Source organism: Pseudosulfitobacter koreensis, from assembly GCF_024733015.1.
GTDB lineage: Bacteria > Pseudomonadota > Alphaproteobacteria > Rhodobacterales > Rhodobacteraceae > Pseudosulfitobacter > Pseudosulfitobacter koreensis.
In genome coordinates, this window is sequence record NZ_JANKJG010000016.1 from 1 (window position 1) to 55,709 (window position 55,709).

50 protein-coding genes and 2 tRNA genes are annotated in these 55,709 nt (G+C 63.4%); 31 read left to right on the forward strand and 21 right to left on the reverse strand.

Annotation, left to right across the window (positions count from 1 at the left end; genetic code table 11):
* Positions 1-233: 233 nt before the first annotated feature.
* A tRNA-Cys gene (locus NTA49_RS16315) sits at positions 234-307 on the reverse strand.
* A gap of 190 nt (positions 308-497) precedes the next feature.
* Between NTA49_RS16315 and NTA49_RS16320 the strand changes: the two genes are divergently transcribed.
* The 3 genes from NTA49_RS16320 (at position 498) to NTA49_RS16330 (ending at position 3,775) form a co-directional block, all read left to right on the forward strand.
* On the forward strand, positions 498-1,151 hold the full coding sequence (locus NTA49_RS16320; protein ID WP_258295874.1) for a protein-L-isoaspartate O-methyltransferase family protein: 654 nt from the start codon (positions 498-500) through the stop codon (positions 1,149-1,151).
* A gap of 94 nt (positions 1,152-1,245) precedes the next feature.
* The gene (locus NTA49_RS16325; protein WP_258295875.1) at positions 1,246-2,685 is read left to right on the forward strand and encodes a TolC family outer membrane protein; all 1,440 of its coding nucleotides are present in this window, start codon (positions 1,246-1,248) and stop codon (positions 2,683-2,685) included.
* An 88-nt stretch (positions 2,686-2,773) separates the two neighbouring features.
* Positions 2,774-3,775 carry a hypothetical protein gene (locus tag NTA49_RS16330; protein ID WP_258295876.1) on the forward strand — a complete coding sequence of 334 codons (1,002 nt, stop codon included), beginning with the start codon at positions 2,774-2,776 and terminating at the stop codon, positions 3,773-3,775.
* Positions 3,776-3,799: 24 nt separating this feature from the next.
* On the opposite strand, the gene NTA49_RS16335 is transcribed toward NTA49_RS16330, so the two are convergent.
* Both NTA49_RS16335 and NTA49_RS16340 read right to left on the reverse strand, forming a co-directional pair.
* A complete protein-coding gene (locus tag NTA49_RS16335; RefSeq protein ID WP_258295877.1) occupies positions 3,800-5,254 on the reverse strand; it encodes a cobyric acid synthase in 1,455 nt (484 codons plus the stop codon).
* Between the two features lie 159 nt (positions 5,255-5,413).
* Entirely contained in the window at positions 5,414-5,734 is a 321-nt protein-coding gene (locus NTA49_RS16340; protein ID WP_089420757.1) for a DUF6280 family protein, read from the reverse strand.
* A gap of 217 nt (positions 5,735-5,951) precedes the next feature.
* On the opposite strand from NTA49_RS16340, the gene efp reads away from it, so the two are divergent.
* Positions 5,952-6,515: an elongation factor P gene (efp, locus tag NTA49_RS16345; RefSeq protein ID WP_258295878.1), complete on the forward strand. Its 564-nt coding sequence runs from the start codon at positions 5,952-5,954 to the stop codon at positions 6,513-6,515.
* Between the two features lie 109 nt (positions 6,516-6,624).
* Here the strand turns inward: efp and ygfZ are convergent, their stop codons facing one another.
* The gene (gene ygfZ, locus NTA49_RS16350; RefSeq protein ID WP_258295879.1) at positions 6,625-7,362 is read right to left on the reverse strand and encodes a CAF17-like 4Fe-4S cluster assembly/insertion protein YgfZ; all 738 of its coding nucleotides are present in this window, start codon (positions 7,360-7,362) and stop codon (positions 6,625-6,627) included.
* A gap of 67 nt (positions 7,363-7,429) precedes the next feature.
* Here ygfZ and NTA49_RS16355 point away from each other — a divergent pair, with 67 nt between their 5' ends.
* Positions 7,430-8,098: a TIGR04283 family arsenosugar biosynthesis glycosyltransferase gene (locus NTA49_RS16355; protein WP_258295880.1), complete on the forward strand. Its 669-nt coding sequence runs from the start codon at positions 7,430-7,432 to the stop codon at positions 8,096-8,098.
* A 4-nt stretch (positions 8,099-8,102) separates the two neighbouring features.
* Here NTA49_RS16355 and NTA49_RS16360 read toward each other — a convergent pair whose 3' ends face one another.
* Entirely contained in the window at positions 8,103-9,926 is a 1,824-nt protein-coding gene (locus NTA49_RS16360; protein ID WP_261368384.1) for an ABC transporter ATP-binding protein, read from the reverse strand.
* A 329-nt stretch (positions 9,927-10,255) separates the two neighbouring features.
* On the opposite strand from NTA49_RS16360, the gene NTA49_RS16365 reads away from it, so the two are divergent.
* Positions 10,256-11,464 carry a pyridoxal-phosphate-dependent aminotransferase family protein gene (locus tag NTA49_RS16365; protein WP_258295882.1) on the forward strand — a complete coding sequence of 403 codons (1,209 nt, stop codon included), beginning with the start codon at positions 10,256-10,258 and terminating at the stop codon, positions 11,462-11,464.
* Here the strand turns inward: NTA49_RS16365 and NTA49_RS16370 are convergent.
* The 3 genes from NTA49_RS16370 to NTA49_RS16380 all read right to left on the reverse strand — a co-directional run bounded on the left by NTA49_RS16370 (position 11,448) and on the right by NTA49_RS16380 (position 16,051).
* Positions 11,448-11,654, reverse strand: a complete 207-nt coding sequence (locus tag NTA49_RS16370; RefSeq protein WP_258295883.1) for a hypothetical protein — start codon at positions 11,652-11,654, stop codon at positions 11,448-11,450. The genes NTA49_RS16365 and NTA49_RS16370 overlap by 17 nt on opposite strands.
* A gap of 76 nt (positions 11,655-11,730) precedes the next feature.
* Positions 11,731-12,831: a pyridoxal phosphate-dependent aminotransferase gene (locus NTA49_RS16375; protein WP_258295884.1), complete on the reverse strand. Its 1,101-nt coding sequence runs from the start codon at positions 12,829-12,831 to the stop codon at positions 11,731-11,733.
* A gap of 94 nt (positions 12,832-12,925) precedes the next feature.
* Positions 12,926-16,051 (reverse strand): valine--tRNA ligase, encoded by a 3,126-nt coding sequence (locus tag NTA49_RS16380; RefSeq protein WP_258295885.1) that lies wholly within the window; start codon positions 16,049-16,051, stop codon positions 12,926-12,928.
* 208 nt (positions 16,052-16,259) lie between these two features.
* On the opposite strand from NTA49_RS16380, the gene NTA49_RS16385 reads away from it, so the two are divergent.
* Both NTA49_RS16385 and NTA49_RS16390 read left to right on the forward strand, forming a co-directional pair.
* Complete coding sequence (locus NTA49_RS16385; protein ID WP_258295886.1) at positions 16,260-18,557, forward strand: xanthine dehydrogenase family protein molybdopterin-binding subunit; 2,298 nt, start codon at positions 16,260-16,262, stop codon at positions 18,555-18,557.
* On the forward strand, positions 18,535-19,620 hold the full coding sequence (locus NTA49_RS16390) for a DUF2235 domain-containing protein (protein WP_258295887.1): 1,086 nt from the start codon (positions 18,535-18,537) through the stop codon (positions 19,618-19,620). The genes NTA49_RS16385 and NTA49_RS16390 overlap by 23 nt, the downstream gene beginning before the upstream one ends.
* A gap of 8 nt (positions 19,621-19,628) precedes the next feature.
* Here NTA49_RS16390 and NTA49_RS16395 read toward each other — a convergent pair whose 3' ends face one another.
* Both NTA49_RS16395 and metF read right to left on the reverse strand, forming a co-directional pair.
* Complete coding sequence (locus NTA49_RS16395) at positions 19,629-20,111, reverse strand: PaaI family thioesterase (RefSeq protein WP_258295888.1); 483 nt, start codon at positions 20,109-20,111, stop codon at positions 19,629-19,631.
* A 59-nt stretch (positions 20,112-20,170) separates the two neighbouring features.
* Positions 20,171-21,034 carry a methylenetetrahydrofolate reductase [NAD(P)H] gene (metF, locus tag NTA49_RS16400; RefSeq protein WP_332844298.1) on the reverse strand — a complete coding sequence of 288 codons (864 nt, stop codon included), beginning with the start codon at positions 21,032-21,034 and terminating at the stop codon, positions 20,171-20,173.
* 95 nt (positions 21,035-21,129) lie between these two features.
* On the opposite strand from metF, the gene NTA49_RS16405 reads away from it, so the two are divergent.
* Positions 21,130-22,035 (forward strand): LysR family transcriptional regulator, encoded by a 906-nt coding sequence (locus NTA49_RS16405; protein WP_258295890.1) that lies wholly within the window; start codon positions 21,130-21,132, stop codon positions 22,033-22,035.
* 35 nt (positions 22,036-22,070) lie between these two features.
* Here NTA49_RS16405 and NTA49_RS16410 read toward each other — a convergent pair whose 3' ends face one another.
* A complete protein-coding gene (locus NTA49_RS16410) occupies positions 22,071-23,108 on the reverse strand; it encodes an NADP-dependent oxidoreductase (RefSeq protein ID WP_258295891.1) in 1,038 nt (345 codons plus the stop codon).
* Positions 23,109-23,288: 180 nt separating this feature from the next.
* Here NTA49_RS16410 and NTA49_RS16415 point away from each other — a divergent pair, with 180 nt between their 5' ends.
* Complete coding sequence (locus NTA49_RS16415; RefSeq protein WP_258295892.1) at positions 23,289-24,074, forward strand: inositol monophosphatase family protein; 786 nt, start codon at positions 23,289-23,291, stop codon at positions 24,072-24,074.
* A 15-nt stretch (positions 24,075-24,089) separates the two neighbouring features.
* Here NTA49_RS16415 and NTA49_RS16420 read toward each other — a convergent pair whose 3' ends face one another.
* From NTA49_RS16420 to putA, 3 genes are all read right to left on the reverse strand, one after another.
* A complete protein-coding gene (locus NTA49_RS16420; protein WP_258295893.1) occupies positions 24,090-24,461 on the reverse strand; it encodes a GFA family protein in 372 nt (123 codons plus the stop codon).
* Positions 24,458-25,192: a rhomboid family intramembrane serine protease gene (locus NTA49_RS16425; RefSeq protein WP_258295894.1), complete on the reverse strand. Its 735-nt coding sequence runs from the start codon at positions 25,190-25,192 to the stop codon at positions 24,458-24,460. Before NTA49_RS16425 ends, NTA49_RS16420 begins: the two co-directional genes overlap by 4 nt.
* 183 nt (positions 25,193-25,375) lie before the next feature.
* Positions 25,376-28,813: a bifunctional proline dehydrogenase/L-glutamate gamma-semialdehyde dehydrogenase PutA gene (putA, locus tag NTA49_RS16430; protein WP_258295895.1), complete on the reverse strand. Its 3,438-nt coding sequence runs from the start codon at positions 28,811-28,813 to the stop codon at positions 25,376-25,378.
* A 106-nt stretch (positions 28,814-28,919) separates the two neighbouring features.
* On the opposite strand from putA, the gene NTA49_RS16435 reads away from it, so the two are divergent.
* From NTA49_RS16435 to NTA49_RS16450, 4 genes are all read left to right on the forward strand, one after another.
* Complete coding sequence (locus tag NTA49_RS16435; RefSeq protein ID WP_258295896.1) at positions 28,920-29,396, forward strand: Lrp/AsnC family transcriptional regulator; 477 nt, start codon at positions 28,920-28,922, stop codon at positions 29,394-29,396.
* Between the two features lie 31 nt (positions 29,397-29,427).
* Positions 29,428-30,012: a tetratricopeptide repeat protein gene (locus NTA49_RS16440; protein WP_258295897.1), complete on the forward strand. Its 585-nt coding sequence runs from the start codon at positions 29,428-29,430 to the stop codon at positions 30,010-30,012.
* Between the two features lie 46 nt (positions 30,013-30,058).
* Positions 30,059-30,145 (forward strand) — tRNA-Leu (locus NTA49_RS16445).
* 203 nt (positions 30,146-30,348) lie between these two features.
* A complete protein-coding gene (locus NTA49_RS16450) occupies positions 30,349-32,913 on the forward strand; it encodes a methyl-accepting chemotaxis protein (protein WP_258295898.1) in 2,565 nt (854 codons plus the stop codon).
* A gap of 131 nt (positions 32,914-33,044) precedes the next feature.
* Here the strand turns inward: NTA49_RS16450 and metG are convergent, their stop codons facing one another.
* Both metG and NTA49_RS16460 read right to left on the reverse strand, forming a co-directional pair.
* On the reverse strand, positions 33,045-34,760 hold the full coding sequence (metG, locus tag NTA49_RS16455) for a methionine--tRNA ligase (RefSeq protein ID WP_258295899.1): 1,716 nt from the start codon (positions 34,758-34,760) through the stop codon (positions 33,045-33,047).
* A gap of 61 nt (positions 34,761-34,821) precedes the next feature.
* Positions 34,822-36,045, reverse strand: a complete 1,224-nt coding sequence (locus NTA49_RS16460; protein WP_258295900.1) for an MFS transporter — start codon at positions 36,043-36,045, stop codon at positions 34,822-34,824.
* Between the two features lie 242 nt (positions 36,046-36,287).
* On the opposite strand from NTA49_RS16460, the gene NTA49_RS16465 reads away from it, so the two are divergent.
* Positions 36,288-37,331: an aldo/keto reductase gene (locus NTA49_RS16465; protein ID WP_258295901.1), complete on the forward strand. Its 1,044-nt coding sequence runs from the start codon at positions 36,288-36,290 to the stop codon at positions 37,329-37,331.
* 70 nt (positions 37,332-37,401) lie between these two features.
* Here the strand turns inward: NTA49_RS16465 and NTA49_RS16470 are convergent, their stop codons facing one another.
* On the reverse strand, positions 37,402-38,346 hold the full coding sequence (locus NTA49_RS16470; protein WP_258295902.1) for a GlxA family transcriptional regulator: 945 nt from the start codon (positions 38,344-38,346) through the stop codon (positions 37,402-37,404).
* Between the two features lie 87 nt (positions 38,347-38,433).
* Here NTA49_RS16470 and NTA49_RS16475 point away from each other — a divergent pair, with 87 nt between their 5' ends.
* The 4 genes from NTA49_RS16475 (at position 38,434) to NTA49_RS16490 (ending at position 42,148) form a co-directional block, all read left to right on the forward strand.
* The gene (locus NTA49_RS16475) at positions 38,434-39,348 is read left to right on the forward strand and encodes a BKACE family enzyme (RefSeq protein WP_261368382.1); all 915 of its coding nucleotides are present in this window, start codon (positions 38,434-38,436) and stop codon (positions 39,346-39,348) included.
* 4 nt (positions 39,349-39,352) lie between these two features.
* On the forward strand, positions 39,353-39,865 hold the full coding sequence (locus NTA49_RS16480) for a lipocalin family protein (RefSeq protein ID WP_258295904.1): 513 nt from the start codon (positions 39,353-39,355) through the stop codon (positions 39,863-39,865).
* A gap of 61 nt (positions 39,866-39,926) precedes the next feature.
* Positions 39,927-41,405, forward strand: a complete 1,479-nt coding sequence (locus NTA49_RS16485) for a carnitine 3-dehydrogenase (RefSeq protein ID WP_258295905.1) — start codon at positions 39,927-39,929, stop codon at positions 41,403-41,405.
* Between the two features lie 44 nt (positions 41,406-41,449).
* Positions 41,450-42,148: an SDR family oxidoreductase gene (locus tag NTA49_RS16490; RefSeq protein ID WP_408637152.1), complete on the forward strand. Its 699-nt coding sequence runs from the start codon at positions 41,450-41,452 to the stop codon at positions 42,146-42,148.
* Here NTA49_RS16490 and NTA49_RS16495 read toward each other — a convergent pair.
* Positions 42,145-43,005: a helix-turn-helix domain-containing protein gene (locus tag NTA49_RS16495; protein WP_258295907.1), complete on the reverse strand. Its 861-nt coding sequence runs from the start codon at positions 43,003-43,005 to the stop codon at positions 42,145-42,147. The genes NTA49_RS16490 and NTA49_RS16495 overlap by 4 nt on opposite strands.
* Before the next feature lie 87 nt (positions 43,006-43,092).
* Between NTA49_RS16495 and NTA49_RS16500 the strand changes: the two genes are divergently transcribed.
* Positions 43,093-44,040: a fatty acid desaturase gene (locus tag NTA49_RS16500; protein WP_258295908.1), complete on the forward strand. Its 948-nt coding sequence runs from the start codon at positions 43,093-43,095 to the stop codon at positions 44,038-44,040.
* A gap of 20 nt (positions 44,041-44,060) precedes the next feature.
* On the forward strand, positions 44,061-44,963 hold the full coding sequence (locus tag NTA49_RS16505) for a DMT family transporter (RefSeq protein ID WP_258295909.1): 903 nt from the start codon (positions 44,061-44,063) through the stop codon (positions 44,961-44,963).
* A gap of 5 nt (positions 44,964-44,968) precedes the next feature.
* Here NTA49_RS16505 and NTA49_RS16510 read toward each other — a convergent pair whose 3' ends face one another.
* Together NTA49_RS16510 and NTA49_RS16515 are read right to left on the reverse strand one after the other, a co-directional pair.
* Positions 44,969-45,676: an NUDIX hydrolase gene (locus NTA49_RS16510; RefSeq protein ID WP_258295910.1), complete on the reverse strand. Its 708-nt coding sequence runs from the start codon at positions 45,674-45,676 to the stop codon at positions 44,969-44,971.
* Positions 45,677-45,715: 39 nt separating this feature from the next.
* A complete protein-coding gene (locus NTA49_RS16515) occupies positions 45,716-46,129 on the reverse strand; it encodes a DUF983 domain-containing protein (protein WP_261368385.1) in 414 nt (137 codons plus the stop codon).
* Between the two features lie 271 nt (positions 46,130-46,400).
* On the opposite strand from NTA49_RS16515, the gene NTA49_RS16520 reads away from it, so the two are divergent.
* Genes NTA49_RS16520 through NTA49_RS16535 form a run of 4 tightly spaced genes read left to right on the forward strand, consistent with a single transcriptional unit; the run spans position 46,401 to position 48,400 of the window.
* The gene (locus NTA49_RS16520) at positions 46,401-46,892 is read left to right on the forward strand and encodes an EF-hand domain-containing protein (protein WP_258295912.1); all 492 of its coding nucleotides are present in this window, start codon (positions 46,401-46,403) and stop codon (positions 46,890-46,892) included.
* 60 nt (positions 46,893-46,952) lie between these two features.
* A complete protein-coding gene (locus NTA49_RS16525; protein WP_261368383.1) occupies positions 46,953-47,543 on the forward strand; it encodes an RNA polymerase sigma factor in 591 nt (196 codons plus the stop codon).
* Positions 47,533-47,910 (forward strand): hypothetical protein, encoded by a 378-nt coding sequence (locus tag NTA49_RS16530; protein WP_258295914.1) that lies wholly within the window; start codon positions 47,533-47,535, stop codon positions 47,908-47,910. The genes NTA49_RS16525 and NTA49_RS16530 overlap by 11 nt, the downstream gene beginning before the upstream one ends.
* Positions 47,903-48,400, forward strand: coding sequence for a periplasmic heavy metal sensor (locus NTA49_RS16535; RefSeq protein ID WP_258295915.1), 498 nt, complete (start codon positions 47,903-47,905; stop codon positions 48,398-48,400). Before NTA49_RS16530 ends, NTA49_RS16535 begins: the two co-directional genes overlap by 8 nt.
* 235 nt (positions 48,401-48,635) lie before the next feature.
* On the opposite strand, the gene NTA49_RS16540 is transcribed toward NTA49_RS16535, so the two are convergent.
* On the reverse strand, positions 48,636-50,048 hold the full coding sequence (locus tag NTA49_RS16540) for a diguanylate cyclase (protein WP_258295916.1): 1,413 nt from the start codon (positions 50,046-50,048) through the stop codon (positions 48,636-48,638).
* A gap of 107 nt (positions 50,049-50,155) precedes the next feature.
* Here NTA49_RS16540 and NTA49_RS16545 point away from each other — a divergent pair, with 107 nt between their 5' ends.
* From NTA49_RS16545 to NTA49_RS16570, 6 genes are all read left to right on the forward strand, one after another.
* Positions 50,156-50,437, forward strand: coding sequence for a DUF3572 domain-containing protein (locus NTA49_RS16545; protein ID WP_258295917.1), 282 nt, complete (start codon positions 50,156-50,158; stop codon positions 50,435-50,437).
* Positions 50,434-51,132, forward strand: coding sequence for an HAD family hydrolase (locus NTA49_RS16550; RefSeq protein WP_258295918.1), 699 nt, complete (start codon positions 50,434-50,436; stop codon positions 51,130-51,132). The genes NTA49_RS16545 and NTA49_RS16550 overlap by 4 nt, the downstream gene beginning before the upstream one ends.
* A gap of 96 nt (positions 51,133-51,228) precedes the next feature.
* On the forward strand, positions 51,229-52,788 hold the full coding sequence (locus NTA49_RS16555; RefSeq protein ID WP_258295919.1) for a trimethylamine methyltransferase family protein: 1,560 nt from the start codon (positions 51,229-51,231) through the stop codon (positions 52,786-52,788).
* 95 nt (positions 52,789-52,883) lie between these two features.
* Positions 52,884-53,471, forward strand: coding sequence for a heme NO-binding domain-containing protein (locus NTA49_RS16560; protein ID WP_258295920.1), 588 nt, complete (start codon positions 52,884-52,886; stop codon positions 53,469-53,471).
* Entirely contained in the window at positions 53,468-54,529 is a 1,062-nt protein-coding gene (locus NTA49_RS16565; RefSeq protein WP_258295921.1) for a GGDEF domain-containing protein, read from the forward strand. The genes NTA49_RS16560 and NTA49_RS16565 overlap by 4 nt, the downstream gene beginning before the upstream one ends.
* A 917-nt stretch (positions 54,530-55,446) precedes the next feature.
* Positions 55,447-55,605 (forward strand): hypothetical protein, encoded by a 159-nt coding sequence (locus NTA49_RS16570; protein WP_258295922.1) that lies wholly within the window; start codon positions 55,447-55,449, stop codon positions 55,603-55,605.
* Positions 55,606-55,709 lie beyond the last annotated feature (104 nt).

Genomic DNA, 55,709 nt, shown 5'->3' on the forward strand with positions numbered 1-55,709 from the left:
AGAGCCCCAAGCCCTTCAAATGGACCAAAACCGCCGAGGATATTCTCACCCGGGAACGCCGCGCCTTGGATAAGCTCGATCAAATCCGAGGGAACCGGTAAGATACGTCAGACTCAGAGCACTAGGTAGGAACCCCTAACTTATTCGAACTGGCATGGCTACTATGTGGCTACTGTCAGTAGCGCACAGTAAAGAATTTGCGGAGATCAGGACGCTAAGTCACTGAAAATAAATGGAGGCGAGTAGGAGAATCGAACTCCTGTACACGGATTTGCAATCCGTTGCGTCACCACTCCGCCAACTCGCCAGCGCCTTGAAAACAAGGGTTTTCGTGGTTGGCCGGGTGATAGGCCGTTTTTCACAAGAGCGCAAGGGCTTCGTTTTCCAAAATGCTGCGCGCCATTGCCATCTTCAATTCGCGCCATCGGCCCGTTGCCGTGCTGTTCGGAATGTGGCACATCTGATAGCGATAGATTCCGAACAGATGAGTTCAGTTCATGGCAAACTTTGAAATGCGCCGTACGGTGATGGTTGATACGCAGGTGCGGCCTTCGGACGTGACCAAGTTCCCGATCATCCAGGCCATGCTTTCGGTCGCGCGCGAGGATTTCGTGCCGACCTCCCAGCGTGAAGCTGCCTATATGGGCGAAAACATCGACTTGGGGCAGGGCCGCGTCGTGCTGGAGCCGCGCACGTTGGCCAAGATGTTGGACACGTTGGACATTGGCAACGACGAGCTGGTTCTGGACGTGGGCACCGGCTATGGCTATTCCGCTGCCGTGATCGCCCATATGGCCGAAGCTGTCGTTGCGGTCGAGGAAGACGAGGATTTCGCCCGCGAGGCGCAAGAGGCGCTGAGCACGGCGGGGGCCGACAACGTCGCCCTTTACACCGGGCCGCTGGCCGAGGGGGCCGCACAGCACGGACCCTATGATGTGGTGATCGTTCAGGGTGGCGTGGCACGCGTGCCCGACGCGCTGATCGACCAGATCAAGGATGGCGGGCGCATCGCGTGCCTGTTCATGGACGGTGCGCTGGGCGAAGGGCGCGTCGGCTACAAGATCGACGGGCGGATGTCCTGGCGCAACGTGTTCAACGCAGGTGCGCCGATTCTGCCCGGTTTCGAGGCGCACAGCCAATTCCAGCTGTGATTGCATCGCGCTTGCGGTCCGCTGGTGGTCCCTTGGCCGTTGCAAACAGTTCAGGACGGTGCACAATGCGCCGCATGTTTAGGACGGACAAGAGATGAGATCACCTGCAAGACGTTTCACCGCAAAGACGCTTGGCGCGGCATTGGCCATCGGGGTCGTGTTCGCGGCGCCCTTGCGGGCTGACACGCTGGCTGACGCGCTGGCGGGGGCCTATACGCACTCTGGCCTGTTGGACCAGAACCGCGCGCTGCTGCGTGCTGCCGACGAGGACGTGGCCGCGGCGCAGGCGCTGCTGCGCCCCATCGTGAACTGGTCCGCCAGCATCGACCACAGCTTTAGCGAAAGCGGCGCGACAACGACCGGTTTAACCGGGGTGAGCTCGTTCAACCGCACCTCGCTCAGTGGCACATCGACCACGGTGGGGATCGTGGCGCAGATGCTGCTTTATGATTTCGGTGCCTCCCAGTCGCGCATTGCCGCCGCAAAGGAAACCGTTCTGGCCACGCGCGCATCGCTGACCTCGATCGAACAGCAAGTGCTGTTGCGCGCGGTCTCGGCCTATATGAACGTCCGCCAGGCCTATGAATTCGTGGCGCTGCGCGAAAACAACCTGCGTCTGCTGACCCAAGAGCTGCGCGCCGCACAGGACCGGTTCGAGGTGGGCGAAGTGACCCGCACCGACGTCTCGCTGGCCGAGGCGCAGCTGGCCGCCGCACGCAGCGGGGTTGCCGCAGCCCGGCGTGATCTGGCGCAGGCCATCGAATTTTACCGCAACGTGGTGGGACGCAGGCCGGGACAGCTTGCGCCTCCGCCCAGCCTGCCGCGCACCGAAACCAATGTTGACACCGCCAAGGCCGTCGCAATGCGCCGCCATCCCGATATAGACGCGGCACAGCATCAGGTGGCCGCAACCGATCTGCTGGTCATCGCCACCGACCGCGACATGTACCCCCAGCTCAGCCTGAACGGATCGCTGTCAGCGACCGAGAACTTCGGCAACGACAATTTCCGCCGGGGCGGGGCCGTGGGCCTGGAATTTGGCGGACCGATCTATCAGGGCGGGCGGCTGTCGTCGGCCAACCGCGCGGCGATGGCACGGCGCGACGCTGCGCGCGCGAATCTGCACGTGGTACGTCACAATCTGGCCGAGAACGTGGGCAATGCAATCGCGGATCTGCAGGCCCTGATCGCGCAATCACAGGCCAGCGAACGGCAGGTCAGTGCGGCAAACGTGGCGTTCAGCGGCGTGCGCGAAGAGGCGACATTGGGCGCACGCACCACGCTTGACGTGCTGGACGCCGAGCAGACATTGCTTGATGCACAAGCGCTGCGCATTCAGGCACAGTCGCAGGTCTATGTGGCGGCCTATGCGGTTCTGGCCTCGATGGGGCTGTTGACTGCCGAGCAGCTTGGCCTGAATGTTCAGATCTATGACCCCGAAGCCTATTACAATCTGGTGAAGGATGGCCCGGCCAAATTGACCAAACAGGGCAAGCAGCTGGACCGCGTGCTTGAGGCTTTGGGCAAGGAATGACAGAAAAAGACTGACAATTTTTCACACCTGTTGTGAGAATCTCCGGTTCGCGGTAAACTGTGATCCGAGGTGAGAGTGGAAAAATAATATGCCTGATGCCGTGACCAACGCCGAGGTTGAGGACGTCCTGTCGTCTATTCGCCGTCTGGTGTCCGAAGACAAACGCGTTCCAGCCGAACAAAAGCCGAAGGCCAACAGTGACCGGCTGGTCCTGACGCCTGCCTTGCGGGTCGCTGAAATGCCCCAGTCGGATCGCGATGCGCAGCAGAATACTGCCGCAGATGACGTACGCGCGCGTGCTGAATTTGACGCGCCTGCGCAAGAGATTGCCGACCCTGATGCTGGTGATGTCTCCGCTGACATGGATGATCTCTATGAGGACGGTGATAGCGAAGAAGCCGTGATCGACGCCTTATTGGCCGAGACTGCCGCAGATGACTTGACCGAAAATGACGATCACGCCGAAGCGAATGATACCGCGCTGGCGGAAGACGAGGCCGTTGAAAAGGCGGTGTTTACCCATCGTCGCCCCCGTCCTGAAAGCGCGACCAGCGAAACCCCGACCGAAGCCCGCTCCTTGCGCGATGTGTTCCGCGCCGTCGATGCCCAGGAGGCCGAAGAGGCGCGCAAGGCGGCCGTGTTGCCGCATGTGCCCGAATATCGCGGCCCCTCCGTCGAGCCACGTGTGACCCCGCGCAGCCTCAGCGCCAAGATTGCCGTCCTCGAAGAGGTGATCGCGCGCACCGACGACCAGTGGGAACCTGATGGCGCAGGCCGCGATGATTACGCGGGCACCGAACAGCCCGCGATGGCATGGGAAGATACCTCTGACGAGACAGGAACCGACGAGCCCTCGACGACACCCGAACCCACGATCTTTGCGGGCGAACCCCCGCGCAAGGAAGCCGCGTCCGAAGATGTCTTGGCATCGGATGTCGATGTGATGGACGAAGAGGCGCTGCGCGATCTGGTTTCCGACATCGTGCGTCAGGAGTTGCAGGGCGCATTGGGTGAACGCATCACCCGCAACGTGCGCAAACTGGTCCGCCGTGAAATTCACCGCGCACTGGCGGCGCAGGAACTGGAATGACGCGGGACATCTAGGGGTGCGCCCCTAGATATCCGCAGCCAGTTCCAGCAGCAGATCAATGTCCATATGCGCCTCAAGGTGCTGCGCCAGTGCGTCCAGCGTGTCCTCGACCATGTGGTCATAGGACAGGGTGCTGCGCTGGCCCAACTGGTGCAGAAACGCCGCGCGATAGGCGTCTGATCCGAAAATACCGTGCAGATAGCACCCTTTGATCCGGCCTGACGGGGTGACGGCCCCTGCGGGCTTGCCCTCGACGTGCAGCCATGCGCGGGCAGTATCTGGTCCGGTGGTTTCGCCCATGTGTATCTCATAGCCGGTCAGCGCCGTACCGCTGGCCAGATCCGTCCCTGCGCGCAGCGCCAGCGTTTTCAACGGCGCCAGCGTGGTGTGCACATCGAGCAGACCCAGGCCCGGAACGGTTGCCGCAGGTCCCTCAACGCCCGCAGGGTCGGCGACGGTCTGGCCCAGCATCTGATAGCCGCCGCACAGACCCATCACGTGACCGCCGCGCCGGACATGGGCGGCGATGTCGATGTCCCAGCCTTCGGCGCGCAGGCAGGCCAGATCGGAAATGGTGGATTTGCTGCCGGGCAACAGGATCACGTCGGCATCGGCAGGCAGGGGATGCCCGCGCTGGATCAGGCGCAGATCGACATGCGGTTCGGCGGCCAGCGGGTCGAGATCGTCGAAGTTCGAGATGCGCGGCAGCACCGGCACTGCGATCACCAGCCCTGTGCCGCTGCCCGCGCGGGCGGGCAGGTCGAGAACGTCTTCGGCCGGCAGGCGGTGGGCGCCGTCGAACCATGGCAGCACGCCCAGCGAGGGCCAGCCGGTGCGCCGGATGATGTCGGTCAGACCGTCGTCGAACAGGCTGGGATCGCCGCGAAACTTGTTCACGGCAAAGCCGCGGATCATCGCGCGGTCGGCGTCTTCAAGCACCGCGTGGCTGCCCACCAGCTGCGCGATGACGCCGCCCCGGTCGATGTCGCCCATCAGGATCACCGGGACGCCCGCGGCCACGGCAAAGCCCATGTTGGCGATGTCGCCTTTGCGCAGGTTGGTCTCGGCGGGGCTGCCGGCGCCTTCGACGATGATCAGGTCGGCGTGCGAGGCAAGGCGGTGAAAGCTTTGCAGGACGGGGGTGAGCAATGCGCCGCGTTCATGGCCGAAGGCGCGGGCCTCCTGCGTGCCGATCACCTTGCCCTGCACGATCAGCTGCGCGCCGGTCTCGCTCTGGGGTTTCAGCAGCACCGGGTTCATGTCGACGTGGGGCGGCACCCCCGCCGCGCGTGCCTGAAGCGCCTGCGCGCGGCCAATTTCGCCCCCTTCGGGCGTCACGGCGGCGTTGTTCGACATGTTCTGCGGCTTGAACGGACGCACCGACAGGCCGCGCCGGACACAGGCCCGCGCAAGGCCTGCGACGACCATCGATTTGCCGACGTTGCTGCCGGTGCCCTGGATCATGATTGCGCGCGTCATGGAGGAGTGCGTCGCATTCGCACGTGTCCAAAGCAAGAGGCCGCGTGAACCGCCAGAGGTTAATCTGCAATTGGCAACGCTGTGGCAATCGCGCAACAAAAAACGCGCCCCGCAGAGGGCGCGTTTTTTATCTGGTTCGGCAGCAGTTTGTGCGTTGGATCAGGCGGCTTCTGCCTGTTGTGCGGCATTGCGGCGTTCGCTCTCTTCGCGCGACAGCGCAACCGAGGTGCGGACACCCTTGCCGACAAATTCCATCAGGCCCGACACCACACGTTCGTTGGGGTCGATGCCTGCACAGCTCAGCACTTCGCGCCCATCGCGCGAGCGTGCCCAGCGGGCGATCTGTTCCGGACCGTTGCCATATTTCTTGTCGTCGGCTATGGCGTCGTCCAGAGCAGCCAACACAACGGCTGCAAAGAGTTTACGTGCACGGTTACCTTGCTCGTTATTGAAGGCCGTGCCGTCAACGAAGTCTTTCATTCTTCGTCCTTCCTTTATTCTTGCTCTTGTCTTTTCGGCGTGAGGCTTCTTATGACCTATCCACGTCGATTCGGATACCCTGAATTCGCATAGCATCTATGCAATAGGCGCATATCTGCTGCGGTGCAGCGCAGTACATAGCCGTGTTGCACGGGTCAGCACATCAAGATATAGGGTGCCTCACGTCCTCATCAACCTTTTGCCTTGGTTTAACCTCATGCCTAAAATTAACGGAAACGAAATCCGCCCCGGAAACGTGCTTGAACATAACGGCGGTCTGTGGGCGGCTGTCAAAGTCGATCACGTAAAGCCCGGAAAAGGCGGCGCATTTGCGCAGGTCGAGATGCGCAACCTGCGCAACGGCACCAAGTTGAACGAACGCTTCCGGTCAGCGGACAAGGTCGAGCGCGTGCGGCTTGAGCAAAAGGACCAGCAATTTCTCTATGAAGAGAACGGCATGCTGGTCGTGATGGACATCGAAACATACGAGCAGATCCAGCTGCCCGCAGATCTGCTCGGCGAGCGTCGCCCATTTCTGCAGGACGGCATGACCATCGTGGTCGAGTTTCACGATGAAGAGGCGCTGAACGCGACATTGCCTCAGAAAGTCACCTGCAAGATCGTCGAGACCGAGCCGGTGGTCAAAGGACAGACCGCCGCGAACAGCTTCAAGCCCGCGATACTGGACAATGGTGTAAAAGTCATGGTGCCGCCCTTCGTGGGCAACGACGAGGATATCATCGTGAACACTGAGACGATGGAATACGCCGAGCGCGCGTGATCCTCTGCCTTGGTATTTAGTCAGCGCACCCGCCCCTCGTGGCGGGTGTTTTGCATTGGGGCGCTGCCCCAAACCCCGGGATATTTCTGGCCAAAAGAAAGTGCGGGGGTCAGTCCAGCCTGCGTATAGTCGCGTCGCCTGCCTGCATGTCGCCGCCTGCGCGGTCAAAGCGCAGATAGGCAAGGGCGCGGTCGCCTGCTCGGCTGTGCAGAGTGCCAGCGGGTTTGCCATCTGCCTTGATCTCGGCGCCGGGCTCGGCGGGGCCATCTACGTGGACCTGAGCGAGGCCCTTGCGCAGTTCGGTCTTGTGTTTCATCCGCGCGGTGACCTCTTGGCCGACATAGCAGCCCTTGCGGAAATCGACACCGTTCAGACGCTCGAAGCCGACTTCCAGTATGAAGGTGTCGGGGTGCAGCTCTTGCCCGGCGCTGGGAATTTGATTTTCGACCATGAGCGCGGTCCAATCGACGCTGTCGTCACCTTGCGGGGTGTCGCGATAGGCGCGCCAGCCGAGGGCTGCGTGGCGGGGATCGGCGAGCGCATCTTCTGGACGTGGGCCGAGGCCGCGATGCAGGTGGAGATCGGTGTCGGATATCGTCACATCGGCGCGCAGTTTGTACATTGTCAGGCGTTGCTTCAGCGCAGGTGCCTGTGTGGCGTCTGCGTCGAGCAGGACGTCGTCGCCGTCGGATTTCAGGAGGAAATCGGCGATATATTTGCCCTGGGGCGTGAGCAGTGCCGTGTAGACCAGTCCGTGATCCAGTCTGGCGATGTCGTTCGTCACCATACCTTGCAGGAATTCGCGTGTGTCGGCACCGCTGAGGTGCAGGATCGTGCGGTCGGTCATGGGTGGCTCCCTTTGGGTGTCTTGTGACATATAGCAATTGAGACCGCAGGAAAAAGGGGGCAGTCCCATGCGCGCACCGATATCTGTCGTGATCCCGACGCTGGACGCGGCGCCGCAGTTGGCTGGCTGCCTTGCTGCGCTGGTCGAGGGCCTGGAGGCGGGGCTGATCCGCGAGCTGATCGTGTCGGACGGCGGATCGCAGGACGATACCACCACTTTGGCCGACGCCTGGGGGGCGCATGTGGTCAGCGGGCCTGCGTCGCGCGGCGGTCAGCTGCGGCGCGGGGTGGACGCGGCGCAGGGGCTCTGGCTGTTGGTGCTGCATGCGGACACGGTGCTGCAGGAGGGGTGGGCAGGCGTTGTGGCGGAGCATATCCAGACCAGTGACCGGGCCGGGTGGTTCCGCCTGCGGTTTGATCGTGGCGGGCGGTTCGTTGCGGGTTGGGCCAATCTGCGCAGCCGGTTGGGGCTGCCTTACGGCGATCAGGGATTGCTGATGCCGCGCGGGCTGTACGACGCGGTGGGTGGTTACGCCGATCAGCCGTTGATGGAGGACGTCGCGATGGCGCGCAGGCTGCGGGGCAGGATGGTGCGTCTGGACGCGGTGGCGGTGACCAGCGCCGCGAAGTACCGCCAGCAAGGCTGGGTGAAGCGCGGCGGGCGCAACCTGTGGACCTTGATGCGCTATGCAGGCGGCGTCTCGCCCGAGCGGTTGGCGCAGAGCTACCGGCGCTAGCGCCTTAGCCGAACAGGCGTTCGCGCACGCGGGTCAGCAGGCCGGGGCGCGGGACAGACGGGCTTTTGGCGCGGGGGATCAGGCGGTCTGCTCCTGCCTTGTCAAGCACGGTCTTGCCGTCCTTGAATTGCAGACGGTAGAGATCGGCATAGATGCCGCCGCGCTGCAGCAACTCTTCGTGGGAGCCTTCGTCGACAACCTTGCCGCGGTCCATCACGACGATCTTGTCGGCGCTGATGATGGTGGACAGCCGGTGGGCGATGACGATGGTGGTGCGGCCAGCCGCCAGACGGTCGAGCGCCTCTTGCACCACATGTTCGGATTGTGCGTCGAGGGCCGATGTCGCCTCGTCCAGCAGCAGGATCGGCGTGTCGCGCAGCAGGGCGCGTGCGATCACGACACGCTGGCGTTGCCCGCCGGAGAGGGCAGAGCCACGCGGGCCGACGTGGGTGTCGAGACCGCCGGGCATCTTGTCGAGGAAGTCCGAGACGTGGGCGGCGTCGAGCACCTCCCTCAGACGGGCATCAGATACGTCGGTGCGGCCCAGCACGATGTTCTCGCGCAGGGTCTCGTCGAAGAGGAGCGCCTCTTGGGTGACGACGGAGAAGAGGCTGCGCATTTCGTTCAGCTTCATCTCGGTGGCGGGCACGCCGCCGATCTTGACCACGCCCTGCTGTGGATCGACCAGGCGGGTCAGCAGGTTGAAGATGGTGGATTTGCCCGCGCCCGATGCGCCGACCAGCGCCGTGGTCTTGCCGGGGGCGGCCGTCAGGCTGAGTTCGCGCAGCACCGTGGTGTCGCCATAGGACAGGGTCACGTTTTCCAGCGCGATCGCGGGGGTGCCGGTGGGCACGGGTTTGGGCGACTTGGCCGATTTCAGGTTGACCGGTGCGTCGAGCAGTTCCTTGATCCGCTCGATCGAGGCGGCGGCGACCTGCCACAGGCCGCTCATCGCGCCAAGGCGGCGCAGCGGGTCGAAGGCAAAGCCCATCGCGGTGAAGAAGGTCATGAACTGACCGATGGTCTTTTCGCCCGCGATGATCTCGGCGCCGCCGTAGAGGATCACGGCCATGAAGCCGACGCCGGACATGATATCGATCATCGCGGGGATCGCGGCGCCGCCGAAGGCTGTGCGCACTTCGGTGCGCACGAAACGGTCGGTCAGGCCGCGGTACTGGCGCGACTGGTAGTCTTCGAGTGCGTTCAGCTTGATCTGCACGATGCCGTGGAACACCTCGTCCAGGCGGGTTGACAGGTTCGCGCCGATATCGCGGGCGTTGCGGGCGTGGCGGCGCACATAGCGTTGCGCCATCGCGGCGGGCAGCACCAATAGCGGCGTGCCGACGCAGGCGAGCAGGGCCCAGATCGGATCGACGCTGATGGCCACGCCGATCAGCACGATCAGGCCGATGAAATCGCGTCCCGCGCCGGTGATGATTGCGCGCCAGACATCGCCCACCGCGTTCACGTCCTGCTGCACGCGCTGGATCAGGAAGCCGGGGGGATGCGATTGGTGGAATGCGCCGTCGAGCTTCATCATGTGATCGAGCAGGTCGATGCGCAGCGCCGCGGCGGTTTTCTGCGCGATGCGCGTCAGCAGCACCTTTTGCACCACGGACGACACCGCGCGCACCACGAAAATGCCCACCAGCAGCACGCCGACCCAGATCAGCATGTCGCTGTTGCCCTGCACGAACACGTTGTCGAACATCGGCTGCATCATCCACGACAGCGCGCCCAGCATCGAGCCTTCGAGGATCATGAAGAAGACCGCGACCGACAGCGTCGGGATGTGCCTGCGCAGGTAGGTCCGCCACAGCCAGCCCATCAGGTGACTGGACGCATAGTTGACCGGCGCCGTCGCCAGCGGTTCTGCCGCAACGGGAAGCGGCTGCGGACCTTGGGCGGCAGCCGGTGCGGTGGCCTGTGCAGGGGTCGTATCGGGGCCTGCATTGGGTGTGGTGTCGGGGGCTTTCGTCACGATGTTATTATCATACGCAGAGCCGCGCTCTGGTCCTCGTGGTTTTGATTGACCTATCGTGTACTTGGCGTTCCGGCCCCGTGCAAGCGCCGAGGCCGCACAAGCTGTGCGAGGGCGATTGACGCCGCGCCGCGCAGGCGTAGGGTGCGCAGGTGAAAATTCCTCAGGAGCCATCCATGCCTCAGCACCCGCTTGCCGCCTTTGGTCGCGATTACCTTGCCATTCCCGGCCCGTCCGTGATGCCCGATGCGGTGCTGCGCGCGATGCACCGCTCTGCGCCCAACATCTATCATGGCGCGCTGATCGAGATGGTCGAGAGCATCGTGCCCGACCTGCGGCGGGTGGCGCGCACCAAGGGGCACGTGGCGATGTACATCGGCAACGGGCACGCGACGTGGGAGGCCTGTCTGAGCAACACCGTCATGGCGGGCGAAAAGGTGCTGGTGCCTGCGACGGGACGGTTCGGGCTGGGCTGGGCCGACGTGGCGACGGGGTTGGGTATCGACGCCGAGGTGATCGATTTCGGCAAATCCTCGGCGATTGATCCGGTGCGGGTGGCAGAGCGCCTGGCGGCGGACAAATCCAACCAGATCAAGGCGGTGTTGGCCGTGCACGTGGACACCTCGACCTCGTTCAAGAACGACGTCGCGGCCTTGCGTGCGGTGCTGGACGATCTGGACCACCCCGCGTTGCTGATGGCCGACTGCATGGCATCGCTGGGTTGTGATCCGTTCGAGATGGACGCCTGGGGCGTCGACGTGGTGATCGCAGGCTCGCAAAAGGGGCTGATGGTGCCGCCGGGCATGTGTTTCGTGATCTTCAGCGACAAGGCCGCCGAAGCGCGGGCGCGGATGGACCGGGTCAGCCGCTATTGGGACTGGACCCCGCGCGCCAACCCCTCTGCGTTCTTTGAATACTGGAACGGTACGGCACCCACGCACCACCTCTATGGTCTGCGCGCAGCGCTGGACATGATCCACGACGAGGGCATAGAGAACGTCTGGCGCCGACATCACCTGCTGGCGCGTGCGGTCTGGGCCGCGGTCGAGGCCTGGGGCAAGGATGGCCCGATGAAGATGAACGTGGGCGATCCCGCGCAGCGCGGTCATTCTGTGACGGCGATCAGCATCGGCGCGCCGCATGCCACGGCGTTGCGCGACTGGACCGAACAGAACCTTGGGCTGACCTTGGGCATCGGTCTGGGCATGGCCGAGACCAGCGACCCGGCCTGGCACGGCTATTTCCGGCTGGGTCACATGGGGCATGTCAGCGGCCACATGGTCATGGGCATGCTGGGCGGCATCGACGCAGGCCTCAAGGCGCTGGACCTGCCGCATGGCGGCGGCGCGCTGGAAGCGGCGTCAGGCGTTATCGCTGCGGGTTGAAACGCGCCTCGGCCCGCGCCCTGCGGGCCGCGAGCCAGCTCATCCAGCGGTTCAGTGACCATCCCAGTGCCGCGACTGCCAGAAGGCCCCAGAGCGCCCAGAGCAGCAGAAACACCCACGACAGGTTGACGCCAAACATTACGATGCAGGCGTTGGTATAGTTGGGTGCGGACTGCGAATGCTCGTTCATGGCAGGCTTTTCCGATGGGTGTGCCTGGCAATATAGCGTGGAAATGTGGGGGGAGTAGATTTTCTGTGGGGCTGTGTCAGCCTTTCGCCTCTGCAAGGGCTTTCGGCAGGGCGGCGGCGAAGGCGTCGAGGTTCTCGGGCGTGCCGCAGCTGATGCGGATACAGCGGTTTTGCGGGGCTGCAAACGGCATCCGCACGAAGATGCCTCGCGCGATCAGCCCGTCCAGCACTGCCTTGGCGAAGGCGCCGTCGCGGCCGCAATCAATCGCCACGAAGTTCGCAGCTGAGGGCAGGGGGGCCAGGCCGTTGTCCAGCGCGATTTCGGCGATCCGTCGGCGCGCGGTGTCGATCTGGTCCAGCACATGCGCCAGGTGCGCGTCGTCTTCCAGTGCCGCCAGTGCCCCGGCCTGTGCCGCGCGATTCATGCCGAAGTGGTTGCGCACCTTGTTGAAGGCGGTGATCAGGTCAGGGTGGCCGAGCGCGTAGCCGACGCGCGCACCTGCCAGCCCGTAAGCCTTGGAAAACGTGCGCATCCTGATCAGACGCGGATCGTCGAAGGGCAGATCGGGCGCGGTTCCGGGCGGGGCGCAGTCGATATAGGCCTCGTCCAGCACCAGCAGACAGCCCTCGGGCAGCATGTCCAGCGCGCACACCAATGTGTCGCCCTCGTGCCATGTGCCCATCGGGTTGTCGGGGTTGGCGATGTAGACCAGCTTGGCGTCGACCTCTGCCGCCTTGGCAAACAGCGCCATCGGGTCTTCGTGGTCGTCGTTGTAGGGCACCTTGTGCAGCACGCCGCCAAAACCCGCCACGTGGTAGTTGAAGGTCGGGTACGCGCCATCCGATGTGACCACCGCATCCTCCGCACCGACGCAGAGCCGGACCAGATAGCCCAGCAGGCCGTCGATGCCCTCGCCCACCATGATGTGCGAAGGATCGGTGCGCAGATGTGCGGCCAGTGCCGCGATCAGGTCGTGCGATTCGGGGTCGCCGTACATCCAGATGTCTGCATCCGCCATCGCAGACCGGGCCATGGGCGACGGCCCAAAGACGTTCTCATTGGCCCCTAACCGTGCGTCAAAGACCGCGCCGCGCGCGCGCTCTTGGGTTTCGGGGCCCACAAAGGGTACCGAGGCGGGCAGGGACAGGGCGAGTGGGGTCAGGCGTGCATGTGTCATGGGTGCCACGGATACTGTGCCGGTCCAGCCTTGGAAAGAGGGCTTGAACCGACCCCGCGCGAATTGGCGCGGGGCGCGGGCCAAAGATCTTCGTTCAGTCCAGTTCGGACAGACGTGCAAGCGCCTCTTTCAGCTTGGCCTCTTCGGCCTCGCGCAGGGCCAGGTTGGCGCGGGTTTCGGTGATGACCTCTTCGGGCGCGCTGTCGGCGAACTTGGGATTGTTCAGACGACCACGCAGGCCCCCCAATTCCTTGGCAAGCTTGCCAAGGGTTTTCTCCAGACGTGCCTTTTCCGCCGCAACATCAATCACGTCGGCCAGCGGCAGGCCGAAGCTGCCACCCGATATGGCCAGCGCCACTGTGCCTTTGGGCATCTCGTCCACCTCGCTCAAGCCCTCGACGCGGGCAAAGCGGGTGATCAGCGCCTCGTTCTCGGTCCAGACGCGGCGCGTGTCATCGTCCATGCCCTTGACCACCAGCGGCACGAAGGCACCTGCAGGCACGTTCATCTGCGCGCGCGCCGAGCGGATCGCCTCGATGATCGCCACGGTCCAGGTCAGATCGGCGTCGGCGCGGGCATCCACCAGATCGGCGGCCGCGTATGTCGGCCAGTCGGTGTGCACCAGCATCTTGGGCCGCGCCTTGGCCCCCCAGAGCTCTTCGGTGACAAAGGGCATGATCGGATGCAGCAGAATCAGGATCTGGTCGAGCGCCCAGGCATATGTCGCCTTGGTTTCGGCGGCGGCTGCGGCGTCTTCGCCGTCGAGCACCGGCTTGGTGAACTCTAGGTATTGCGAGCAGAACGTGCCCCAGACAAAGCTGTAAAGCGTGTTGGCGGCGTCGTTGAAACGGTACGTCTCAAGCGCTGCGTTCACCGCCTCGAGCGTCTTTGCGATCTCGCCCTTGATCCACGTGTTCAGCGGCAGGGTGGTTGTCGGCACGTTGTCGGAGTGGGGCAGATCAAACGTGCCCTTGAACTCGCCGTAGGTGGCAGCATTCCACAGCTTCGTGACGAAGTTGCGGTAGCCTTCGATCCGCTTGGTGTCGAGCTTGAGCGCACCGCCGAGGCTGGCCATCGACGCATTGGTAAAGCGCAGGGCATCCGCGCCGAATTCGTCGATCAGGTCCAGCGGGTCGATCACGTTGCCGGTCGATTTCGACATCTTCTTGCCCTTGGCGTCGCGCACAAGGCCGTGCAGGTAGACCGTCGAGAACGGTTTTTCACCGACGACGGCAAGCTGCATCATCATCATCCGCGCCACCCAGAAGAACAGGATGTCCTGGCCGGTGATCAGGTCGGATGTGGGGAAATAGCGTTTCAGCGCGTCGGTCTTTTGGGGCCAACCCAGCGTGCCGATGGGCCAAAGACCGGACGAAAACCACGTGTCGAGCACGTCGGGATCGCGCCAGACCGGGTAGATCAGCGTGGTGGGGTCCTGGCTGGTGGCGTATTCGGCCATTGCGGCTGCGAACTGGTGCAGGGCGGTTTCGCGGTCGGCCACTTCGACGACGCGGGCATGGCCCAGTGGTGTGGGCAGTTCGGCCAGCGTCGCGGTGAAGTCGGCGTGCACCCCGTCGAAATCCGCACCGCAGATGTGACGGTCGGCCCGGTCGCGCAGCGATTGCGCGGACAGCAGACGGCCCACTTCGACCATGTCCAGCGCTCCGTCGCCTTCGTCATCGGTAAAGCCGAAGGCGTGCAGGTCAAAGCCATACCAGACCGGTATCTGATGGCCCCACCACAGTTGGCGCGAGATGCACCACGGCTCGATGTTTTCGAGCCAGTTGTAATAGACCTTTTCGCCGCTTTCTGGGATGATTTTCACGTCGCCGCTGCGCACGGCGTCCAGCGCGGGGCCGACGATCTTGTCGGTGGCCACGAACCATTGGTCGGTCAGCAGCGGCTCGATCACCACTTTTGATCGGTCGCCATAGGGCTGCATGATCGGCTTTTGCTCGACGTAGGGCACCGCCTCGACGGTCTCGTTGCCCTCGGCGTCCGTCACAGGGACCATATGCATCACGGCCAGCCCCTCGCGGGTGATGTCGTCAACCACGCGGGCGCGGGCGTCGAAACGGTCTAGACCACGGTACTCTTCGGGCACCATGTTCATCGCGGCGACCATCACCTCGTCAAAGTCGCGCTCGCCATTGGCGATGGACTGCGCAATCGCGGCCTCCTCGGCATAGGGGCGGCCATCGGCGCGCATCGCACCGCGAGTGTCCATCAGGTTGTACATCGGAATGCCGCCGCGCTTGGCGACCTGATAGTCGTTGAAGTCGTGTGCGCCAGTGATCTTGACCGCACCCGAGCCAAAATCCTTGTCGGGGTATTCGTCGGTGATGATCGGGATCAGGCGGCGGTGTTCCTTCGGGCCCACGGGAATTTCGCAGAGCTGTCCGACGATTGGCGCGTAACGCTCATCCGATGGATGAACTGCGACGGCACCATCGCCCAGCATGGTTTCGGGGCGCGTGGTGGCGATGGAGATATAGTCGCGCTCTTCCTCCAGCACGACATTCCCATCTTCGTCTTTTTCGATATAGGTATAGGTGGCACCGCCCGCGAGCGGGTATTTGAAGTGCCACATCTGCCCCGGTGTTTCGATGTTCTCGACTTCCAGATCGGAAATCGCGGTCTCGAAATGCGGGTCCCAGTTGACCAGCCGCTTGCCGCGATAGATCAGACCCTTGTTGAACATGTCGACAAAGACCTTGATCACCGCGTCGTGGAAATTGCCGTCTTCGCCTGCAGGCGCGTTCGGGGCACCCGACATGGTGAACGCCTCGCGCGACCAGTCGCAGGAGGCGCCAAGGCGGCGCAGCTGGCCTGCGATCTTGTTGCCGGATTCGGATTTCCATTCCCAGACCTTGTCGAGAAACGCCTCGCGGCCCATCTCGACACGGCCTGGCTCTCCGGCTTCGGCCAGACGGCGTTCGACCACCATCTGCGTGGCGATGCCCGCGTGGTCGGTGCCCGGCTGCCAGAGTGTGTCAAAGCCGCGCATCCGGTGCCAGCGCACCAGAATATCCTGAAGCGTGTTGTTGAACGCGTGGCCCATGTGCAGCACGCCGGTGACGTTGGGCGGCGGGATCATGATCGCGTAGGACGAGGCACCCGGTTTGGCATTTGCGCCCGCGACGAAACATCCGGCTTCTTCCCAGGCGGCGTAAAGCCGTGCTTCGGCCTCGTTGGCGTTGAATGATTTTTCCAAGGGCATGGGCGGTCTCCGGCAGGGGTGGGTGGCCCGCAGGGCTTAGCAAAGCCGCAAAGAAAGGAAAAGCGCTCATAGCCGCGCGGTGTTTCGCGGTGCCTCCGGCAGGCGCGACACATAAGGCCAACGTCGCGTTTGCCAGACCGTCTATGGACAATGCGGGCTGCGCGGCTAATCTCCGCTGCAAAGGTACAGATGCGGATAGGGGATCGCGATGGACAAGTTCGGTAAAAGTCAGTCGACCATGCGGGTCGAAGATGTGCGCTTTCTCACGGGTGCGGGCCGCTATGTGGACGATATCGCGCCAGAAGGGGCCTTGCATGCCTACTTCCTGCGCTCACCCGTCGCACATGCCACGATCACCGAACTGGATGTCAGCGAAGCCAGGCAAGCGCTGGGTGTGCATCTGGTGCTGACCTATGACGATCTGGAAGCGGCAGGCATGAAGACGGGCATGCGCGGTGCAACCGTCAAAAACCGTGACGAGACCCAAGGCGCAGCCCCCAAGCGTCCGATCCTGGCCACCGGCAAGCTGCGCTATGTCGGCGAACCGATTGCGGTGATCCTTGCGGATAAATACGAACAGGCCCGTGACGCCGCCGAACTGATCATGCTGGATTACGACGATCTGCCCGCCAAGATGGACCTGACACCGGGTGGCGAGACGCTGCACGACGAAGCGCCGGACAACCGCGCCTTTGACTGGGGCTTGGGCGACGAGGACGGCACGCAGGCCGCGTTCGATGCCGCAGCACATACCGTCAGCCTTGAGATCGGCGACAACCGGATCATCGTGAACTCGATGGAGCCGCGCGGCTGCTATGCCGAGATGGAAGGCGACCGGATGCATGTCGCCATCAACGGGCAGGGCGTCTGGGCGCACAAGGAACAGATTGCCGAAGCTTTCGACATTGACCCCGAGATGATCCGCGTGACCAACCCCGACGTCGGCGGTGGCTTCGGGATGAAGGCGATGGGCTACCCTGAGCCATTCGCGCTGGCGCTTGCCACCCGCACCCTGAACCGTCCCGTGCGTTGGATGTCCGAGCGCGGCGAGGCGATGATGAGCGACAATGCCGGGCGCGACCTTGTTTCGGTGGCCGAGCTGGCCTTTGACGCCGATCACAAGATCACCGCCTATAGGGTGCGCACCCGCTGCAACCTTGGCGCCTACAACAGCCAGTTCGGCCAACCTATTCAGACGCAACTGTTCTCACGCGTTCTGATGGGGGTCTACGACGTGCAGACGACATGGTTGCAGGTCGAAGGCTACTATACCAACACCACGCAAGTGGACGCCTATCGCGGGGCAGGGCGCCCCGAGGCGATCTATGTGCTGGAACGCGTCATGGACCGCGCCGCGCGCGAACTGGGTGTCGATCCGTGGGAATTGCGCCGCCGCAACTTTATCAAGCCCAGCCAGTTCCCCTACAAGACCGCAACGGGAGAGACCTACGACGTGGGTGATTTCAACAAGGTGCTCGACCGCGCGGTGACGATGGCCGACGATGCGGGCTTTGCCGCGCGCAAGACGGCGGATGCCAAGCGCGGAATTTTGCGGGGGCGGGGCACCTGTTACTATATCGAAAGTATTTTGGGCGATCCTGCGGAAGGTGCAAAGGTCACCTTCAACGAGGATGGAACCGTGTCGATCTATGTCGGGACACAAAGCAACGGTCAGGGACATGAAACGGTCTACGCCAAATTCCTGAGCGATCAGACCGGCATTCCGCATGAGTTGATCAGCGTGATCCAGGGCGACAGCGATCTGATCCAGAAAGGCGGCGGCACCGGCGGCTCGCGGTCCGTGACCACGCAGAACAACGCAACGCTGGCTGCGGTCGACGTGATCCTGACCAACTTCAAGGAGTTCCTTGCAGGCGAGATGGGCGTCGATGCCGCCGACATCAGCTTCGACGACGAACGCTTCCGCGCCGAGGGCAGCAACCTGACCCCCACGATGCTGGAAGTGGCAGCCTTGGCCCGCGAGGTCGAGCGTGACGATTTGCTGACCCACGAGGCGCGCGCATCGCTGCCCGCCCGCAGTTTCCCCAACGGGGCGCATGTGGCCGAGGTCGTGATCGACCCCGACACAGGCATCACCACCGTCGACAGCTATACGGTGGTCGACGACTTCGGCAATCTGATCAACCCGATGCTGGCCGAGGGGCAGGTCCACGGCGGCGTGGCGCAGGGCATTGGGCAGGCGATCACCGAACATGTGGTTTATGACGAAGATGGCCAGTTGCTGTCGGCGTCGTTCATGGATTACGCGATGCCGCGCGCCTATGACGTGCCCTGGATCAGCTTTACCTCTGAACCGGTGCCGTCCACGGCCAACATCATGGGCATGAAAGGCTGTGGCGAGGCGGGCACCGTCGGCGCGCTGGCGGCCGTGTCGAATGCGGTGCAGGACGCGCTGTGGGAAAGCGGTGTGCGACAGGCCGATATGCCTTTCACACCGATGAAAGTATGGGAAATGCTCCGGGATGCGCCTGTCGCAGCTGAATAGATCGGTTGTCGGATGGCTGCGCGAGCGCTTTGGCGCGGGCACGCCATCCACACCACCGCCTGCGCGCGGTCCCACGATCCATGTCATCATCCTCGATGGCACGATGTCCACGTTGCTGCCCGATTACGAGACGAACGCGGGCTTGACCTATAAACTGCTGCGCGAACACGGGGCCGAGGTGTCGGTCTATTACGAATCCGGGCTGCAATGGCAGAACTGGCGCAGCGCAGCCGACGTGATGATGGGGCGCGGGATCAACCGGCAGATCCGCCGCGCTTACGGGTACCTGGCGTCACGCTACCGTCCCGGCGACAAGGTTTTCCTGATGGGCTATTCGCGCGGCGCCTATGCGGTGCGGTCGCTGGCGGGGATCGTGGGATTCATCGGCCTGCTCAAGGCCGACCACGCGACCGAGCGTAACATTCGCGAGGTTTACCGCCACTATGAGGCAGGTGGCACCAGTGACGCGGCTCGCATCTTTGCCCGCGTGCATTGTCACGAGTCTGTCCCGATCGAGATGATCGGTGCCTGGGACACGGTGAAATCGCTGGGCTTGAACGTGCCGGTGCTGTGGCGGCTGACCGCACCGCGCCATTCATTCCACAACCATTCGCTCGGGCCGCATGTGCGGCATGGATTTCACGCGCTGGCCCGCAACGAGACGCGTATGGCCTATGCCCCGGTGATGTGGGAAACGCGCGACGACTGGCCGGGACATCTGCAACAGATGTGGTTTCGCGGGACGCATGGCGACGTGGGCGGTCAGCTGGGCGGCTATAACGTCGCGCGGCCCTTGGCGAATATTCCGCTGGTCTGGATGCTGAAAAAGGCCGAAGGCTGCGGTTTGCCGCTGCCCGAGGGATGGGCGGCGCGCTATCCTCAGGATGCGCTGGCGCCGTCGGTCGGCACATGGCGCGGCTTTGGCGGGATCTTCATCACCCGCCGCGCGCGCAAGGTCGGGATGGACCCGTCAGAGCGTGTGCATCCCACTGTGGCCGAAGCGGCCCGCGCGCCCGGTCAATCCTGGTGGTCGGGCTGGTTCCCCCGCGAGCCGGTGAACTGACGGGGGCCTCAGCCTGCGTTCATCACGATGCAAGTCGTTGATCCCGTGGCATAAAGCTTGCCATCCTCAACGCCGCGAATCTCGCCCTTGGACACGCCGGTGGAGCGGCCCACGTGATCGACCGTGCCGATGCAGTCGATCATCATGCCCAAGGGAATCGAGCGGGTGATGTTGATCTTGTATTCCAGCGTCGTGTAAAGTGCGCCGCGCGGGATGCAGGTTTGCACTGCGCAGGCCATCGCGCTGTCCAGAAGCGTGCCGTACCATCCGCCGTGGACCGTACCCAGCGGGTTGGTCATGCTGAATTCAGGCGCGCCGCGAAACACGACGCGGCCCTTTTCGACGGCGTGAAGCCTGTAGTTCATGGTTTGCCCGATGGGCGGGCCGGGCAGGGTGCCGTCCAGAATCCCTTGCATGAATTCCAGACCGGACATCTGTTTCAACTCGTCAAGACCGACAAGGTCTTCGGGGCGCTGGGCGATGCGGGGCATGGTACTCATCTCCGGTTGGGTGACCGGACGCTAGAAACATGGCCCGCGATTGCCAAGCCTTACGCGACGTTGCGCATCGCCGCCGCTGGAACCAGACCCAGGGCGCGGCAGGCTTCGCGTGTGAGGTCGGGGCGGTTCAGCGTGTAAAAATGCAGCGCGTCAACGCCTTCCGCGCGCAGGGCATCGCACATTTCGGTGCAATGGGCGAGTGCGAACAGATCGCTGTTGCCGTCCCGCGCCGCGTTCTCGAAACCCTGGGCCAATGTCACCGGCACATCGGCACCGCATTGGCTGGCGAATTTCTGGATGCTCTTCCAGTTGCCGACGGGCAGGATGCCCGGCACGATCGGCGCTTCGATGCCCGCTTTGACGCAGGCGTCGCGGTAGCGCAGGAAGGTTTCAGCCTCGAAGAAGAACTGCGTGATCGCCTCGGATGCGCCCGCGTCGATCTTGGCTTTCAGCCAGGCGATGTTCTGGTCGGTGTCGGAGGCGTCCGCATGGCTTTCGGGATAGGCTCCGACGCGGATGGTAAAGCGACCCTTGTCAGCAAGTGCCTCGACCAGTTCGATGCTGTTGGCAAATCCGCCCTCGACCTGCTGGAAGCCGGTGCCGTCCACCGGATCACCGCGCAGGGCGACGATGTCGGTGATGCCTGCGTCGGCGAATTTATCGGCTGTTTGCAACACCTTCTCGCGGGTGGCACCCACGCAGGTCAGGTGCGCAGCGACGGGCAGGCCGGAGGACCGGCGCAGGGTTTGAGCCGCCTCGTGGGTCAGATCCTGCGTGCTGCCGCCTGCACCGTAGGTGACCGAGAAGAAGCGCGGCTCGAGCGGCGTGAGCGCCTGCACGGTGTCCCAAAGACGGAAACCTGCGTCGATGGACTTGGGCGGGAAGACTTCGAACGAAAGCGCTGTCATTGTTATATTCCTTACGGGCGGCGATCAGATGTTTCATCTCTTGTCGCATGTTTCGAGATATGAGACAAATTCATAACTCTCATCATGAACATGAGTTCCGCATGCATATCGAATTCCGCCACCTGCGCACGATCAAGGCCATCCACGACGCCGGAGGGCTGGCCAAGGCCGCCGACCAGTTGCACATCACGCAATCCGCATTGTCCCACCAGATCAAGGGGTTGGAGGATCAGGCGGGAGTTGAGTTGTTCGTGCGTCGCTCGAAACCGATGAAGCTGTCGGCGGCAGGGTTGCGGCTGCTGCGTCTGGCCGAGCAGATATTGCCACAGGTTCAGGCGATGCAGGACGAGTTCAGCGGGTTGCGCGACGGCAGGTCGGGTCGCATGCATATCGCCATCGAATGCCACGCCTGCTTTGAATGGCTGTTTCCGGTGCTGGAGCGATTTCGCAAGGATTGGCCCGATGTCGACGTCGACATTCGACCGGGGCTGGCGTTCGAGGCGTTGCCTGCGCTGTTGAAGGAGGAAGTGGATCTTGTGGTGTCCTCCGATCCAGAGGAGCTGGCGGGCGTCGAGTTTCTGGAGCTCTTTGATTATGCGCCGGTTTTCGTGGCTTCCAAGGACAATCCGCTGGCATCCAAACCCTATATCGAGGCCGAGGATTTCCGCGACCAGACCCTGATCACCTATCCGGTCGAGCGCAGCCGTCTGGACGTGTTCAGTCAGTTGCTGTTCCCGGCCAAGGTTGAACCAGCCTCGGTGCGGCAGGCGGAACTGACGGCGGTGATCTTGCTGCTGGTGGCGTCGAATCGCGGCGTTGCGGTGCTGCCCGACTGGGTGGTGCGCGAGGTCAAATATTCGTCGGACTACGTGACGCGCCCGCTGACGTCCAAGGGGCTGACCCGCCGTCTTTATGCCGCCGTGCGCAGCGACGAGCGCGGCAAGCCCTATATGGAGCGGCTGATCACGCTGGCGCGCACCGAGGCGCGCAAACTGCAAAAAGCCTGAGCGGGAAGGGGCGGCATGCACCGCCCCAACAAGGCTCAGACCACTTTTACGATCTGTTTGCCCATGTTTTTGCCTTGCAGCAGGCCGATGAAGGCCTCGGGGGCTTTTTCCAGCCCTTCGGCCACGTCCTCGACGACCTTGATCTCGCCGCTGGCGACCTTGGGGCCAATCTCGGAGAGGAAGGCGGGGAACTTGTCCCAGTGGTTCGAGATGATGAAGCCCTGAACCGACAGGAAATTGACCAGAATGTTCCGCCACAGTTTCGGCGCGGTCAGCGGTGCGTTGGCGCCATCGCCCAATCCGCCCGCATTGTACCACGCGATCATGCCGCAGATCGGGATGCGCCCGTGCGGGTTCATCATCGGCATCACGGCTTCCAGCACCTTGCCGCCGACGTTTTCGAAATAGATGTCGATCCCCTTGGGGCATTCGGCTTTCAGCGCCTCGCGCAGGGATTTCGCGTCGTCATGGGCGCGGTGGTCGATGCAGGCGTCGAAGCCAAAGGTTTCCACGGCCATCTTGCATTTGTCGGCGCCGCCCGCGATGCCCACGGTGCGCAGGCCGATGCTTTTGGCGACCTGGCCCACCATCGAACCGACGGGGCCGGTGGCGGCGGCAACAACCAGCGTCTCGCCCGACTTGGGGCGACCGATTTCGGTCAGGCCGTGGTAGCCGGTGAAGCCGGGCATGCCCAGAACGCCAAGTGACGCGGTGATCGGTCCGTGCGAGGGGTCGACCTTGCGCAGCATCTTGGCCGGTTGCACGCCGTGGGTGGCCCAGCCGAACATGCCGAAGGCAAAGTCGCCGGGTTTGAATGCATCTGAATTCGACGCGATCACTTCGCCCACGGCGCCGCCTTCCATCGTGCCGCCGATGGGCACGGGAGCGGCATAGGATTTCGCATCGTCCATCCGGCCCCGCATGTAAGGGTCCAGCGACATGTAATGAACGCGCACCAGCACCTCGCCGTCGCCGGGCGTGGGCACCGCGCCGCTTTCCATCTTGAAGTTGTTGGGCGTCGGCGCGCCGTCGGGGCGGCTGGCAAGGGTAATACGTTGCATCTGGTCGGTCATGATGTTTCTCCCATTGATTTGGGCGCAGCGTGGACCGCCTGCGGAGCCGGGGCAAGCCGTTACGCCGCGACGCGAGGTAACAGAGCGAAAGATAGCTTGGGACGCAGTTGCGCGCAGGCCCTTGGCATCTCGGGATATGGCGCGTATACGCGCGGCCTGATCCCTCTAGGAGAGTCCCCAATGGTTGGCAGTGCAAACCTCAACATCATGATCAAGGCCGCGCGCAAGGCCGGCCGTTCGCTGGTCAAGGACTTCCGCGAGGTCGAACAGCTGCAGGTGTCGATGAAAGGCGCGGGCGATTTTGTCAGCAAGGCCGACATTGCCGCCGAAAAGATCCTCAAAGATGAACTGATGGGGGCCCGCCCGACCTATGGCTGGTGTGCCGAGGAAAGTGCCGAGGAAGAGGGCACCGACCCGACCCGCCGCTGGATCGTCGACCCGCTGGACGGCACCACCAACTTTCTGCACGGGCTGCCGCACTGGGCCGTGTCGATCGCGCTCGAGCACAAGGGACAGGTCGTGGCCGGTGTGGTCTTTGACCCCGCCAAGGACGAGATGTTCTTTGCCGAAAAAGGTGCCGGTTCCTGGATGAACGACAGCCGCATGCGCGTCTCGGGGCGCAGCCATATGATCGAGGCGATCTTTGCCACCGGACTGCCCTTTGCGGGCCGTGCTGATCTGCCCGACACGCTGAAGGATCTGGGCCGTCTGCTGCCCGCCTGTGCCGGTGTGCGCCGGTGGGGCGCTGCGGCGCTGGATCTGGCCTATGTGGCGGCTGGCCGTTACGATGGCTTTTGGGAACGCCGGTTGCAGCCATGGGACATGGCGGCGGGCGTCATCATTGCCCGCGAAGCCGGTGCCCTGCTGGAACCGATGGACCCCAGCGCCGATCTGCTGGACAGCGGCAACGTGATCTGCGCGAACGAAGCCTTGTTCACGAGCTTTGCAAAGATCATCCGCGCCTGAGGGCACAATCGCCTTCTACCTGTCGGATGAATGATTGACCCCGTCAGTCCAGGCGATGGGCTCGTGGTCGCGCGGATTGATCCCGTCGATGCAGCCCAGATTGACGCCGCATTGGCTGGGGTCGGACCGCCGCCGGTGATGGGTGTAGATCCCGCAGGTCTTGCAGAAATAATGCTGCGCCGTGTGCGTGCCGAAACTGTAGAGCGCGAGGTTCTCGGCCCCCTTCACCACTGTCGTTTCCGAAGCAATCGCAGTGACCGCCGCGGCCCCGCGTCTGCGGCAGAACGAGCAATCGCAGCGCGTCGCGTCCGCCAATCCGTGCGGCAGTGTCGCGCGGATGTGCACCGCACCGCAGTGACAGCGCGCATCGACCTGCTCGGCACTCATCTGCGCACCTTGGGAATGCGGGAGCGGGCATAATGCGCTTCTGGATGCGGAGGGTGCCCGTCAGTCAGTGTCCAGAAGCCGATCCCGCCCAGCCGCAGCCACAGTGGAACGGCCAGCAGCAGCCCGGCGACAAAGCCGCCCGCATGCGCCCAGTAGGCCACGCCGCCGGTGTCGGGATTGGACCCGATGCCGCCGACGAACTGCATGGCGAACCAGACCATCAGCATCACCCAGGCGGGGATCGGAAAGATGCGGAAGAACACGATCAGGATGATCAGGATATCGACCTTGGCCTTTGGGAACAGCAGAAGATAGCCGCCCATCACGCCCGCGATCGCACCCGATGCGCCCACGGTCGGGACACCCGATATGGGCGCGAACGCGTATTGTGCCAACCCGGCGGCCACGCCTGATAACAGATAGAAACCAAGATAGGGCAGGTGCCCCATCTCGTCTTCGATGTTGTCGCCGAAGATGAACAGGAACAGCATGTTGCCGGCCAGATGCATCCACCCGCCATGCAGGAACATTGACGTCAGCAGGGAATAATAACCCTCTCCCGCCGTGATCCGCGCAGGGATAAAAGCCCAGTTGATAAAGAACGCGTTGATCGCACGATCATCCGTGAACAACTCGACATAGCTTAGAAAGATCAGGATGTTCGCCGCCATCAACCCGTAGGTGACAAATGGCATCCGGCCAGAGGGGTTGTGATCGCGAATTGGCAGCATAGCAGGCAAGCTGATCTGAAACGCGCGCCGGGTCAATGCACGTCGCGCGTGTTTCGCCGCCGCGCATGCCCGTGATTTCGGTTTTACGCTTGTCAGGCCCCTTACGCGGTCCAAAACGCCGCGCGCTTGGGCAATTGCGGGAACCGCGCCGCCACGAAATGACAGCGCGGTTCTGGCCTTTGCTTAAGGGGCCGGGTTCTTGGCCACTTCACCCAAGAGTGCCGCATTGCCGCCCGCAGCCGTGGTGTCGACGCACAGGTGCCGTTCCCACAGCACGTGGCCCACGTCGGGCTGTCCGGTGATCAGCGGGATGATGGCCCCGTCACGTCCCGCCAGCGCCCGGTTCAGCTCTGCCGCCGTCTGGGCATCGCCCCACCACAGCACGCCGCAATAGGCGGGGCCGACAATCAGTGACGCGGGGTCGATCACGCCGGTGGCCGCGAGCGCGCGACCGCCCAGGGCCTCGACTGCCTTGATCTGCGCCTGCACCGTCTTTTCTCCGGGGCCTGCGCACAGGACGGGCGCGCCTGCCCATGTGCTCAGCCGGTTGGTTTCACCCGTAGGCCCTGGCAGCGTGTGTTCCGAGATTTTCTCGGACGCCTGCGCGCGCAGGGCGGGCAGGGGTTGCGGCGCGTCATGAGCCCAGCCGTCCACGGCCTCAGCCGCGCCCGGTCTGGAAAAGCGCAGCAGATAGTCGGGGCCGCCCGCCTTTGGGCCGGTGCCGCTCAGACCGATGCCGCCGAAGGGTTGGCTGCCCACGATGGCCCCGATCTGGTTGCGGTTCACATAGACATTGCCCGCGAGGATACGGTCCGACACGAACTGCACCCGGTCATCGATCCGCGTGTGCAGCCCGAATGTCAGACCATAGCCCGTCGCGTTGATGTCCTGAATGATCCGGTGCATGCGGCCGGACTTGAACGTGGCGATGTGCAGGACCGGGCCGAAGATTTCGCGCGTCATGTCCTCGATGCCATCGACGCTGATCAGGGTCGGCGCGATATAGGTGCCGGTTTGCGGGGTCGGCAGGGCATGCAGCAGACGACCCTCGGCGCGGGCGGTGGCGATGTGGTCGGCGATGCCCTTGCGCGCGGTCTCGTCGATGACGGGACCGACATCGGTGCTGAGATCCCAAGGCATGCCCATCGCCAGCGCATCCATCGCGCCGGTCAGCATCGCGGTGAAGGCCGGTGCGATGTCCTCTTGAATATAGAGGCAGCGCAGGGCCGAACAGCGTTGCCCGGCGGATTGGAACGCGCTTTCGATGATCGCGGTGACTGCCTGTTCGGGCAGCGCGGTGCTGTCGACGATCATCGCGTTCAGCCCCCCGGTTTCGGCGATCAGCGGCGTGCCGGGGGCGGCGTGCTGCGCGAGGCTGTTGCGGATTTTCAATGCCGTCGCGGTCGATCCGGTAAAGGCGACGCCGCCAACGCGGGCGTCCGACGTCAGCGCCGCGCCGACCTCGCCCCCGCCGGGCAGCAGTTGCAGCACATGGGCAGGCACGCCCGCCTCGTGCATCAGCGTCACCGTCAGATGCGCGATCAGCGGCGTCTGCTCGGCCGGTTTGGCCAGCACGGCGTTGCCCGCAGCCAGCGCGGCCGAAATCTGGCCGGTGAAAATCGCCAGCGGAAAGTTCCACGGGCTGATGCAGACATAGGTGCCCGCAGGCTCTTTCGAGGGCGCGTGCGCTGCGTAATAGCGCATGAAATCAACCGCTTCGCGCAGTTCGGCCACGCAGTCGGGCAGGGTCTTGCCCGCTTCGCGCGCCAGCAGCACAAAGAGCGGCGCAAGGTTCGCCTCGAGCGCATCTGCTGCCGCGTTCAGAACCCTGCCACGCTCGGCGGGTGACGCATCCCACATGCGTGCGGCGTCGAATGCTGCGGTCACATCGTCGGCGGTGGCGTGCTGCACTGTGCCGACCACATCCGACGGATCGGCGGGGTTCGACACCTCCTGCACGGTCCCTTCCGGCACATCGGTCGCCAGCAGCGGGCCAGCTTTCCACTGCGCCTTGCGCAACGGATCGCGGGCGGCGTCTATCGCCTCAAGCGTCGGGGCGTGGGCCAGATCGAACCCTTGGGAATTCGGACGCTCGGGCTGGAACAGCTCGGTGCCACGCTTGATCTTTGGGCCGGGGTAGGGCAGCGCGTCAAACGGGTCGCTTGCCACTTGCTCGGGCGAGACGTCCTCGTCCACGATCTGGTTGACGAAGGACGAGTTCGCACCGTTTTCCAACAGACGCCGCACCAGATAGGCCAGCAGATCGCGGTGCGCGCCGACGGGCGCATAGATGCGGCAATTGCTGCCCGCATCGGCCATCACGATGTTATGCAGCGCCTCGCCCATGCCATGCAGACGCTGGAACTCGAAGGTTTCGGGATCGGCACCCATGTGCAGCACTGCCGCAACAGTGTGCGCGTTGTGCGTGGCGAACTGCGGATAGATCCGGTCGGTCATGCCCAACAGACGGCGGGCGTTGGCGATATAGGACACGTCCGTCGCGGCCTTCTGCGTATAGACCGGAAAGCCGTCGATGCCCTCGACCTGCGCCTTCTTGATCTCGGTGTCCCAATAGGCGCCCTTGACCAGACGGACCATGATGCGGCGGTCGTGTTTCTGCGCCATGTCGTAGAGCGCGTCGATCACGCGGCCCGCGCGGGGACCGTAGGCTTGCACCACGACGCCCAGACCATGCCAGCCCTTGAGCGCGGGTTCGGCCATCACGCGGTCGATCAGCTCAAGCGAAAGCGACAACCGGTCAGCCTCTTCCGCGTCGATGTTCAGCCCCATGCCGGCGGATTTGGCGAGCAGCGCAAGGCTGCGCAGGCGCGGCAGCAGGTCGTTCATCACCGCCTCTTCCTGCGCCACCTCGTAGCGGGGGTGCAGGGCGCTCAGCTTGACCGAGATGCCGGGGTTCTTGCGGATGTCGCCGTGGGTGCAGGCCGTCGCAATCGCGGAAATCGCGCGCGAATAGCTCAGGTGATAGCGTTTGGCGTCCGCTTCGGTGCGCGCGGCCTCGCCCAGCATGTCGTAGGAATAGGTATAGCCCTTCTTCTCCATGCCCGCGGCGCGCTTCATCGCCGACGTGATGTTTTCGCCCAGCACGAATTGACGGCCCATTTCCTTCATTGCGCGGCCCACGGCGGTGCGGATCACCGGCTCGCCCAGACGCTTGATCGCGCCGCGCAGCTGGCGCACGGGGCTGGGGCGGCGGGTGTCCAGAACCCGGCCCGTCAGCATCAGTGCCCAGGTCGACGCGTTGACCAGGCTGGAGGTCGATTTGCCAAGGTGCGTGCCCCAGTCGGACGGCGCGATCTTATCCTCGATCAGCGCGTCGATGGTGTCGGCGTCGGGCACCCGCAGCAGCGCCTCGGCCAGGCACATCAGGGCGATGCCCTCGTCGGTGCTCAGGCCATATTCGGCCAGGAAACTTTCCATAAGGCCGGGATCGGCAGCGGACCGGATCTGGCGCACCCATCCGGCGGCACGCGCGGTGACCGCTTTGCGGTCGTCTTCGCCAAGATCGGCGAGCGTGACAAGTTCGTCCAGCACGGCATTCTGGTCGGTGTAGGTCCCGGCATCAATGTGGTGGCGCAGTGAATAAGCGGTGTCGCGAGCCATATCATATCCTTTTGGCAGATGTTCCATTGTATCGCTGGATCGAAAGGCGATTTGACTATAATGATTTCATATGTCGGTAATTTAGACCGAAGTTTGAGGATTTCACATGGAAAATGATCGGATGGGTTTGGACCGCTTCGACAAGGCGATTCTGTCGGAACTGGCGCGCGACGGGCGCATGAGTGTGACGGACCTCGCCGTGCGCATCGGTCTGTCGAAATCTCCGACGCAGGCGCGGCTGCGCAAGCTGGAGAAAGACGGGGTCATCCTGGGCTACCGCGCCATGCTTGATCCGATCCGTCTGGGCATGGATCACGTGGCCTTTGTCGAAGTGCGCCTGTCCGACACCCGCGAGGGTGCATTGACCGCGTTCAACCAGGCGGTGATCAAGGTGCCCGAGATCGAGCAGGCCCATATGATCGCAGGCAACTTCGACTACCTGCTCAAGGTCAGGACCCGCGACATGAGCACCTATCGCGCGTTTCTGGGCGAGACGATCTCGCACCTGCCCTTTGTCGCCTCGACTTCGACCTATGTGGCGATGGAGGCGGTGAAAGAGGCCGTTCTCGCAGATGTGACTTGACCGGCGGGCGGGCTGCGGCATGCTTTTGCGCATGAAACATCTGGTTTTGTCCGCATTCGTCCTTTGTCTGTCCGGCCCTGCCCTGGCAGAGGGCTGCCCCGCGCCGAAAGATCACGCAGCCGAATTGGCCAGCCTCTTCGAGGAGGCCCGCGCCGCCCCGACCGAGGCTGCGGCCCGCGCTGCCGCCGAAGGTCTGTGGAAGGTCTATCTGCGCGCCCCCGATGCGGACGCCCAAGCCATTCTTGACCGCGGCTTGGCGCGCCGCGACGCCTATGATTTCCTGGGCGCGAAGGGCGAATTCGACCGTTTGATCGCCTATTGTCCCGCCTATGCCGAGGGCTGGAACCAACGCGCATTCGTCTACTACCTTCAGGGTGACTTTGTCCGCGCACTTGCCGATCTGGACGAAGCGCTGGCCCGCACACCGGATCATGTTGCGGCCCAATCCGGGCGTGCCCTGACCCTGATGCAACTGGGCCAGCGTGACGACGCGCGCGCGCAGATGCTTGAGGCGCTTGACAACAATCCTTGGCTGTCCGAGCGCGCCCTGATTGCCCCCGGCGCGCCACTGGGACCGCAAAGGGCCGTCGCTCCCGAGGAAGGCGAAGAAATCTGAAAACCTCTTGAGCACCGGGCCCGCACCCCCTAGGGATAAGAGTGTTGCGGGCGTGATGGAATGGTAGACATACCAGACTTAAAATCTGTTGGGGCGTAGCCCCGTGTGGGTTCGAGTCCCACCGCCCGCACCATTCCCGGAAAACGTCATCCCGTTTCTATTCAAATTGATCGTAAAGACAGCCGCCTGATTTCGGGGCTGCGTTAAGCCGGTCGTAAGACTGTCATCTTAAATGATCTGCAACGGCCAATGTCGAGCCAGTGCGCTGAATTTGCGTGTGGACAGATGAAAGAGGTGATGTCGATGCAACGTACTTTGAAAATGCTCAGGACCGCGATGGCAAGTGTCTTGGCCAGAAACCTCTTGGGGGTGGCGCTTGTCGTCACGATGGTCTTTGCCTTTTCGGTTTGGCGCGACCAGATTTCAAATCAGATCGCAGAGGATGAAGCTCTGCGTGAACGCTCTGCCGAGGTTACACGACTGATGGCGCTGCAATTGGGCGGGTCGATAAAATTTGGAAACCGAAAGGCGATCGGCGAGATCGTCGACGATGTCATGACGGAGGCAGAACCCGCCGGGATCGGTGGCCTTGTCGTCGATCTGAAGGGCGACGTGCTCTACCAATCGCCCTCTGCAGAGTTTAACGCAGTCGATGCAGTTGCGCTGGCAAAAGCTGTGGTTGCTGAGGGCAGGGCCGCTGTTTCGACGTCCGGCAACCTGAGCGCGGTGCCCGCACAATTCGGCGCTGACAACGTTGTTGTCGGGGTCGTCGTGACTGAATGGTCGCACGCGCCCGCCTTGCAAGCCATGGCCAAAGCGCAACGTCAAAGTATCATAGAGACCGGTATGGTGATGACGCTGGCGCTGATGGCGACGGGCGTGTTTCTGTGGTTCTACATGTCTCGGCCCCTGATCGGCATTGCGCGGGCGATGTCGAAGGTGGCGTCGGAGGATTACGACACTGCAATACCGTTCACCCGGCGCGGCGACGAAATCGGCAGCATCGCGGTGCGGTTGGACCAGTTTCGCGGGGACCTTGCAAATGCCAGGGATTCGCAGCGCGAGGCAGCATTCAAAAGCGCCTCCTTCGAGGGGTCGTCGGCGGGCATGATGATGGTCGACGAGGACTTTGTGGTGACTTTCGTGAACCCTGCCTGTTCGGCACTTCTGTCCAATATGGCGGCGGAACTGCGCAGCAATTGGCCAAACGCTCCTGAGTCTGCTTTCGTCGGGGCCGATCTTTCGAACATGAAGGATCTGTCGCCTCTTGCCCATGCGGTCCGCAGCACGGGCGCGCAGGCTTTGCCAAGGGAAGTTTCTACGCAGATCGGGGATCGCTATGTCGTGATCAAGGTCAACGCGGCCCTCGACAACACTGGTTCCATGATCGGCGCGGTGATCGAGTGGACCGACCGCACGGAAGCGCACCGCGATTCGGTTTTGCTGGAGGCGATAGATGCCAACCAGATCCGACTGGAATTTGATGCGCGCGGTCACTGCTTTGGTGCAAATGAAAAGGCGGCAAAGGCACTGGGGTCTACGAAAAAGTCCGTGGCCGGATTGCGTTTTGACGCCCTGTTCGCCGCCGACCAATCCGATGCAAGCTTGCCGAACAATCTTGCCGATGCTGTGTTGAAGGGGCAGGCGGTACAGGGCTGCTTTAACGTCACTCAGCCTGCGGCGAACGGTGCCCTTCTGCATTTCGACGGTGCATTCGCCGGAGTGAAAGGCGCCGACGGCAATGTCGAACGTTGCGTCTTCCTGGGCACGGATGTCACGCAAAGCCGACACGCAGTGCGCGAAGCCGAAGACCTGCGCACACGTGTCGCCGAGGAACAGCGGCGCGTCGTCGAAGCCCTGGCCTTTGCCTTGCAGAAACTGTCGGAAGGAGACCTGACGTCCGAAATCGCCGAAACCTTCCCCGACAGCTATGAAGCGCTGCGCCAGAACTTCAACGGTGCCACGGCGGCGCTTCAGACCGCAATCGGCGCTGTCATGCACAACGCCGATTCGATCCGAAACGAGACCAGCGAGATCACCAGCGCTGCGGATGACCTGTCGCGCCGGACCGAAAAACAGGCGGCAACGCTGGAAGAGACAGCGGCGGCGCTGGACAAGCTGACAAGCTCTGTTCGCTCGGCTGCCGAAAGTGCAGATGCCGCCAGCAAGATGTCCGCCGATGCGCAGCGGAATGCCGAACAGGGCGGAAATGTCGCCCGAGAGGCCGTAAACGCGATGGACGAGATCAAGACATCGAGCCAGAAGATTTCGAAAATCACCAGCGTGATCGACGATATCGCCTTCCAGACCAACCTTCTGGCGCTGAACGCCGGTGTGGAGGCCGCGCGCGCAGGCGAAGCAGGACGCGGGTTTGCCGTGGTCGCAACCGAGGTTCGGGCCCTGGCGCAGAGGTCGTCGGAAGCGGCCCGAGAGATCAATGCGCTGATTTCCGCCTCGGGCGATCAGGTGCGTCAGGGGGTCGATCTGGTTGATCGCACCGGCACCGCGCTGGCCGCCATCGTGACGTCGGTTTCGGATATTTCGGAACGTGTGTCGGCCATTGCGGCGTCGGCGCGTGAACAGTCGAACGGGTTGATCGAGGTGAACGCCGCCGTCAATGATCTGGACCACGTGACCCAGCAAAACGCCGCCATGTTCGAGGAAACCACTGCCGCGAGCCACGCCCTGACCGCCGAAGCGGACAGTCTGGCCGCTGCCGTCTCGGCGTTCCGGTTGGGACACGTCGCGCGACAGCCCGCACCCGAGGTGAAACCAACACCTTCGGGCAACGCTGTTGCTTTCGTGGCGCCAACCGTCCTCAATGCGGCACCGATGTCTGGCAACACGGCCCTGAAGATGGAAATGACCGAACCCGAAAAAGAAGGGTGGGAAGAGTTCTGAGCCGCGCCGTCTTAAGCCTCAGGCCTCCCGCCTGATCGCACTCTGGGTCACTCAAACACCGCAAACCGGAATGAAACGACAAACGCCGCCCTCTTGGGGCGGCGTTTCAGGTCTTCGCCAAAGGCCGCCAATCAGGCGCTTCTGCCGCCGGCAAACCGCGTTTCCCAGCCTTCGCGGTCTTCGTCGGTGATCTTGGCGAACAGCACCTCGGGCACCGAAAACACGTGGCCCGGCTGCAATTCCGACAGCGCCTTGGCCACGTCCGTCGGCCATTCGGCCGCGCTGTCCAGATGCATCGCCGCCCGCATCGACGCGGCGGCATCGGGAATGAAGGGTGCAGACAGCGTGGCGTAAAAGGCGATCAGGTTCAGCGCCAGCCGAATTTGCGCCGCGGCGGCGTCCGGGTCGGTCTTGAACGTGGTCCAGGGGGCGACGGTTTGCAAATATTCGTTCCCGGCCACCCAGATTGCGCGCAACTCGGCGGCTGATTTGCGCACTTCGCGTGCGTCCATCAGCGCCTCGTAGCGTTTCAGCCGCGCTTGAAGATCGGCGATCAACGCTTCTTCGACGGGGCCATAGCTGCCCGCGGCAGGCACGTCTTCGGAAAACTTCGAGCGGCAGAATTTGGTTACGCGGCTGACAAAGTTGCCCAGCACATCGGCAAGGTCCTTGTTCACGCCCTGCTGAAACTGCTCCCAGGTGAATTCGCTGTCGGAGGTTTCGGGGCAATTCGCCAGAAGCCACCAGCGCCAGTAATCTGCGGACAGGATTTCCAGCGCTTGATCCATGAAGATGCCGCGCCCCTGACTGGTCGAGAACTGGCCGCCATCATAGTTCAGATAGTTGAACGATTTCAGATGGTCGACCATCTTCCACGGCTCTTCCGACCCCAGCACGGTGGCGGGAAACGACAGGGTGTGGAACGGCACGTTGTCCTTGCCCATGAATTGCGTATAGGTCACGTCGTCCGCGCCCTTGTCGGTGCGCCACCAGCGTTCCCAGTCGGTGCCGTTTGCCTCGGCCCATTCGCCCGCGCAGGCGATGTATTCGATGGGGGCGTCGAACCAGACATAGAACACCTTGCCCTCCATCCCGGGCCAGTCCGCCTCACCGCGTTTTACCGCAATACCCCAGTCGAGGTCTCGGGTGATGCCACGGTCTTGCAATCCGTCGCCATCGTGAAGCCATTTCTTGGCGATGGAGGTGGTCAGCACCGGCCAGCCCGTCTTGCTGTCGATCCACTGGTCCAATGTGTCGCGCAGCTTGCTCTGGCGCAGGAACAGGTGCTTGGTTTCGCGCACTTCCAGATCGGTCGAGCCCGAGATGGCCGAGCGCGGGTCAATCAGGTCGGTGGGGTCCAACTGCTTGGTGCAGTTTTCGCACTGGTCTCCGCGCGCCTTGTCATAGCCGCAGTTGGGGCAGGTCCCTTCGATGTAGCGGTCGGGCAGATAGCGTTTGTCGGTAATCGAATAGACCTGCTTTTCCGAGACTTCCTCGATCAGCCCGGCATCGTACAGACGGCCCGCGAAATGCTGGGTCAGCTTGTGGTTTTGCGGGCTGGAGGAGCGTCCGAAGTGATCGAAGGACAGACGGAACCCTTCGGCGATGCGGGCCTGAACCTCGTGCAGTTCGGCGCAATAGTCGGCCACCGGTTTGCCCGCCTTGGCGGCGGCAAGTTCGGCCGGCGTGCCGTGTTCGTCGGTGGCACACAGAAACAGCACCTCGTTGCCGCGTCCGCGTTGGTAGCGGGCAAAGAGGTCTGCGGGCAATTGCGAGCCGACAAGATTGCCGAGGTGTTTGATGCCGTTGATATATGGCAGGGCGGAGGTGATCAGGTGACGGGTCATTTTTGCGCCTATGGTCTGCGTTTCGTGTTGCTTTAGCAGCGCAGGGGGGGCGGGGAAAGGGTCAGTCGCGATCGCGGCTGCGTCCGATCAGGCGTCCGATCAAAAAGCTGGTGCGCGGGGCGTAGATGTAGCGGGTGCGCTTTTTCCTGGTTGGACGCGCGCGCATGCGGGTCAGACCGAACAGGATCAGCACCCCGTGACCCACCGCGATCATCCCGAACAGCGCGCCGGGTCCATAGGTGGTGATCAGCGCCGAGGCCACATAAGGTGCCGCGATAGCCCCCAGCGCGAAAAAGAACATCAGCGCCGCCGACAGCTCGACCCGCTCGTCGGCGCTGGCGAAATCATGGGCGTGGGCCGAGGCGACCGAATAGATCGGAAAGGTGGTCATGCCGAACAGGCCCGCCGTCAGCATGATGCCCGTTGTCCCAAGCCCCGAAGCCCAGACGGTGACGGCGCAGCTGCCCATTGCCGCCGCCGACAGCCAGATCAGCACCCAGCGCCGGTCGTATTTGTCGGCAAGCCAACCTGCCGGATATTGCGCAAGCGCGCCGCCCAGCACGAAAGCCGAAAGAAACCACGCGATCTGCCCGGTGGTAAGCCCGACGTCCTGTCCATAAACGGGACCGACCATGCGAAAGCTGGCCGAGGAAAGGGCCGCAACCACCACGCCCGCCGCCGCCAGCGGCGAGCGATCGACCGCAAGCCTGGGGCGCAGACGCGGGGCGCTGGGGGTTTCAGGCTGCTGCGCCGTGGTCAGCGTCAGTGGCAAGAGCGCGGCACAGCACAGGATCGCAAGCATGTTGTAACTGATGTAGTGCGCAGGGGTCAGCACGCTGATGATCATCTGTGCGAAAAGCGAGCCGGTCATGTCCACCACGCGGTAGACGGCCATGGTGCGCCCGCGCGTCTCATTGGTGACCTTGGCCTGCAACCATGCTTCGATCACCGTGTAGCAGCCTGCGACGCACAGGCCCGACGCCACGCGCATCAACGCCCAGGCATAGGGATCGACCACCATCATATGTGCCAACAGCCCGATCGCGCCCGATGCCGTGAACGCCGCGAATGCGCGCGAATGGCCGACCGATCCCATCAGGCGCGGGGCCCACCAGCAGCCGATGAAAAAGCCAAAGAAATGTGCCGACCCCAGCATGCCGATTTCCTGCCGTGTGAAATCAAGGGCAAGACCCGACAGCGCATCCAGCGGCCCGACACCGCCCGAGCTGAGTTGCAAGAGCAGGACCGAAAGCAGAAGAGCGGCAAGGGAAATCAGCAAACGCATATCCGTGGCACCATGGGCCGCGTCCGGGGCGGGGCCAAGAGGGGATGCGACAGAATTGCGTCGTTTTTGCTTGCCTGGCTGTTTCGCCTTGCGCGGCGATGCGGCTGCCGGCGGGCAAGTAGATAAAAAGCCGGATAATTCTTATGCAGATTCTGGGGGCATAGGCGGCGGCTCGGCGGGAAGTTCCCTTGTTATTTCGTGGGTTATTGTTAGGCTTGGGGTTGAAACGAAGGGGATGCCATATGCAGATGAAACCGTTGGGCCGAACGGGAATCAAGGTGTCGCAGCTTTGCCTCGGGTCGATGACCTGGGGCTCGCAGAACACAGCTGAAGAAGGCTTTGAACAGATCGAGCGGGCGCTTGACGCGGGCATCAACTTTATCGACACCGCCGAGATGTATCCGACCACACCCATGCACGCCAAGACGGTGGGCCGGACAGAGCGGATCATCGGGCTGTGGCACGAAGATCGTGGTCGGCGTCAGGATTATATTCTGGCCACCAAACATTCCGGCGAGGGGATGAAACACCGCCGCGAAGGCGCACCGATCTCGGCCGCGACGATCCCAGAGGCCATCGACGATTCGCTGCGGCGGCTGCAGACCGATTACATCGACCTCTATCAGTTTCACTGGCCCAATCGTGGCAGCTATATGTTTCGCAAGAACTGGACCTATGACCCCTCGCGGCAGGACCGGGCCGCGACCTTGCAGAACATGGAAGATTGTCTTGGCGCATTGCAGCGCGAAGTGGATCGCGGACGCATCCGTGCGTTCGGTCTGAGCAACGAAAGCGCCTGGGGCACGACCCAATGGGCCGAGGCCGCGACCCGTACGGGCGGGCCACGCGTGGCGACGGTGCAGAACGAATATTCGCTGATGTGCCGACTGTACGACACCGACATGGCCGAGATGAGCGCGAACGAGGACGTGGGCCTGCTGGCCTTTTCGCCCCTGGCAGCGGGGCTGCTGACCGGCAAGTATCAGGACGGCAAGGTGCCTGAAGGGTCGCGTATGGACATCAACGGCGATCTGGGTGGGCGCAAGACGACCCGCGCCTTTGCTGCGGTCGATGCCTATCTCGATATCGCGCAGCGGCATGGACTGGACCCGGTGCAGATGGCCCTGGCCTGGTGCTGCACGCGGCCTTTCATGACGTCGGTGATCTTTGGTGCAACGACGATGGATCAGCTGGAATGCGCACTGGGTGCTGCGGACCTGACCCTGTCGGCTGAGGTCATGGCCGATATCGACACGGCGCACCGCGCGCATCCGATGCCCTATTGAGGGATGTGATATTGGGGGCAGCCTTTGGGGCTGGCCGGTGTGCAGTGGATATTTAAGGCCAAAAGAAACTCTAGGCAGACTTGCGATGCATGCGCGCGCTGGTCCCGTGGGCAAGGGCATAGGCGCGGGCAAAGCCGGACTGACTGGAAAAGCCGGTGCTGAGCGCGATGTCATGCAGCGGCCGGTGAGTCTGTGTGACCAGCCGTTCAGCCTCGGCCATGCGCAGCGACATGTAGTGGGCTTGCGGCGTCAGCCCGACGGTCGATTTGAACTGCAATTGCAGCGTGCGCGGGCTAAGCCCGAGACGTTTCGCGATGGTGGCGATGGGCAGCGGAGCGTCCAGCGTGGTTTCCATCAGCGCATGGGCGCGCGCGGTGACGTGGCTGTGACGCGACCGCTGTGGCTGGCGGATCTGCGGCTGTGACGGGGCGGCGGTTGTGTCGGTGATAAAGCTGCCCGCGACCTTTCGCGCCAGAGCGGCACCGCAGGTTTCGGCGATCAGCGCCAGCATCATGTCGAGCGTTGGGGCGGCGCCGCCTGCGGTGCGGAACTTGCCGCTGACCTGATAGCGGGCGTTGACGGTCTGGGTTTCGGGAAACCGTACGGCGAAAGCCTCGAAATCTTCCCAGTGCACGGTCGCCTTATGACCGTCCAGCAGACCGGTGCGCGCCAGCACCCAAGGGCCGCCATCGACCCCCGCCACATGATCCGCACGCGCCGCCAGCCTGCGCAGACTTGCCAGCAGCGCCGGGGTGCTTTGACGGTCGGGATCGAACCCCGAGACGGTGATGATCCAGTCGCATTGCCCGATGCGCGCCAGCGGGTTTGCCGGGATCACCAGCCCCGAGGTCAGCGTGACCGGTGCGTCCGTTGGCGTGGCCAGATGCCACCGGAACAGCTGCCGCCCCGCATGGCGGTTCGCCGCGCGCAACGGATCGACTGCAGCGGCAAAGCTGAGCGTGTTCGTGGTGTCGAGCACCAGCACCACAACGTCGGTTATATTTTCGGACTTCATCAAATTGTTTTCGCATCTCGTAAAGTATGGGCACAGAATGCCGCCATGATACCGCGCAAAGCAAGTTGAATTTCGGAGAGACACGCGATGCCATTGGCCATGAACAAAGACGTCTTTATCACCTGTGCGGTCACCGGCTCCGGTGCCACGCAGGACCGCAGCCACCACGTGCCGCGCAGCCCCAAGCAGATCGCGGACAGCGCGATTGCCGCAGCCAAGGCCGGCGCTGCCGTCGTGCACTGCCACGTGCGCGATCCCGAAACCGGCAAGCCCAGCCGCGATCTGGCGATGTTCCGCGAGGTCACCGACCGCATCCGCGACAGCGATACCGATGTCGTGCTGAATCTCACGGCAGGCATGGGCGGCGACATCACCTTTGGCGGCGTGGAGAACCCGATGCAGTTGAGCGACGCAGGCACCGACATGGCGGGCGCGACCGAGCGCGTGGCGCATGTGGCGGAATGCCTGCCCGAGATCTGCACCTTGGATTGTGGCACGATGAACTTTGCCGAAGCGGATTACGTGATGACCAATACACCCGGCATGCTGGTGGCGATGGGCCGGATGATGACCGAACTGGGCGTGAAACCCGAGATCGAAGCCTTTGATACCGGCCATCTGTGGTACGCCAAGCAGTTGGTGAAAGACGGCATTCTGGACAGCCCCGCGCTGGTGCAGCTGTGCATGGGTGTGCCCTGGGGCGCGCCCGACGATCTGAACACTTTCATGGCAATGGTGAACAATGTGCCCGACGGCTGGACCTTTTCGGCCTTTGGGCTGGGGCGCAACCAGATGGCCTATGTCGCGGCATCGGTGCTGGCGGGCGGCCACGTGCGCGTCGGGCTCGAGGACAATCTGTGGCTGGACAAGGGTGTTTTGGCCGAGAATTGGCAACTGGTCGAGCGTGCGGGCAGCATCATCGAGAACATGGGCGCACGGGTGATCGGCCCTGCCGAGGTGCGTGAGAAACTGGGTCTGGTCAAACGTGCGCCCAAGGGCTGAGCGGATGCGCTGGCTGGCGGGCCTTACCCTGGCGGTGCTGGCAGGCTGCGCGCAGGCCCCTTTACAAATCGGTTACCGCGACAGCGGCGTCATCATCGCCTCGACCACGCGGTTCGACGCGGCGCGCTTTGCAGGCGACTGGGTCGTGCGCGCATCCTACCCAGAGGATGCGGATTTGCGCGGTGTGACAGCGCGCAAGGACGACGCGGCATTTACGCTGGCGTCGCGGCAATGCGATGCGGTTGGGGTGTGTGGCACGGTGGCCGAACAGTGGCCTGCCCGCGCGACAGGGCAGGGGCGCTATCTGCTGCGGGCGCCAGACGGCGCAGCAGAGCGCAACCTTTGGGTGCTTTGGGTCGACGAGGAGTTTCGCACCGCGGCCGTCGGCACACCGGACGGCGCGTGGGCCTGGATACTGGACCGCAACCCGACGGGCGGCGCGGACCGCATCACGGCGGCACGTGAAGTGCTGGATTTCAATGGATATGACCTGACGCGGCTGGCAACACGGCCTTGAGGCGCGCGGGAAAATCAGACATCGGCGGGGCGCGAGGCCCGCAAGCAACAAGAGGTGAAGAATGGGCAATAAAGTGGCAGCCGTCATCGGCGGTGGCGTGATCGGGGGCGGCTGGGCCGCGCGGTTCTTGCTGAACGGATGGGATGTGCAGATCTTCGACCCTGATCCGCAGGCTGAACGCAAGGTCGGTGAAGTTTTGGCCAACGCGCGGCGGTCAACGCCGGGGCTGGTCGATGTGGTGCTGCCCGCCGAGGGCAAGTTGACCTTTCACGATACCATCGAGGGGGCCGTGGACGGTGCCGTCTGGATACAGGAAAGCGTGCCGGAACAACTGGCGATCAAACACAAGACCTTTGCCCAGATCCAAGGCGTCTGTGCGCCAGATGCGGTTATCGGGTCGTCGACGTCCGGATTCAAGCCGTCGCAACTGCAAGAGGGCGCCGCGCGCCCCGGTCAGATCATCGTCGCGCATCCGTTCAACCCGGTCTACCTGCTGCCGCTGATCGAGGTGGTGCCGACCGCCGAGAATACGCCCGCCTTTCTGGACGGGGCCGAAGCAATCCTGACCAGCATGGGCTTTTACCCCTTGCGGGTGCGCAAGGAAATCGACGCCCATATCGCGGATCGTTTCCTTGAAGCCGTGTGGCGCGAGGCGCTCTGGCTGGTCAAGGACGGCATCGCCACCACGGAAGAGATCGACAACGCGATCCGCTATGGGTTCGGCATCCGCTGGGCGCAGATGGGCCTGTTCGAAACCTACCGCGTCGCGGGCGGCGAGGCAGGCATGAAGCATTTCATGGCGCAGTTCGGTCCCTGCCTGTCGTGGCCCTGGACCAAGCTGATGGATGTGCCCGAGTTTACCGACGAGCTGGTCGATTTGATCGCGGGCCAGTCGGACGCACAGTCGGGTGCCTATTCCATCCGCGAGCTTGAACGCATTCGCGACAACAACCTGGTGTCGATGATGCGCGCGCTCAAGGCGCAGGATTGGGGCGCGGGCGCGCTGATGAATGCCCAAGAGGCGACCTTGCGCGCGGCGTCGCCCACCGGCACGCGGATCGACCAGATGGCGGATGTATCCACGCCGCTCTTGACCGTGCACCGTGCCGTGCCGCTGGACTGGACCGATTACAACGGCCACATGACCGAGGCGAAATATCTGCAGGTCTTCGGCGATGCCACCGACCGGTTCATGAACATGATCGGCTGCGACGCGGAATATATCGGCGCGGGCGGCAGCTATTTTACCGCTGAAACACACATCCGCCACGTGGACGAAGCGCTGGCCGGGGCCGTGATTGCAGTGCGCACGCAGGTTCTTTCAGGTGCTGGCAAGAAGATGCACCTGTTTCACGAGTTGTTCGAGGGCGAGCGGCTCTTGGCCACGGGAGAGCATTTCCTGCTGCACGTCAACCTTGAGACGCGCCGCCCGTCCGAACCTTCGGCACCTGTTCTTGCAGCGCTCGAGCGGGTGGCCGACGCCCATGCCGCGTTGCCGTCACCCAAGGGGGTAGGGCGCGCCGTCGGTCAGCGCCCTTGAGGCGGGTACTGATCACCGCAGGCGCGCGCGGCATTGGCCGCGCGATGGCCGATGCCTTCGACAAGGCAGGGTTCGACGTCTGGGTGACGGACGTGGACCCCGCGGCGCTGGCGGAGATCCCTGCCGTATGGACCGGCATCGCCGCCCACGCCGCCGACGAAGACGACATGCGGCGCGTCTTTGCACAAATGGGCAGGCTGGACGTGCTTTGCGCCAACGCAGGTATCGCCGGACCCACGGCAGCGATCGAGGACGTGACGATGGAAGATTGGCGCGCCTGTCTGGGCGTCAATCTGGACGGCGCGTTTCTGGCCGCGAAATACGCGGCGCCGCTGATGAAAAAGGCGGGGCAGGGATCAATCATCGTGACCTCGTCAACCGCCGGGCAACACGGCTATCCCTTCCGCGCGCCCTATGCGGCGGCGAAATGGGGCGTGATCGGGCTGATGAAAACCCTGGCGATGGAACTGGGGCCCTTCGGTGTGCGCTGCAACGCGATCTGCCCCGGCAGCGTCGAGGGGCCGCGCATGGAAGGTGTGCTGAACCGCGAGGCCGAAGCCAAGGGGATGACCCGCGATCAGGTCTATGACGGCTACGCAAGCGGCACCTCGATGCGGTCCTTCGTCGAAGCGGAAGACATTGCCAACATGGCGGTGTTCCTCGGCACCGATGTATCGCGCAAGGTCTCGGGGCAGGTGATCGCGGTGGATGGCCATACCGAGAACCCCGACCCGAAGGTCTAGACGATCAGTGGACGCAATGCGTTCAGATGCCCCGGCATGTCACGCGCCGTGACCGAGGCCTGGCGGATCAGCGTGTCGAAATCCCCTGTCAGCGTCTCGATCCGGGGTCGATCGCGGAACGCCATGTAGTGCCCGCCGGTATAAAGCACGGCGAGCAGCGGCCCGAATATGGTGATCGGCGTCGCATAGAGCCTGCGCGCATCGAAGAGCGTGACGCGGAGACGCGGATACAATTGCTCGGTCAGTTCGATCAGCTGGTTCAACTGGGCCGCGCGCACCGGGACGGGCAGCCCTTCGTAATAGCCTGTGCCCGCCGCAAAGCTTTGCAATTCATAAAGCGGCATGGCGATTTCATAGTCAGACTGTGCCGAACGCATCCACGCAAGGCGGTCGCGCGAGGCATTGATGGCCTGTGTGATGGTGCGTCCCAGATGCGGGCTGTATTCCCATTCCAGCATCGCTTGGGTCTTCAACATGTCGGGCAGGGCGGCGGGCACGTGCCGAATCTTGTAGCCCGCAGCCTCGCGGTGCCAGCCAAAGATCGTCTCGTCCACCAGCGCACGCGGTGCATGGGTGAGGCTGAGCGCTGCCGACAGAAGATCGGCGGCAGATTCCGGACGGTCGGACAGACCCAGCAACCAATCCGCCGACACGCCAAGCGCAGTGGCGCAGGCCCCCACCACATGCGCACCGGGCAGGCGCGCGCCGTCGTCCTTCAACGCTTGGGACAGCGTCGATCGGTCCGTGCCAACAGCACGGGCCAGGCCGCTTTGCGTGGCACCAGTCTCTTTCATCGCCTGCGCCAGCCGATCGCGAAACAGCGCCGCGCGTGCGCGTTTGTCGTTATTTATGCTCATGCTGTGATGTTTATCACGAAACGTGGATTTTGTTAACAAGGTTCAGAATGGCTGGTGACGCAGCGTCGCGTTAGCGTCAGCCGCAATATGAATACCGAATATCGAATACCCCCGATCAACACCGGCCACAGCATCGCCCGCCCCCGCAAAAGCGCAGGCTGGGAATGGCCCACCATCCTTCTTTTTATCGTCTGCTACGCCGTTCTTGCCCTGGGTCTGTTCTGGCTTTCACTGGTTTCGGTGACACTTGCCGCGGCTGCAATCACGCTGGCGCTGGTACTGCATTCGTCGCTCAGCCACGAGATTTTGCACGGCCATCCTTTCCCGTCGCAGCGGGTCAACACTGCGCTGGGCGTGGTGCAGCCGGGGCTGTTCATCCCGTTCATCCGGTTTCGCGACACCCACCTTGCACACCACCGCGACGCGCGGCTGACCGATCCCTATGACGATCCCGAAAGCAACTATCTGGACCCCGACGTCTGGAGCCGTCTGCCGCGCTGGCAGCAACATGTGCTGAGCGTGAACAACACCCTTCTGGGCCGCATGACCGTGGGGCCGCTGGTCGCGCAATGGGCGTTCATGCGCGGTGATCTTGCCCTTATCCGGGGCGGCGACCGGGCGGTGACGGCGGGATGGCTGTGGCATCTGCCGGGGCTGATGGCGGTGTTGGCGTTGGTGGCATGGTCGCCAATGCCGCTTTGGGCCTATGTCGCGGCGGCCTATGCGGCGCTGGCGATCCTGAAGATCCGCACGTTTCTGGAACACCAGGCCCATGCGCGCAGCCGGGGGCGCACGGTGATCATCGAAGACCGCGGGCCGCTGGCGTTTCTGTTTCTGAACAACAACCTGCACGTGGTGCATCACATGCATCCGCGCCTGCCGTGGTATCGTCTGCCCGCGCTTTATGCGGCGCATAGGACGCGGTTTCTGGCCTGCAACGACGGCTATATGTTCCGATCCTACGCCCAGATCTTTGCACGGTTCTTCCTGACGGCCAAGGACCCTGTTGCACATCCGCTCTGGCGCAGGGACTGAATTCGCGGCACTGGTTGGCGATGAGCCTCTGGATACCCATCACCCTGGCCGCTGCGTTTTTCCAGACGCTGCGCTTTGTCCTGCAAAAGAAGCTGGCAACGACCGCGTTGTCGGCGGCGGGGGCGACATTCGCGCGGTTCCTCTATTCCGCACCGCTGGTTGCCGTGCTGGCGATGGTTTATTTCCGCACGACTGGTCAGGCCCTGCCGCCCCTGAACGCGGCCTTCTGGCTTTATGGTGCGTTTGGCGGGCTGGCGCAGGTTCTGGCGACGGTCTGCGTGGTGATGCTGTTCAAGGCGCGCAATTTCGCCGTCGGCATCACCTTCAAGAAGACCGAAGTGATCCAGACCGTTCTGGTCGGCTGGGTGCTGCTGGGCGAAGGCGTCACCCTGCCGGGGTTCGGTGCGATTGCGCTGGGGCTGATCGGGGTGCTGCTGCTGTCCGCGCCGCCCGATCTGGTGCGCTGGGGTCTGCGCGATCTGGCGAACCGGGCGGCGGGGCTGGGACTGTTGTCGGGGATCCTCTTTGCCATATCGGGCGTCTGCTACCGGGGGGCGTCACTGCAACTGCCGCTGGAGGACCCGCTGGCGCGCGCCGGGCTGACGCTGGCCTGCGTGACCGCGATGCAGCTGGTGGGCATGACTATATGGTTGCGGCTGCGCGAAGCGGGCGAGATCACTGCCGTCTGGCGCGCGCGCCGCGTCGCAGTGTGGATCGGGCTTACGTCACTAGTGGGGTCGCTTTGCTGGTTCACCGCATTCACATTGCAGAACGTGGCCTATGTCAACGCGCTGGGACAGGTCGAGCTGATCTTCAGCCTGATGGCCACGGTCCTGTTCTTTCGCGAAAAGGTCAGCGCGCGCGAATGGGCGGGCATGGCGGTGCTGGCGGCGTCGATCCTGACGCTGGTGCTGGTGATCTGACCGCCCTAATCCGTGGGCAGATGACCGCGCAGGCGCAGGAACAGGTTCTCTTCCTCGTTGTTCTTGAAGAAGGGCACGCTCTCGGGCGGCTCGACCGACCGGGCGCGCTTTTGGACTTCGCTTAGCACCACTTCGGTGATGAACGGCATATCAAAGCTGCGCACGTCGTCCAGACCCACCCATTGCAGATGCGACAGCTCGTCCGAGGCGGCAGAGAAATCGTCGGGGTCGGTCACCAGCGTGTCGGCATCGACGAGGAAGAATCGCGCGTCGAACCGGCGCGGACGGCCCGGCGGGGTGATCGCGCGAAACACGAATTGCAGCGCCGAGGCGTGGGGTACGTGCCCGGTCGCGGCAAAATCGGTCCAGTCCCGCGGCACGGGCACGTCCCATCCGCCGGGCTGGCCAAGAACCTGGCCGGTTTCCTCGAACAGCTCGCGCACGGCGGCCACGGACAGGGCGTGGGCCATATCGGGCGCGCTGTCTTCGGCAATCCGCGCGGCACAGCCATCGGGCAGCGAGCCTGCCAGCGGCACGTGATAGTCGCCCGCGTCCACGGCACCGCCGGGAAAGACGAACTTGTTGGGCATGAATACGGCCTTCGCCCCGCGCTGCCCCATCAGGATGCGCGGGCTGCTCCAGCGGTCACGCAACACGATCACGGTGGCCGCATGGCGGATCTGGCTTTTGTCAATCTTGGTTTCGGCGGTCATCCCTTGGCCCTCTTGCGACGGGCCACGCAAGTGACAGGTTCAGGCCCTTGCGGCGTCCTCGGTCATCTTGCGGGCCCATTTGAAGCCGACAATGGCCCCCTTAAGTCTGGGCAGAAGGTAGAGGGACAAGGCGACGCAGCCAACCGCAAAGATCGTAAAAAGCACCAAAGGTTCGGGACGCCACGTCACAAAGGCGAAATGCAGCGAAGGCGCCATCAGGTGACCGACGATCAGGATGGTCAGATAGGCCGGGCCGTCCTCTGCCTTGAACTGAGCGAGGTCCTGACGGCAGACCGTGCAGGTCGGTGCGACCTTGAGGTACCCCTTCAACAGGCGACCGCGCCCGCAGTTGGGGCAACGGTTGCGCCAGCCGCGCAGCATCGCGGGAAACGACTTTTGCTCGGTCGGCTCCGTGATTTCGTGCACGTCTGGCATGTCCGGCACGTCTGTCATGTCGAGGTTTGTCATCTGATAATCATCACGCATGGGCGGAATCCTGTCTGTTGATGGATTGATGCGCCATCCGCAGATGAAATGAAATGGCACCTTTTGTCATTGCGTCGGGATGTCGCGCATGTCGGCGCCTCGTTGCGCACGCTCGACAGGGGGGCAAGACGGCGCGCCGAGACCTTTTTGCGACGGAATGTGCGCGCCCTTGCGTTTTAGGATGCACGAGGGGGCGACGAGGAACGCCGCACCCCAATAAGAAACGGAGCAACACCCAATGAAATATACACAGTTCATCGCCGCAATCATCGGCGCCGCCGTGACGATCACAGGAACCACGGTTCTGGCCGAACGCGCCGGGGCAGGCGACCACATGCGTCCCAGCTTTTCGGACATGGATACCAACGCCGACGGCCAGATTACGCCCGAAGAGATCGCCGCACGCGGCGAAGCCCGCCTTGCCAAGGTCGACACCGACGGCGACGGCTTCCTGAGCGAGGCGGAAATGGTCGCCGCCGCCACCGAGCGCGCCAGCCAGCGCCATGCCCGCATGGTCGAGCGAATGGACGCGAACGCGGACGGCAAGCTGAGCCTCGATGAGATGAAGCCCAAGCGTGACCGCGGCGCAAGGATGTTCGAGCGCGCGGATACGGACAACAGCGGCGGCATCTCGGAAGAGGAATTTGCCGAAGCGACCAAGAAGATGGAGCGCCACATGCGCAAGGGCCACAGCCGTGATCACGCCGGTGACGCGCCCGCAGCCGACTGATCGACGCGTGGGCGGCCCGCTGCTTGTGCGGCGGGCCGCAACATATTACCGCTGAGCGGAATGGACATGCCCCTGGATCAGGACACAGAAACCGACGATGCCACCCTTCTGGCGCGCTATGCGCGGGGGGATGCGTCGGCGACGCGGACACTGACTTTGCGGCTGACACCGCGGGTGTTCGGCCATGCCTACCGGGTTCTCGGTGACAGCGCCGAGGCCGAGGACGTGGCCCAGGACGCGATGCTGCGCCTGTGGAAGATCGCGCCCGACTGGGAAGCCGACCGCGCGCAGGTGTCGACCTGGCTCTACCGGGTCACGGCCAACCTGTGCACCGACCGCCTGCGCAAACGGCGTGGCGGTCCCGCGCTGGACGAGATCGCCGAGCCTGCGGACCCTGCACCCGGCGTCGAGACGCAGATGCAAAGCCGTGCGCGCATGGACGCGCTGACGGCGGCGCTGCAAAGCCTGCCCGAGCGGCAGCGTCAGGCGGTGGTCCTGCGCCACATCGAAGGCTTGGCGAACCCCGAGATTGCCGACATCCTGGACGTGGGTGTCGAAGCGGTGGAAAGCCTGACCGCGCGGGGAAAACGGGCACTCAAGGCGGCATTGGCGCCGCAGAAACAAGCGTTGGGGATTTCCGATGACGGCTGATAGGCACGAGATGACCGACGCAGCACTGGACGATCTGTTTCAGGACGCGCGCGCACCGCAAATGCCCGAGGGGCTGATGTTACGCGTGCTTGACGCGGGGTTTGCCGCGCAACCGGCACCCGGCGCGACGCGTGCACCGCTGTCGCGCTGGCGGCGGCTGGCGGCGGCGATGGGCGGCTGGCAGGGCATGGGCGGTCTGGTTGCCGCCACCTGTGCGGGCTTCTGGATCGGGGTCAGCCCGCCACAGTACCTGCCGGATGCGGCGCTGTCGCTGCTGGGGGCGGGCGCCGGGTTTGAAACCACGGATATGACAGAAGTGGCGGCCTATGGTTGGGTCGTGGACGAAGGAAGTGACATTGATGGATAAGACGCCGCAAAAACCGCGCGCGCCGCGCTGGATGCGCATTGCCTTTGGCGTTTCACTGGCATTGAACCTGGCGGTCGTGGGCATTTTGGTGGGCACATTCGCCCGCTTCGGAGGCCCGCCGTCGCGCGGGCACGGTATGGTCAGCTATGCGATGCCCTATGTGCGCGCCCTCCCACGCGACATGCAGCGCGAGATGTTTCGCACGGTACGCAGCCAGTTGCCGGAAGACACCGGCAGCAGGCAAGCCCGCCGGGTTCTCTATGCCGAGATGATCGAGGCGCTGAAGGCAGATCCCTTCGATCCGGGTCGTGTGCAGTCCATTCTCGACCGGCAGAACGACGCAGCGGTTGCCGTGCAGACCGCCGCCCACGGCGTTTGGCTCGAGCGGATCGGCGCCATGTCGCTGGAAGACCGGATTGTCTATGCCGATGCCGTCAGCGAAGTCATGCGGCACGGCAAGGCCAAGAGGGAAAAGCCTGCGAAGGAGTGAGATCGGGCTGTCTATGGGGCGATTGGCCGGCCGGGGGCGAGAGGCCCCTTACGGCGCAGAGCATCTAAGCGGTGCTGGTAAGCGATGCTGGCATCAGCGCGGTCTGTCGATCACGCTCAATGCTTTAAATGTCCAAAGGTGATACACGGGGCAAGCCTCCGACGGTGGACCCTTCGGCGGCACCCTCCAAAACTTCGCGTTGACCACAAGGCCACCATGCCCGTCGCGCACCCTATCACGCCGCCGGACGGCTGAGCTTCACGCAGTTTCGCCCACGCACCTTGGCTTCGTACAGTGCCTTGTCCGCGCGCGCCATCAGCTGTTGCGATACCGTTTGCGGATCTTGCGTGGCCAGCGCCGCATCGTCGGGCAGCCCGCCGATGGCGAGACCTATGCTGATCGTCACGTTGATCGGCATCCGCCCGTCGGCGGTCTCGAACGGGGTATCGCCGATCTGGCGGCACAACCGGCGCGCGGCACTGCGCGCGTCGCCCAAGGATACACCTGGAAGGACAATCAGAAATTCCTCGCCACCGACGCGGGCCAGCAGATCGACCGACCGCAGATTGTCGCGCAGACGCCGCGCGGTCTCGATCAGGACCGCGTCGCCAGTGGCATGGCCGTAGATGTCGTTGACTCGTTTGAAATGGTCCAGATCCGCCAGCATCAGGGCAAAGGGACGGCGCGCAACGCCCGACCGTTCGGCCAGCCGCGCCAGATGCGGCATCGCATAGCGGCGGTTGTGCAGGCCGGTCAGCGGATCGCTTACCGCAGCCTCAAGCCCTGTGCGCACGGTCGCGCGCAGCTGGTCCGCCACCAGTTTGCGCTGCATCAGTTCGCGCACCCGGATGGCCAGTTCCCTGGGATCGGGGTTGGCTTGGGTCAGCGCGTTCACCCCCAGATCCAGCGCCCGCGCGGCCAGCATCGGCGCGTCGTCGGGATAAGTCAGCAGCACGGCGCTGTGCCGGGTCGCCACGTGGGTTCGGATCGACGACACCAGCGCCAGCATCTGCTCGGATTCGTTGGCATCGGCGATCAGGATGAAGATATCGGTTTCAGGGTCGCCACTGTCCCTGACCCCGGTCAGCGCGTGTTTCGGGACGGTCGCGACCAGCCGCGCGACCATATGCTTGCGCAGCGCCGCGGTCGCCTTTGTACTTTGCACCTGGCTTGGGCACACGACCGTGATGTTCGGCAATTTGACGAAGGTGGCGCGATCTTCGGCCAGACCAAGGGCGCGCGTGGTATCTTCGCGGATTTGCCATTCGGTTTCCGCCGTCTGGGCGCGCAGCATGCTGCGGACCCGCGCCAAGAGCAGCGTGTCGTGGTAAATGTCGGTGATGACGTCATTGACCCCGGCCTCGAGCAGGTCCAGCCGTCTGGCGGTGCTTATGTCCGGGGCGACAGCCAGCACCGGCATCGGCCCCGGCTGCGTGTCGCTTCTGAGCAGGCGCACCAGATCATCGGCAGAGCCGTCCGGCAGATCGGCGGCGCAAATCACCATGTCGGGCGGCGTGATGACCGCAAGGCGCAGAGCCTCTGTCAGGGTGCTGGCCTGCAAGACCTCGTAATGCGCAGCTGCAAGTTTCACCTTCAGCACGATCCGGTTGGTCGCGATGGCGTCCACAATCAGGATCTTGGCGTGCATCTTGACCCCTCATTAATGAAATTCGTGCAAAAGCTGCAGTGGTCATTCCTTTCTGTGCCCAAATGGTTAAGAAAGTATGCATGTGGCCTCAACCCGGGTGAGCGACGATGACCAAGCAAAATTCGGCTGAAACAGTTGGCCTGCAGGGGCTGGCCTGGCTGGCGGGCAACGAAGAACTGCTGCCGGTGTTCCAGGGGGCCAGTGGGGCCGGGGCCGACGACCTGCGCGCGGGGGCAACCGATCCTGCATTTCTGGGGTCGGTCCTGGATTTCATCATGATGGACGACGTCTGGGTGGTGGCATTCTGCGATGCCTCTGGCCTCTCCTATGACGCGCCGATGCGCGCGCGCGCAGCCCTTCCCGGTGGCGAGCAGGTCAACTGGACATGAGCCCGATCAAAGGGATGATCTTTGACAAGGACGGCACGCTTTTCGATTTCGCAGCCACCTGGGAGGCCTGGGCCGAGGCATTCCTGCTGCGCGTCTGCAAGGGCGACCGCGCACGTGCGTCTGAAGTGGGCAGCAGTATCGGTTTCGATCTGGAAACTGGCAGCTTTGACCGCGACAGCATTGTGATTGCGGGCACGCCGGGAGAAGTCGTCGCAGCTCTGGCCCCGCAGTTCCCCGAAATCCGTCAAGACGCGCTGCTGGAGATCCTGAACGAAGAGGCCGAATTGGCCCCGCAGGCACAGGCGGTGCCACTGGCCCCACTGCTGACGGCGCTGCGTGACCGCGGGCTGCGACTGGGGGTTGCCACCAACGACGCGCACGCCCCGGCGCTGGCCCATCTGAACGGGGCCGGGGTGGCGGATTTCTTCGACTTTATCGCGGGCTTCGACAGCGGCCATGGCGGGAAACCCGCGCCGGGACAACTGCTGGCGTTCTGCGATGCAACGGGGCTGGACCCGCACACGGTAGTGATGGTCGGCGACAGCACCCACGATCTGCGCGCGGGCCGTGCTGCGAACATGCGCACGGTGGCCGTTCTGACGGGGCTGGCCGATGCCGCCGCGCTGACACCCTTTGCCGATGCGGTCTTGCCCGATATCGGCCATCTGCCCGCCTGGATGGACACCCAGGTCTAGGCCCAAGGTTCCAAAACGACGCACCCTGTCGCAAATGGAAAGGTAGCCTGCGCTGCTTCGTTGCTTGCTTGTGTCACGAGCCCGAAAGGACGACACATGACAGATGCACCCACACGCAGAACGCGCAGCGGCGGCCGCGCAGGCGCTGCCAGCAGGCGCGGCGTGGCCGTGATCGAACAGATGCCGTGGAACCCGCCGCTGCTCGTGGACCGCCCCGTCGAGCCGCTGACCGACGAAGGCGTTCATGCGATCCACGACGGCGCGATGCGCATCCTCGAAGAGATCGGGATCGAATTCCTGAACCACGAGGCACTTGAGATCATGCGCGGCGCGGGCTGCACCATCGACGGTGAAAATGTCCGTATGGGCCGTGACATGGTGATGGAATACCTGGCCCTTGCGCCTGACACCTTCACCCTGACTCCGCGCAACCCGGCCCGCGCGATCACCATCGGCGGCAATCACATCAACTTTGGCAATGTGTCCAGCCCACCCAACTACTGGGACATGGAGTTGGGCCGCAAGGTGCCCGGCACCCGAGAGATGTGCCAGAACCTGTTGAAACTCAGCCAATATTTCAACTGCATCCACTTCGTCGGCGGCTATCCGGTCGAACCTGTGGACGTGCATGCCTCGGTCCGGCACCTCGATGTGCTCTATGACAAGCTAACGATCACCGACAAGGTCGCCCATGCCTACAGCCTTGGCCCCGAGCGGGTCGAGGACGTGATGGAAATGGTGCGCATTTCCGGCGGCTGGACCCACGAGGAGTTCGAAGCCAGCCCAAAGATGTACACCAACATCAACTCGACCTCGCCCCTGAAACACGACATTCCGATGCTGGACGGCTGGATGCGGCTGGCACGGCGCAATCAGGGGCTGGTGGTCACGCCCTTCACGCTGGCGGGGGCGATGGCGCCTGTCACCATGTCGGGTGCCGTTGCGCAATCCTTGGCCGAGGCACTTTGTGCGGTGGTGCTGGCCCAGATCATCCGGCCCGGCGCCGCCTGCGCCATCGGCACCTTTACCTCGAACGTCGACATGAAATCTGGCGCGCCCGCGTTTGGCACGCCAGAATACATGCGCGCGACCCAGATGACCGGGCAGCTGGCGCGATTCTACAAGCTGCCGATGCGTTCCAGCGGTGTCTGTGCCGCGAACGTGCCGGACGGGCAGGCGATGTGGGAAACCTCGAACAGCCTCTGGGCCGCGGTGCAGTCGGGCTCGCACATGGTCTATCACGCTGCCGGATGGCTGGAGGGGGGGCTGATCGCCTCGCCCGAAAAGTTCATCATGGACTGCGAGGTGCTGCAACAGATCCAGCGGTATCTGGACCCTGCGCTCTGGGCGACGGGCCCGGACGAGATCGCGCTGGACGCGATCAAGGCGGTGGGCAAGGAGGGGCATTTCTTTGGCATCCAGCACACGCAGGACCGGTACACGACGGCGTTCTATCAGCCGTTTTTGAGCGATTGGAAAAACTACGAAGGCTGGGAGGCCGCAGGTGCCATCTGGACGCCCGAGCGGGCGCACCACCTTTACAAAGACATCATAGCCCAGTTCGAAGAGCCCCCGATGGATGACGCGATCCGCGCCGAGCTGGCGGATTTCGTGGCCCGGCGCAAATCCGAAGGCGGTGCGCCGACGGATTTCTGACGCGGCTGGGGCCGATCCGGCCGTCATCGCCCGCGTTTGCGCCATCTTAACACTTCACACTGCATAACGCTCTTGGGAATGGGAAAGAGACCGTTATGCATGGGTTAATCTACCGCGCGCTTCAGTGCTTTGTGACCGACAGCTATGGCCCCGACAGATGGATCGAGGTGGCGATGGTGGCTGATCTGGGCCTTGTCGAGTTCGAGGCGATGCTGATGTACGACGACGCGATTGCGCCACGGCTGATCGCGGCCGTGGGCGCGGTGCTTGGCCGGTCCGAGCCTGACCTGATGGAGGATGTGGGCACCTATCTCGTCAGCCATCCCAACACCGAAGGGCTGCGGCGTCTGATGCGGTTCGGCGGCGTGACATTCGTGGAACTGCTGCATTCGCTCGACGATCTGCCCGACCGCGCCCGCCTGGCCGTCAGTGATCTGAACTTGCCGCACATTGAATTGCGCGAATATTCCTCCAGCCACTTCAGCGTGATCTGCGGCACGTCCATCCCGCGCTTTGGCCATGTGATGATGGGCCTTTTGCGCACCATGGCCGACGACTACGGGGCCTTGGCACTTTTGGAATTTCAGGGCGGCGCGAAGGGGACGGAAACCGTGTCGATCACGCTGGTCGAGACGGAATTTGCCAAGGGGCGCAGCTTTGCGCTTGGGGCACGGGCATCATGACCGACACGCAAAACATGCCCGCCGTCCTGGACATGCTGTGTCCGATGTATGTGATGATAAATCGCACGGGCCACATCACCCACGTGGGTCCGACGCTGCGCAAGTTGCGGCCCGAAATGGCCTGGGGTGGCGCGCGGTTTCTTGAAGTTTTCGCGCTGAAACGTCCACGCGCGGTGACGAGTGTGACCGATTTGCGCGACCATGCGGGCATCAAGCTGCACCTGCAATTGCGCGACGCCCCGGCGACCGAGCTGAAGGGCGTCGCGGTCAAATGCGGTGCCGAGGATGCGTTGATCGTGAACCTGTCCTTTGGCATCTCCGTGGTCGATGGCGTGCAGACCTATGATCTGACCCATGCCGATTTCGCGCCCACTGATCTCGCCACCGAAATGCTCTACCTGGTCGAGGCAAAATCAACCGCGATGGAGGCCTGGCGCAAGCTGAACCTGCGTCTGCAGGGGGCCAAGATCGCTGCCGAGGAACAGGCCTTTACCGACACGCTGACGGGCCTCAAGAATCGCCGCGCCGTAGATCATGTGATGGCCCGCGCCCTTCAACGCGACAGCCAGTTCGCCCTGATGCAGCTGGATCTGGATTTCTTCAAACGGGTCAACGACACGCTGGGCCATGCGGCGGGCGACCACGTGCTGCAGACGGTCGCGCGGATCATGGTCGACGAGACCCGCAGCGAAGACACGGTGGCGCGATTGGGGGGCGACGAGTTCGTGATCGTCCTGCCCGGCGTGCGCGACGCGGCTGCCCTGCGCCGCATCGGCTCACGCATGATCAAGCGGCTTGAGATGCCGATCCCCTTCGAAGGGCGCGAATGCTGCATCTCGGCCAGCATCGGCACGGTTTTCTTCGAACCCGGTTCGGGTGCGAACATGCGGACCCTGCTGGATGACGTTGACGTGGCACTCTACGCCTCCAAACGCACAGGGCGCGGACGGCAAACGTTCTACAACGAAGACCTGCGTCAGACCACGGATGCCCCCGCGCATGCGCACACAGGTGACACAAACCGAAAGGCAGTGATCATGCGCCCGGTGCCGGAGTGACCGCTGACTTGTAGAACGTGATAGGGGAAACAAGTGGCAGCCCGTAGGAGGCTCCCAAAAGCGGCCTGAAAAGCAATAAAATATGGAGCAATGTGGACCACACCAGGCGCAATTCGACCCTATTGAAATCAATGGGTTAAGATGGAGGTGGACCACGCCTTTCTTGATCCAATGTCGGGAAAGACGCGCCGCCTCAAGGCTTTGGACCAGTAGGTCGAAGTCGCGCCGAGACCAGTGGAAACGAGAAGCCTCGGCGGAGAGAGCTTTCCGTGCAGACCAATAGTTGCTCCGACCGGCTATGGACACGAACGTAGCGTCCGGCAGCGCAGCGGCTTCGTCGTGTCGATGGTCCGAACTCTGGAATGGAGATGTCAGGTGAAGTCCGCAAAAAATCTGAGACAAAAGGAAAGGGGGTGTCCGCAAACTGTGTTGGTCAGCTATGCGGACTTTTCTGTCTTTGGCCGCAGGGGCATCCTTCGCGGCCTCGCTTGCGCGGCATCTGGATGAGAGGGCGGACTCCGGCCATTCGCTGCGTGCGCAAAGGCGCTCCGGCGGCAAGCAGGAAGCGGACGTTCAGCCGGTAAACCAGTCCGGCACCCACCTGATCGACACGACGAACGGGGAGCGGACTCACGGCGCTGCGGCATTGCAGTCGCAGCCAAACCGCGAGAGCAGCCATTGATATTGATGGCCGCCGGCAACGGGTTCGAGGCCCCTTACGGGTGGTTCGTCGACTTCTCCCAAGTGCCTGCGCCACAATTGCAGCGACCGCTCGGACGTAGTCGTTCTTGCACCCCACGGCACGTCACACTGCCGCCGCTCGCGCGCCGTGCGCCAGTCAGCTTCTGACTTTACACAGCCCCGCATTGCGTGGTCTGATCAGCAAGAAAAACCAATTGATCAGAGGAATGTAGCGATTGAGTGAGGCACTTCAAAAGCCTTTCGAGCATGGCGCGCAGTGGGTAAGGGCAGATTTTCACCTGCACACGCGGGCGGATAAAGAGTTTCGCTATGACGGCGATGCCGACCGTTTCGTCGCCAGCTATGTAGAGGTGTTGATTTCCACCCAGAAGTGACCCGGGTTTTCCATCGAGAACTGACCCACCTTTAGATTATGTTTCGGCGGTCAGGCTTTGGTCAAGGCATGATTATCCTCCTTGGTTTTCCGCGTAGCTGCGGC

What these genes read in the sequence shown, in the direction of transcription:
- NTA49_RS16320 (WP_258295874.1), top strand. Translation starts at nt 498, where the DNA reads ATGGCAAACTTTGAAATGCGCCGTACGGTGATGGTTGATACGCAGGTG.
- NTA49_RS16325 (WP_258295875.1), top strand. Translation starts at nt 1,246, where the DNA reads ATGAGATCACCTGCAAGACGTTTCACCGCAAAGACGCTTGGCGCGGCA.
- NTA49_RS16330 (WP_258295876.1), top strand. Translation starts at nt 2,774, where the DNA reads ATGCCTGATGCCGTGACCAACGCCGAGGTTGAGGACGTCCTGTCGTCT.
- NTA49_RS16335 (WP_258295877.1), bottom strand. Translation starts at nt 5,254, where the DNA reads ATGACGCGCGCAATCATGATCCAGGGCACCGGCAGCAACGTCGGCAAA.
- NTA49_RS16340 (WP_089420757.1), bottom strand. Translation starts at nt 5,734, where the DNA reads ATGAAAGACTTCGTTGACGGCACGGCCTTCAATAACGAGCAAGGTAAC.
- efp (WP_258295878.1), top strand. Translation starts at nt 5,952, where the DNA reads ATGCCTAAAATTAACGGAAACGAAATCCGCCCCGGAAACGTGCTTGAA.
- ygfZ (WP_258295879.1), bottom strand. Translation starts at nt 7,362, where the DNA reads ATGACCGACCGCACGATCCTGCACCTCAGCGGTGCCGACACACGCGAA.
- NTA49_RS16355 (WP_258295880.1), top strand. Translation starts at nt 7,430, where the DNA reads ATGCGCGCACCGATATCTGTCGTGATCCCGACGCTGGACGCGGCGCCG.
- NTA49_RS16360 (WP_261368384.1), bottom strand. Translation starts at nt 9,926, where the DNA reads ATGGGCTGGCTGTGGCGGACCTACCTGCGCAGGCACATCCCGACGCTG.
- NTA49_RS16365 (WP_258295882.1), top strand. Translation starts at nt 10,256, where the DNA reads ATGCCTCAGCACCCGCTTGCCGCCTTTGGTCGCGATTACCTTGCCATT.
- NTA49_RS16370 (WP_258295883.1), bottom strand. Translation starts at nt 11,654, where the DNA reads ATGAACGAGCATTCGCAGTCCGCACCCAACTATACCAACGCCTGCATC.
- NTA49_RS16375 (WP_258295884.1), bottom strand. Translation starts at nt 12,831, where the DNA reads ATGACACATGCACGCCTGACCCCACTCGCCCTGTCCCTGCCCGCCTCG.
- NTA49_RS16380 (WP_258295885.1), bottom strand. Translation starts at nt 16,051, where the DNA reads ATGCCCTTGGAAAAATCATTCAACGCCAACGAGGCCGAAGCACGGCTT.
- NTA49_RS16385 (WP_258295886.1), top strand. Translation starts at nt 16,260, where the DNA reads ATGGACAAGTTCGGTAAAAGTCAGTCGACCATGCGGGTCGAAGATGTG.
- NTA49_RS16390 (WP_258295887.1), top strand. Translation starts at nt 18,535, where the DNA reads ATGCGCCTGTCGCAGCTGAATAGATCGGTTGTCGGATGGCTGCGCGAG.
- NTA49_RS16395 (WP_258295888.1), bottom strand. Translation starts at nt 20,111, where the DNA reads ATGCCCCGCATCGCCCAGCGCCCCGAAGACCTTGTCGGTCTTGACGAG.
- NTA49_RS16405 (WP_258295890.1), top strand. Translation starts at nt 21,130, where the DNA reads ATGCATATCGAATTCCGCCACCTGCGCACGATCAAGGCCATCCACGAC.
- NTA49_RS16410 (WP_258295891.1), bottom strand. Translation starts at nt 23,108, where the DNA reads ATGACCGACCAGATGCAACGTATTACCCTTGCCAGCCGCCCCGACGGC.
- NTA49_RS16415 (WP_258295892.1), top strand. Translation starts at nt 23,289, where the DNA reads ATGGTTGGCAGTGCAAACCTCAACATCATGATCAAGGCCGCGCGCAAG.
- NTA49_RS16420 (WP_258295893.1), bottom strand. Translation starts at nt 24,461, where the DNA reads ATGAGTGCCGAGCAGGTCGATGCGCGCTGTCACTGCGGTGCGGTGCAC.
- NTA49_RS16425 (WP_258295894.1), bottom strand. Translation starts at nt 25,192, where the DNA reads ATGCTGCCAATTCGCGATCACAACCCCTCTGGCCGGATGCCATTTGTC.
- putA (WP_258295895.1), bottom strand. Translation starts at nt 28,813, where the DNA reads ATGGCTCGCGACACCGCTTATTCACTGCGCCACCACATTGATGCCGGG.
- NTA49_RS16435 (WP_258295896.1), top strand. Translation starts at nt 28,920, where the DNA reads ATGGAAAATGATCGGATGGGTTTGGACCGCTTCGACAAGGCGATTCTG.
- NTA49_RS16440 (WP_258295897.1), top strand. Translation starts at nt 29,428, where the DNA reads ATGAAACATCTGGTTTTGTCCGCATTCGTCCTTTGTCTGTCCGGCCCT.
- NTA49_RS16450 (WP_258295898.1), top strand. Translation starts at nt 30,349, where the DNA reads ATGGCAAGTGTCTTGGCCAGAAACCTCTTGGGGGTGGCGCTTGTCGTC.
- metG (WP_258295899.1), bottom strand. Translation starts at nt 34,760, where the DNA reads ATGACCCGTCACCTGATCACCTCCGCCCTGCCATATATCAACGGCATC.
- NTA49_RS16460 (WP_258295900.1), bottom strand. Translation starts at nt 36,045, where the DNA reads ATGCGTTTGCTGATTTCCCTTGCCGCTCTTCTGCTTTCGGTCCTGCTC.
- NTA49_RS16465 (WP_258295901.1), top strand. Translation starts at nt 36,288, where the DNA reads ATGCAGATGAAACCGTTGGGCCGAACGGGAATCAAGGTGTCGCAGCTT.
- NTA49_RS16470 (WP_258295902.1), bottom strand. Translation starts at nt 38,346, where the DNA reads ATGAAGTCCGAAAATATAACCGACGTTGTGGTGCTGGTGCTCGACACC.
- NTA49_RS16475 (WP_261368382.1), top strand. Translation starts at nt 38,434, where the DNA reads ATGCCATTGGCCATGAACAAAGACGTCTTTATCACCTGTGCGGTCACC.
- NTA49_RS16480 (WP_258295904.1), top strand. Translation starts at nt 39,353, where the DNA reads ATGCGCTGGCTGGCGGGCCTTACCCTGGCGGTGCTGGCAGGCTGCGCG.
- NTA49_RS16485 (WP_258295905.1), top strand. Translation starts at nt 39,927, where the DNA reads ATGGGCAATAAAGTGGCAGCCGTCATCGGCGGTGGCGTGATCGGGGGC.
- NTA49_RS16490 (WP_408637152.1), top strand. Translation starts at nt 41,450, where the DNA reads ATGGCCGATGCCTTCGACAAGGCAGGGTTCGACGTCTGGGTGACGGAC.
- NTA49_RS16495 (WP_258295907.1), bottom strand. Translation starts at nt 43,005, where the DNA reads ATGAGCATAAATAACGACAAACGCGCACGCGCGGCGCTGTTTCGCGAT.
- NTA49_RS16500 (WP_258295908.1), top strand. Translation starts at nt 43,093, where the DNA reads ATGAATACCGAATATCGAATACCCCCGATCAACACCGGCCACAGCATC.
- NTA49_RS16505 (WP_258295909.1), top strand. Translation starts at nt 44,061, where the DNA reads ATGAGCCTCTGGATACCCATCACCCTGGCCGCTGCGTTTTTCCAGACG.
- NTA49_RS16510 (WP_258295910.1), bottom strand. Translation starts at nt 45,676, where the DNA reads ATGACCGCCGAAACCAAGATTGACAAAAGCCAGATCCGCCATGCGGCC.
- NTA49_RS16515 (WP_261368385.1), bottom strand. Translation starts at nt 46,129, where the DNA reads ATGACAGACGTGCCGGACATGCCAGACGTGCACGAAATCACGGAGCCG.
- NTA49_RS16520 (WP_258295912.1), top strand. Translation starts at nt 46,401, where the DNA reads ATGAAATATACACAGTTCATCGCCGCAATCATCGGCGCCGCCGTGACG.
- NTA49_RS16525 (WP_261368383.1), top strand. Translation starts at nt 46,953, where the DNA reads ATGGACATGCCCCTGGATCAGGACACAGAAACCGACGATGCCACCCTT.
- NTA49_RS16530 (WP_258295914.1), top strand. Translation starts at nt 47,533, where the DNA reads ATGACGGCTGATAGGCACGAGATGACCGACGCAGCACTGGACGATCTG.
- NTA49_RS16535 (WP_258295915.1), top strand. Translation starts at nt 47,903, where the DNA reads ATGGATAAGACGCCGCAAAAACCGCGCGCGCCGCGCTGGATGCGCATT.
- NTA49_RS16540 (WP_258295916.1), bottom strand. Translation starts at nt 50,048, where the DNA reads ATGCACGCCAAGATCCTGATTGTGGACGCCATCGCGACCAACCGGATC.
- NTA49_RS16545 (WP_258295917.1), top strand. Translation starts at nt 50,156, where the DNA reads ATGACCAAGCAAAATTCGGCTGAAACAGTTGGCCTGCAGGGGCTGGCC.
- NTA49_RS16550 (WP_258295918.1), top strand. Translation starts at nt 50,434, where the DNA reads ATGAGCCCGATCAAAGGGATGATCTTTGACAAGGACGGCACGCTTTTC.
- NTA49_RS16555 (WP_258295919.1), top strand. Translation starts at nt 51,229, where the DNA reads ATGACAGATGCACCCACACGCAGAACGCGCAGCGGCGGCCGCGCAGGC.
- NTA49_RS16560 (WP_258295920.1), top strand. Translation starts at nt 52,884, where the DNA reads ATGCATGGGTTAATCTACCGCGCGCTTCAGTGCTTTGTGACCGACAGC.
- NTA49_RS16565 (WP_258295921.1), top strand. Translation starts at nt 53,468, where the DNA reads ATGACCGACACGCAAAACATGCCCGCCGTCCTGGACATGCTGTGTCCG.